The sequence below is a fragment of the Pseudomonas sp. PA27(2017) genome, assembly GCF_001945445.1.
GTDB lineage: Bacteria > Pseudomonadota > Gammaproteobacteria > Pseudomonadales > Pseudomonadaceae > Aquipseudomonas.
On the sequence record NZ_MSXW01000015.1, the window covers coordinates 57,672 to 113,593 of the forward strand.

54 protein-coding genes (2 of these 54 cut by a window edge) are annotated in these 55,922 nt (G+C 64.6%); 27 read left to right on the top strand and 27 right to left on the bottom strand.

Translation table 11 applies throughout. The features are described from left to right. Positions 1–519 carry the 5' portion of a formate/nitrite transporter family protein gene (locus BVH06_RS07610; RefSeq protein WP_075933670.1) on the bottom strand. It extends 378 nt beyond the left edge of the window, so the window shows 519 of its 897 coding nt (coding positions 1–519); its start codon is at positions 517–519; its stop codon lies beyond the left edge, outside the window. Positions 520–918: 399 nt separating this feature from the next. Between BVH06_RS07610 and cysP the strand changes: the two genes are divergently transcribed. The 3 genes from cysP to cysW all read left to right on the top strand — a co-directional run bounded on the left by cysP (position 919) and on the right by cysW (position 3,905). Beyond that, the gene (gene cysP, locus BVH06_RS07615) at positions 919–1,932 is read left to right on the top strand and encodes a thiosulfate ABC transporter substrate-binding protein CysP (protein WP_075933671.1); all 1,014 of its coding nucleotides are present in this window, start codon (positions 919–921) and stop codon (positions 1,930–1,932) included. A gap of 297 nt (positions 1,933–2,229) precedes the next feature. After that, complete coding sequence (gene cysT / locus BVH06_RS07620) at positions 2,230–3,078, top strand: sulfate ABC transporter permease subunit CysT (RefSeq protein ID WP_075933672.1); 849 nt, start codon at positions 2,230–2,232, stop codon at positions 3,076–3,078. Next, positions 3,075–3,905, top strand: coding sequence for a sulfate ABC transporter permease subunit CysW (cysW, locus tag BVH06_RS07625; protein ID WP_075933673.1), 831 nt, complete (start codon positions 3,075–3,077; stop codon positions 3,903–3,905). The genes cysT and cysW overlap by 4 nt, the downstream gene beginning before the upstream one ends. On the opposite strand, the gene ubiM is transcribed toward cysW, so the two are convergent. Next, positions 3,906–5,081, bottom strand: coding sequence for a 5-demethoxyubiquinol-8 5-hydroxylase UbiM (gene ubiM / locus BVH06_RS07630; RefSeq protein ID WP_075933674.1), 1,176 nt, complete (start codon positions 5,079–5,081; stop codon positions 3,906–3,908). A gap of 85 nt (positions 5,082–5,166) precedes the next feature. Next, on the bottom strand, positions 5,167–5,604 hold the full coding sequence (locus BVH06_RS07635; RefSeq protein ID WP_075933675.1) for a hypothetical protein: 438 nt from the start codon (positions 5,602–5,604) through the stop codon (positions 5,167–5,169). A gap of 163 nt (positions 5,605–5,767) precedes the next feature. Here BVH06_RS07635 and BVH06_RS07640 point away from each other — a divergent pair, with 163 nt between their 5' ends. The 3 genes from BVH06_RS07640 (at position 5,768) to BVH06_RS07650 (ending at position 7,939) form a co-directional block, all read left to right on the top strand. Continuing rightward, complete coding sequence (locus tag BVH06_RS07640) at positions 5,768–6,268, top strand: CinA family protein (protein ID WP_075933676.1); 501 nt, start codon at positions 5,768–5,770, stop codon at positions 6,266–6,268. 49 nt (positions 6,269–6,317) lie between these two features. After that, positions 6,318–7,154 (top strand): UTP--glucose-1-phosphate uridylyltransferase GalU, encoded by an 837-nt coding sequence (gene galU / locus BVH06_RS07645; protein ID WP_075933677.1) that lies wholly within the window; start codon positions 6,318–6,320, stop codon positions 7,152–7,154. 248 nt (positions 7,155–7,402) lie between these two features. After that, positions 7,403–7,939, top strand: a complete 537-nt coding sequence (locus BVH06_RS07650; protein WP_075930199.1) for a sterol desaturase family protein — start codon at positions 7,403–7,405, stop codon at positions 7,937–7,939. Here BVH06_RS07650 and crtB read toward each other — a convergent pair. The 5 genes from crtB to fni are packed head-to-tail and all read right to left on the bottom strand — an operon-like array spanning position 7,821 to position 13,789. After that, positions 7,821–8,819, bottom strand: coding sequence for a 15-cis-phytoene synthase CrtB (crtB, locus tag BVH06_RS07655; protein WP_075933678.1), 999 nt, complete (start codon positions 8,817–8,819; stop codon positions 7,821–7,823). The genes BVH06_RS07650 and crtB overlap by 119 nt on opposite strands. After that, positions 8,816–10,306, bottom strand: a complete 1,491-nt coding sequence (locus BVH06_RS07660) for a phytoene desaturase (RefSeq protein WP_075933679.1) — start codon at positions 10,304–10,306, stop codon at positions 8,816–8,818. Before BVH06_RS07660 ends, crtB begins: the two co-directional genes overlap by 4 nt. Continuing rightward, the gene (crtY, locus tag BVH06_RS07665) at positions 10,303–11,469 is read right to left on the bottom strand and encodes a lycopene beta-cyclase CrtY (protein WP_075933680.1); all 1,167 of its coding nucleotides are present in this window, start codon (positions 11,467–11,469) and stop codon (positions 10,303–10,305) included. The genes BVH06_RS07660 and crtY overlap by 4 nt, the downstream gene beginning before the upstream one ends. Further along, positions 11,466–12,737, bottom strand: a complete 1,272-nt coding sequence (locus tag BVH06_RS07670; RefSeq protein ID WP_075933681.1) for a glycosyltransferase — start codon at positions 12,735–12,737, stop codon at positions 11,466–11,468. The genes crtY and BVH06_RS07670 overlap by 4 nt, the downstream gene beginning before the upstream one ends. Then, positions 12,734–13,789 (bottom strand): type 2 isopentenyl-diphosphate Delta-isomerase, encoded by a 1,056-nt coding sequence (gene fni, locus BVH06_RS07675; RefSeq protein WP_075930204.1) that lies wholly within the window; start codon positions 13,787–13,789, stop codon positions 12,734–12,736. Before fni ends, BVH06_RS07670 begins: the two co-directional genes overlap by 4 nt. A 248-nt stretch (positions 13,790–14,037) precedes the next feature. On the opposite strand from fni, the gene BVH06_RS07680 reads away from it, so the two are divergent. Then, on the top strand, positions 14,038–14,925 hold the full coding sequence (locus BVH06_RS07680; RefSeq protein ID WP_075930205.1) for a polyprenyl synthetase family protein: 888 nt from the start codon (positions 14,038–14,040) through the stop codon (positions 14,923–14,925). On the opposite strand, the gene BVH06_RS07685 is transcribed toward BVH06_RS07680, so the two are convergent. Then, positions 14,926–15,387 carry a hypothetical protein gene (locus BVH06_RS07685; protein ID WP_075930206.1) on the bottom strand — a complete coding sequence of 154 codons (462 nt, stop codon included), beginning with the start codon at positions 15,385–15,387 and terminating at the stop codon, positions 14,926–14,928. It lies immediately after the preceding gene. Positions 15,388–15,594: 207 nt separating this feature from the next. Here BVH06_RS07685 and BVH06_RS07690 point away from each other — a divergent pair, with 207 nt between their 5' ends. From BVH06_RS07690 to BVH06_RS07765, 16 genes are all read left to right on the top strand, one after another. After that, on the top strand, positions 15,595–16,107 hold the full coding sequence (locus BVH06_RS07690; protein WP_075930207.1) for a sigma-70 family RNA polymerase sigma factor: 513 nt from the start codon (positions 15,595–15,597) through the stop codon (positions 16,105–16,107). After that, positions 16,101–17,051: a FecR domain-containing protein gene (locus BVH06_RS07695; protein ID WP_083651930.1), complete on the top strand. Its 951-nt coding sequence runs from the start codon at positions 16,101–16,103 to the stop codon at positions 17,049–17,051. The genes BVH06_RS07690 and BVH06_RS07695 overlap by 7 nt, the downstream gene beginning before the upstream one ends. Before the next feature lie 65 nt (positions 17,052–17,116). Next, complete coding sequence (locus BVH06_RS07700) at positions 17,117–19,561, top strand: TonB-dependent receptor (protein WP_075933682.1); 2,445 nt, start codon at positions 17,117–17,119, stop codon at positions 19,559–19,561. Positions 19,562–19,776: 215 nt separating this feature from the next. Then, on the top strand, positions 19,777–21,162 hold the full coding sequence (locus BVH06_RS07705; RefSeq protein ID WP_075933683.1) for a diaminobutyrate--2-oxoglutarate transaminase: 1,386 nt from the start codon (positions 19,777–19,779) through the stop codon (positions 21,160–21,162). Between the two features lie 85 nt (positions 21,163–21,247). Further along, positions 21,248–23,008, top strand: a complete 1,761-nt coding sequence (locus BVH06_RS07710; RefSeq protein WP_075933730.1) for an IucA/IucC family siderophore biosynthesis protein — start codon at positions 21,248–21,250, stop codon at positions 23,006–23,008. After that, entirely contained in the window at positions 23,001–24,200 is a 1,200-nt protein-coding gene (locus tag BVH06_RS07715) for a type III PLP-dependent enzyme (RefSeq protein WP_075933684.1), read from the top strand. Before BVH06_RS07710 ends, BVH06_RS07715 begins: the two co-directional genes overlap by 8 nt. Continuing rightward, the gene (locus tag BVH06_RS07720) at positions 24,200–25,612 is read left to right on the top strand and encodes a DHA2 family efflux MFS transporter permease subunit (RefSeq protein ID WP_075933685.1); all 1,413 of its coding nucleotides are present in this window, start codon (positions 24,200–24,202) and stop codon (positions 25,610–25,612) included. Before BVH06_RS07715 ends, BVH06_RS07720 begins: the two co-directional genes overlap by 1 nt. A gap of 11 nt (positions 25,613–25,623) precedes the next feature. Continuing rightward, the gene (locus tag BVH06_RS07725; protein ID WP_075933686.1) at positions 25,624–27,489 is read left to right on the top strand and encodes an IucA/IucC family siderophore biosynthesis protein; all 1,866 of its coding nucleotides are present in this window, start codon (positions 25,624–25,626) and stop codon (positions 27,487–27,489) included. Further along, entirely contained in the window at positions 27,483–28,256 is a 774-nt protein-coding gene (locus BVH06_RS07730) for an HpcH/HpaI aldolase/citrate lyase family protein (RefSeq protein ID WP_075933687.1), read from the top strand. Before BVH06_RS07725 ends, BVH06_RS07730 begins: the two co-directional genes overlap by 7 nt. Positions 28,257–28,260: 4 nt before the next feature. Continuing rightward, complete coding sequence (locus BVH06_RS07735; RefSeq protein ID WP_075933688.1) at positions 28,261–30,132, top strand: IucA/IucC family siderophore biosynthesis protein; 1,872 nt, start codon at positions 28,261–28,263, stop codon at positions 30,130–30,132. Beyond that, entirely contained in the window at positions 30,122–31,033 is a 912-nt protein-coding gene (locus BVH06_RS07740; RefSeq protein WP_075933689.1) for an ABC transporter substrate-binding protein, read from the top strand. The genes BVH06_RS07735 and BVH06_RS07740 overlap by 11 nt, the downstream gene beginning before the upstream one ends. Then, entirely contained in the window at positions 31,030–32,019 is a 990-nt protein-coding gene (locus BVH06_RS07745) for an iron ABC transporter permease (RefSeq protein WP_075933690.1), read from the top strand. Before BVH06_RS07740 ends, BVH06_RS07745 begins: the two co-directional genes overlap by 4 nt. 61 nt (positions 32,020–32,080) lie before the next feature. Then, complete coding sequence (locus BVH06_RS07750; RefSeq protein ID WP_256575147.1) at positions 32,081–33,202, top strand: iron chelate uptake ABC transporter family permease subunit; 1,122 nt, start codon at positions 32,081–32,083, stop codon at positions 33,200–33,202. A gap of 10 nt (positions 33,203–33,212) precedes the next feature. Continuing rightward, a complete protein-coding gene (locus BVH06_RS07755) occupies positions 33,213–34,004 on the top strand; it encodes an ABC transporter ATP-binding protein (RefSeq protein WP_013791471.1) in 792 nt (263 codons plus the stop codon). After that, a complete protein-coding gene (locus BVH06_RS07760; protein WP_075933691.1) occupies positions 34,001–34,771 on the top strand; it encodes an IucA/IucC family C-terminal-domain containing protein in 771 nt (256 codons plus the stop codon). The genes BVH06_RS07755 and BVH06_RS07760 overlap by 4 nt, the downstream gene beginning before the upstream one ends. Continuing rightward, a complete protein-coding gene (locus BVH06_RS07765; protein ID WP_075933692.1) occupies positions 34,768–35,376 on the top strand; it encodes an RraA family protein in 609 nt (202 codons plus the stop codon). The genes BVH06_RS07760 and BVH06_RS07765 overlap by 4 nt, the downstream gene beginning before the upstream one ends. 137 nt (positions 35,377–35,513) lie before the next feature. On the opposite strand, the gene BVH06_RS07770 is transcribed toward BVH06_RS07765, so the two are convergent. Both BVH06_RS07770 and BVH06_RS07775 read right to left on the bottom strand, forming a co-directional pair. Continuing rightward, positions 35,514–35,825 (bottom strand): hypothetical protein, encoded by a 312-nt coding sequence (locus BVH06_RS07770; protein WP_075930220.1) that lies wholly within the window; start codon positions 35,823–35,825, stop codon positions 35,514–35,516. Then, positions 35,815–36,591, bottom strand: coding sequence for a VacJ family lipoprotein (locus tag BVH06_RS07775; RefSeq protein ID WP_075933693.1), 777 nt, complete (start codon positions 36,589–36,591; stop codon positions 35,815–35,817). The genes BVH06_RS07770 and BVH06_RS07775 overlap by 11 nt, the downstream gene beginning before the upstream one ends. Positions 36,592–36,755: 164 nt before the next feature. On the opposite strand from BVH06_RS07775, the gene BVH06_RS07780 reads away from it, so the two are divergent. Both BVH06_RS07780 and BVH06_RS07785 read left to right on the top strand, forming a co-directional pair. Next, positions 36,756–37,460, top strand: a complete 705-nt coding sequence (locus tag BVH06_RS07780) for a response regulator (protein WP_075930222.1) — start codon at positions 36,756–36,758, stop codon at positions 37,458–37,460. Then, a complete protein-coding gene (locus BVH06_RS07785) occupies positions 37,457–38,803 on the top strand; it encodes an ATP-binding protein (RefSeq protein WP_075933694.1) in 1,347 nt (448 codons plus the stop codon). The genes BVH06_RS07780 and BVH06_RS07785 overlap by 4 nt, the downstream gene beginning before the upstream one ends. 20 nt (positions 38,804–38,823) lie before the next feature. Here BVH06_RS07785 and BVH06_RS07790 read toward each other — a convergent pair whose 3' ends face one another. The 13 genes from BVH06_RS07790 to BVH06_RS07850 form a co-directional block, all read right to left on the bottom strand. Then, a complete protein-coding gene (locus BVH06_RS07790; protein WP_075930224.1) occupies positions 38,824–40,011 on the bottom strand; it encodes an N-acetylmuramoyl-L-alanine amidase in 1,188 nt (395 codons plus the stop codon). 216 nt (positions 40,012–40,227) lie between these two features. Next, a complete protein-coding gene (locus BVH06_RS07795) occupies positions 40,228–41,052 on the bottom strand; it encodes a DUF4198 domain-containing protein (protein ID WP_075930225.1) in 825 nt (274 codons plus the stop codon). Between the two features lie 7 nt (positions 41,053–41,059). After that, a complete protein-coding gene (locus BVH06_RS07800) occupies positions 41,060–41,383 on the bottom strand; it encodes a hypothetical protein (RefSeq protein WP_075930226.1) in 324 nt (107 codons plus the stop codon). 18 nt (positions 41,384–41,401) lie between these two features. Next, a complete protein-coding gene (locus tag BVH06_RS07805; protein ID WP_075933695.1) occupies positions 41,402–42,388 on the bottom strand; it encodes a metal ABC transporter solute-binding protein, Zn/Mn family in 987 nt (328 codons plus the stop codon). Positions 42,389–42,396: 8 nt separating this feature from the next. After that, positions 42,397–43,302, bottom strand: coding sequence for a metal ABC transporter permease (locus tag BVH06_RS07810; protein WP_075933696.1), 906 nt, complete (start codon positions 43,300–43,302; stop codon positions 42,397–42,399). Further along, complete coding sequence (locus BVH06_RS07815; protein ID WP_256562749.1) at positions 43,295–43,978, bottom strand: metal ABC transporter ATP-binding protein; 684 nt, start codon at positions 43,976–43,978, stop codon at positions 43,295–43,297. The genes BVH06_RS07810 and BVH06_RS07815 overlap by 8 nt, the downstream gene beginning before the upstream one ends. Before the next feature lie 14 nt (positions 43,979–43,992). Beyond that, a complete protein-coding gene (locus BVH06_RS07820) occupies positions 43,993–44,925 on the bottom strand; it encodes a metal ABC transporter solute-binding protein, Zn/Mn family (protein WP_075930230.1) in 933 nt (310 codons plus the stop codon). Continuing rightward, positions 44,922–45,659 carry a DUF6162 family protein gene (locus BVH06_RS07825; RefSeq protein ID WP_075933697.1) on the bottom strand — a complete coding sequence of 246 codons (738 nt, stop codon included), beginning with the start codon at positions 45,657–45,659 and terminating at the stop codon, positions 44,922–44,924. The genes BVH06_RS07820 and BVH06_RS07825 overlap by 4 nt, the downstream gene beginning before the upstream one ends. Beyond that, positions 45,659–46,147 carry a DUF6644 family protein gene (locus tag BVH06_RS07830; protein ID WP_075930232.1) on the bottom strand — a complete coding sequence of 163 codons (489 nt, stop codon included), beginning with the start codon at positions 46,145–46,147 and terminating at the stop codon, positions 45,659–45,661. Before BVH06_RS07830 ends, BVH06_RS07825 begins: the two co-directional genes overlap by 1 nt. A 28-nt stretch (positions 46,148–46,175) precedes the next feature. Beyond that, positions 46,176–46,664, bottom strand: a complete 489-nt coding sequence (locus BVH06_RS07835) for a DUF6644 family protein (RefSeq protein WP_075933698.1) — start codon at positions 46,662–46,664, stop codon at positions 46,176–46,178. Between the two features lie 21 nt (positions 46,665–46,685). After that, positions 46,686–48,194 carry an alpha/beta hydrolase domain-containing protein gene (locus BVH06_RS07840; protein ID WP_075933699.1) on the bottom strand — a complete coding sequence of 503 codons (1,509 nt, stop codon included), beginning with the start codon at positions 48,192–48,194 and terminating at the stop codon, positions 46,686–46,688. A gap of 38 nt (positions 48,195–48,232) precedes the next feature. Next, positions 48,233–48,988: a hypothetical protein gene (locus BVH06_RS07845; RefSeq protein WP_075930235.1), complete on the bottom strand. Its 756-nt coding sequence runs from the start codon at positions 48,986–48,988 to the stop codon at positions 48,233–48,235. A 57-nt stretch (positions 48,989–49,045) separates the two neighbouring features. After that, on the bottom strand, positions 49,046–49,438 hold the full coding sequence (locus BVH06_RS07850) for a DUF6152 family protein (RefSeq protein WP_075933700.1): 393 nt from the start codon (positions 49,436–49,438) through the stop codon (positions 49,046–49,048). A gap of 243 nt (positions 49,439–49,681) precedes the next feature. On the opposite strand from BVH06_RS07850, the gene BVH06_RS07855 reads away from it, so the two are divergent. Further along, positions 49,682–51,016 carry a hypothetical protein gene (locus BVH06_RS07855; protein WP_075933701.1) on the top strand — a complete coding sequence of 445 codons (1,335 nt, stop codon included), beginning with the start codon at positions 49,682–49,684 and terminating at the stop codon, positions 51,014–51,016. Positions 51,017–51,318: 302 nt separating this feature from the next. Here BVH06_RS07855 and BVH06_RS07860 read toward each other — a convergent pair whose 3' ends face one another. From BVH06_RS07860 to BVH06_RS07870, 3 genes are all read right to left on the bottom strand, one after another. After that, the gene (locus BVH06_RS07860) at positions 51,319–51,882 is read right to left on the bottom strand and encodes a cytochrome b (RefSeq protein WP_075930238.1); all 564 of its coding nucleotides are present in this window, start codon (positions 51,880–51,882) and stop codon (positions 51,319–51,321) included. An 87-nt stretch (positions 51,883–51,969) separates the two neighbouring features. Beyond that, positions 51,970–53,424 carry an aldehyde dehydrogenase family protein gene (locus tag BVH06_RS07865; RefSeq protein ID WP_075933702.1) on the bottom strand — a complete coding sequence of 485 codons (1,455 nt, stop codon included), beginning with the start codon at positions 53,422–53,424 and terminating at the stop codon, positions 51,970–51,972. Positions 53,425–53,452: 28 nt separating this feature from the next. Then, the gene (locus BVH06_RS07870) at positions 53,453–54,829 is read right to left on the bottom strand and encodes an aspartate aminotransferase family protein (RefSeq protein WP_075930240.1); all 1,377 of its coding nucleotides are present in this window, start codon (positions 54,827–54,829) and stop codon (positions 53,453–53,455) included. Positions 54,830–55,019: 190 nt separating this feature from the next. Here BVH06_RS07870 and BVH06_RS07875 point away from each other — a divergent pair, with 190 nt between their 5' ends. Next, on the top strand, positions 55,020–55,922 hold the 5' portion of the coding sequence (locus BVH06_RS07875) for a helix-turn-helix domain-containing protein (RefSeq protein ID WP_075933703.1). Its footprint extends 72 nt past the window's final position; 903 of the gene's 975 nt are visible here — the first part of the coding sequence; the start codon lies at positions 55,020–55,022; its stop codon lies off the right edge, out of view.

The following is a 55,922-nucleotide window of genomic DNA, read 5'->3' on the forward strand; positions in this document are numbered from 1 at the left end:
GTTTTCCATCACCTTGCGGCCGATTTCCAGAAACGCCAGGTCGGTTTGGGTATCGAAAATCGGCAGGCGCAGCATCACCCAAGCCACCAGCAGGGTGCCGGCCAGGTTTCCGCATAGCACCACGCCCCAAAGACGCAATAGTCGCCCAACATTGTTCAGCGTCAGCTTGCTCATCACCGGCAGCACGGCGGTCAGGGTGTTTTCCGTAAACAGTTGCTGACGGGCGAGGATCACCGCCAGAAAGCCTGCCGAATAACCGAGACTGGCGATCACATGACTTTCATCGCTGGGGCCCAACCGAGAGCGGAACAAACCCATGGCCATCAGCGACAGGCCCATGGTCAGCCCGGCGGCCAGCGCCGACCACCATAATGCTGCGATGCTGCGTTCCAGCTCATGGTCGCCCTGGATCCTGATGGTCTCATGCAACACCGCCGCCCGCGGCGGCAGCTTCTCATCGATCTCGCGCTCTTCTTCGGCTGACAGGCCGGGTGTCTTGCCGTCTGCTTGTTCTTGCATACCGGTTACCTTCATGGGTGAAACGACGGAGGCCCGTCTGTCTAAGAACCTGTTCAAAGTCTGCTGTGCGTCGGCACTGCGGCGTTAAAAACAGGCTCGGACTGCTCATTTACAGCTCGTAAACTCCGCGTCCTCGCCTGTTTTCGCCTTGCATTGCTCTAGCTCGCTAGACTTTGAACAGGCTCTGAGGATTCAGACCTGCGGCGCCCGGCGTCGTTCTGCCGTCATGAAGGCGTCCTTGCCTCGCGGCAGGATGGGCTACGGCGCAGCCGTGCGTGAAACGTCAACAGACCTCAGTGCGTAGTGGAATATGATTATGATAAAAGGGTTCTTTTAAGGCATAAGGCCATCAGGCAGACTGCCGCCCTTATCTGCCCCCTCGTAAGGAAACCCTGGATCATGCTGAAGAAAATCCTGCTGGCGACTGCCGTCACCACGTCGCTGCTTGGCAGCGCTGTCGCATCGGCGGCGGACAAGCCGATTCTGAACGCCTCCTACGATGTCGCCCGTGAGCTGTTCGCCGAGATTAATCCCAAGTTTCAGGCTCACTGGAAGGCCGAGACCGGCAAGGATCTGAAGATCGACCAGTCGTTCGCCGGCACGTCGCGCCAGGCTCAGGACATCATCCAGGGCAAGAAGGTCGACACCGTGACCTTCAACCAGGTCACCGACGTGGACATCCTCGCCAAACGCGGCCTGGTGCGTAAGGACTGGGCCGAGCAGTTCCCCAACCACAGCTCGCCGTACTACAGCACCACCGCATTCCTGGTGCGTAAGGGCAACCCCAAGGGCATCAAGAACTGGGACGACCTGGCTCGGTCCGACGTGAAGCTGGTGTTCCCCAACCCGAAAACCTCCGGCAACGCCCGCTACAGCTACCTGGGCGCGTGGCTGTACGCCAACGAAGCGTTCAAGGGTGATGAAGCGAAGATCAAGGAGTTCGTCGGCAAGGTGCTGCGCAATGTCGAGAACTTCCCCACCGGCGGCCGTGGCGCCACCGTGGCCTTCGCCCAGAACGGGCAGGGCGACGTGCTGCTGAGCTTCGAATCGGAAGTGGTGAACATCGCCAAGGGCGAGGAATTCAAGTCCGGCGAGTTCGAGGTGATCGTGCCGCCGGTGAGCGTGCTGGCCGAATTCCCGGTCGCCGTCGTCGACAAGGTGGTGGACGAGAAGGGCACCCGCGACGTGGCCAAGGCATACCTGGACTTCCAGTACAGCAAAGACATCCAGAAGCTGCTGACCACCTACCATTATCGCGTGCAGGACAAGGAAGTGGCCGCCGAGACCGCCGGCCAGTTCCAGGATCTTCGTCTGATCAACCCGACCGACGTGCTGGGCACCTGGGACGAGATCACTGCCAAGCATTTCGATGGCAATGGTATTCTTGACCAGCTTCTGGCCGAAGGCCGCTAATCGGCTTGCAGTCGACCGACGGCGATAAGGCAAAAGCGGTCGCTACGTAGGGTGGATGACGCTCTTTTCATCCACCGTTGCGATCGCGGAGTGGTGGACGGATGAAGCGTCGTCCACCCTACAGGTGTCCGCTCTCGCAACGCCGCCTTGCAGTCAATGCCGAGGGCGTTACCGCGACAGAAGAAGTAGGGGCCTACTGCGGGCCGTGAGCGGCGAACCACCCTGATTATTGAGCCGCATCAGCCGTATTCCACAAACCGCCGACTTCCGGCGGTTTGTGCATTCAAGGATTTCCGAGTGAGCAAGACCCCCGTTTTCTTTCTGCAGAATCCGCTGCTGCCGGGCTTTGGCCTGAGCTTCGGTTTCAGCGTCTTCTACCTGTCGCTGGTCATTCTGTTTCCGCTGTCCGCCCTGTTGCTGTACGTCAGCGACATGAGCTGGGCGCAGTACTGGCAGGCGATCAGCGATCCGCGTGTGGTGCAGAGTTACAAGGTGACCATCAGCGGCGCCTTCTACTCGACCGTGATCGTGCTGCTGATCGGTTTGCTGATCGCCTGGATCATCACCCGTTACGACTTTCCGGGCCGCCGTCTGGTCGATGCCCTGGTGGACCTGCCGTTCGCGCTACCGACCTCGGTGGCCGGTTTGACCCTGGCGACCTTGCTGGTACCCGGCGGTTGGCTCGGCCAGTACTTCGAGGCTGCGGGCGTCAAGATCGCCTATGCCTACCCGGGCCTGCTGATCGCCATGGTGTTCACCAGCCTGCCATTCGTGGTGCGCACCGTGCAGCCGGTGCTGCAGAGCCTGGGCAGCGAGTACGAGGAAGCCGCGCGCACCCTGGGCGCCAAGAAATGGCAGAGCTTCGCCTACGTGGTGCTGCCGAGCTTGCTGCCTGCGCTGATCACCGGTGCGTCGCAAGCCTTCGTGCGCAGCCTGGGTGAGTTCGGCGCGGTGATCATGATCGCCGGCAACATTCCCTATAAGACCGAAGTGTCGTCGCTGATGATTTTCGTGCGCCTGCAGGAATTCAACTACCCGGCAGCGGCGGCGATCGCCTCGGTGATTCTGTTGGCGTCGCTGTTCCTGCTGTTCAGCCTGCAGGTGGTGCAGGGCCGACTGTTCAAATGGCAGAGGCAAGGCCGATGAAGAAGCCCCAATACTGGCACCAATGGTTGCTCATCGGTCTGGGCCTCGGCGCGGTCGCGCTGATGCTGCTGGTGCCCCTGGCGCTGATTTTCACCCGGGCGCTCAGCGGTGGCTGGGCGATGCTGGTCGACAACCTGTCCCAGGATTACATGCAGCACGCCATCGGCCTGACTCTGCTGGTCGCCGCGCTCACCGTGCCGCTGAACCTGTGCTTCGGCATTCTGCTGGCCTGGTGCGTGACCCACTACGATTTCCGCGGCCGCAAGCTGCTCACCACCCTGGTGGACATTCCCTATGCGGTGTCGCCGGTAGTCGCCGGCCTCTGCTATCTGGTCGTATACGGGCTGGAAAGCGCCCTGGGCCAGTGGTTCTACGATAACGACATGCAACTGATGTTTGCCTGGCCGGGGATCGTCATGGTCACGGTGTTCGTCACCGCTCCGTACGTGGCGCGCATCCTGATTCCGGTGATGCAGTCCCAGGGCAATGACGAGGAAACCTCGGCGCTGTGTCTGGGCGCCAATGGCTGGCAGATCTTCCGCCACATCACGCTGCCGAACATCAAGTGGGCGCTGCTGTATGGCGTGGTGGTCACCAATGCGCGGGCCGTTGGCGAGTTCGGTGCGGTGTCGGTGGTCTCCGGCACCATTCTCAACCAGACCCTGACGCTGCCGTTGCTGGTCGACCAGCTCAACAACGACTACAAGCCGGTCGCCGCCTTCACCGCGGCAGCGCTGCTGGCCTGCATGGCGCTGCTTACCCTGTTGCTGAAGACCTACATGGAGTGGCGGCAGAGGGTGAATATGCAGCGCGCCGCCGACAGCTAACTAGCGCGCAAGCTGGGTCAGGTGCCGGGCCAGTGCGGCCTTGAACGGCGGCAGATTCTGCGCCAGGCGCAGGCCTGCATTGCGCAGCAGGCGGGTAGGGGCGCGATCATCGGTGTACAGCCGCACCAGCAGGCTGGTGGCCTGGTAGAGCGGCCAGCTGGCTCGCTGCTGGGCACCGGCGTAGCGCTGCAGGACGCCTGGCTCACCGATGTCCCGGCCCTGGCGCAATGCGCCGAGCAGAGTATCGGCCAGGCGCTTCTGGCTTTGCAGGCCGAAGTTGAAACCATGGGCCGTGACCGGGTGCATGCCCACTGCGGCGTCGCCCAGCAAGGCACTGCGCAACCCGGCGAAGCGCTCGGCATACACGCCCACCAGCGGGTAGGTGATGCGCTCGCCAATCAGCTCCATGCGCCCCAGGCGGCGGTCGAAGCGCCGCTCCATCTCGCGGGCGAAGGCCTCATCGTCGAGGCCCATCACCCGATTCATTTCGGTGGGCTCGAGGGTCAGTACCGCCGAGGCGCAGTTGCCATTCAACGGTAGCAGGGCAAGGGTCTGCCCGTAGCCGAACCACTCCCAGGCCACTTGCTCATGGCTGCGCTCGTGGGCCATGCGGCATACCAGCATGGTCTTGCCGAAGTCCTCCATGCGCGCGCCGATACCGAGGCGCCTGCGGGTTTCGGAAAAGCGGCTGTCGGCCGCGACGATCAGGCGTGCGTCAAGAACGGTGCCGTCGCTCAAGCGCAAGGCGACACTTTCAGCCGAGCAGCTCAGCTCGCTAATCGTACGCTCGCAGAACAGTTCGACGTCTGGGCATTCGCTCACCGCACCATAGGCGGCCCGGCGAATCGCCTGGTTGGGCACCAGGCAGCCAAGGCGCTCCTTGCCGACCGCCGCAGCGGCAATGCGCAAGGCATAGAGCGAAGGGCCGTTGAGCACCTGGGCGTCGCGCAACGGAGCGATCTCTTTGGCGCAGAATCGCTGCCACAGGCCCAGGTCTTCGAGGATTCGTTGCGAGGCGTGCGTCAGCGCGATCTCACGGCCGTCGAACGGCGGGGCAGTCAGTTCCGCTTCGGGCTGACGCTCGATGATGCGGATCGACAGGCCATGGCCCGATAACGAACGCGCCAGACACAACCCCGCAGGCCCGGCGCCCACGATGACGACATCGGCTTTCATGGCCGTTTCTCCTGTCAAAGACCAGACCGGAGCCTAGGTCAGCACGTACCGGCAAGCCTTGCTCAGGATCAGTCAATCCAGCGGTTTACCAAAAACCGATGGGGTGCCGCTCGTTGATGTAGTCCAGCGGCAGCGCAAAGCCCTTGCGAAAGAAATTGGCCAGGCGGGTATCGATGACCTTTTCGTTGATCGAGGCGAGCAGCGACTCCTGGCGATGGATGTCGCCGCTGTCGGCGTAGAACTCCTCGTGAAGCATGCGTTGCGCGGCCAGGTTGGCTACCAGGCTGTAGCTGCTCACGGTGTCCTCGCCGGGGCGGCTGACCGCCAGGATCAGGCGCGGCTTGTCATGCTCCAGCACCAGATCGACCACCACGTCGAGATCATGATTACGTGCGTAGCTGGCTGCCTCCTCGAACAGTGGGCGCGCCTTCTCGCTCAGCGCCTGGATGAATGCCTGGCGCAGCGAGTCGTCGCTGACATCCTGCAGCCCGTGGGTTTGTTGTGGTTTGCGCAGCGTATTCACCTGTCGTCCCCTCTGTTCTTCGGTTCTCCAGGCTGGGAAAACCAGCCTGCCTGGGGAGTTCAGCCGGCACGATCAGCGGTCGCTGGCAAATGCTTCGGAACTTGTAGCCCCCGACCACTGCCATAGACACACGGTAACAATTGGTTAGGAGACATTCGCGGGCATGCAAAACATCGAGCAGGCGGTTCATTTCCTGGAAAAGTACAACCTGGTGCTGAGCACGGCAGAGTCGGCCACGGCCGGTTTGCTGGCCGCCACGGTGGCTGCGGTGCCGGGTTGTGACGGCGTGCTCGAAAGCGGCTTCGTGGTGTATTCCAAACGCGCGATGCAGACTTCCCTGGGTGTCAAGCCGGAGACCATCGAGACCTTCGGCATGAACAGCGAAGAGGTGGCGCGCGAGATGGCCCTGGGCGTGCTGATGACCAGCAGCGCCGACATCATCCTGGCCATCACCGGTGCCCCGACCGCCGACGACAAGCGCGGTCAGCAGGTCTACGACGGCGCCATGTGCTTCGCCTGCGCCACGCGCCTGGCCGAGCACCAGGGGGTGACCAGCGAAACCGTGACCTTTCCCGGAGACAACAACGAACGGCGTGTGGCCGCCGCACGCCATGCCTTGCTGCGACTGCCTTACTACTACGAACGGCTGCGTCAGACCTCCTGACGCCGACGCTTCAGCGACTTGAGCAACATTGACCATTCAAGGAAACCACATGATCAAGAAATGCCTGTTCCCTGCCGCCGGTTACGGTACCCGCTTCCTTCCGGCGACCAAGGCCATGCCCAAGGAAATGCTGCCTGTGGTCAACACGCCGCTGATCCAGTACGGCGTCGAAGAAGCGCTGAATGCCGGCCTGACCGAAATCGCCATGGTCACCGGTCGCGGCAAGCGCTCGCTGGAAGACCATTTCGACATCAGCTACGAGCTCGAGCACCAGATCCGTAACACCGACAAGGAAAAGTACCTGGTCGGCATCCGTCGCCTGATCGACAACTGCACCTTCTCCTACACCCGTCAGGTTGAAATGAAGGGCCTGGGCCATGCCATTCTCAGCGGCCGTCCGCTGATCGGCGACGAGCCGTTCGCCGTGGTACTGGCCGATGACCTGTGCCTGAACGTCGGCGGTGACGGCGTACTGACCCAGATGGTCAAGCTGTACAACCAGTTCCGCTGCTCGATCGTGGCGGTGCAGGAAGTACCGATGGACGAGATCCACAAGTACGGCGTGATCGCCGGCGAAACCATCCGTGACGACATCTTCCGCGTCAGCCACATGGTCGAGAAACCCAAGGCCGAAGACGCGCCGTCGAACCTGGCGATCATCGGTCGCTACATCCTGACCCCGGACATCTTCGACCTGATCAAGGACACCGAGCCAGGTAAAGGTGGTGAGATCCAGATCACCGACGCGCTGATGAAGCAGGCGCAGGACGGTTGTGTGCTGGCGTACAAGTTTAAGGGCCAGCGTTTCGACTGTGGTGGCGCCGAGGGCTACATCGAGGCAACCAACTTCTGCTTCGAGCACCTCTACCGTGAAGGCCGCGGCTGATCCGCGACCCTGATCGAGAAAACCGGGCCAGGCGCCCGGTTTTTTATTGCCTGCACTTTGTTGACCTGGGCCACACGGTGATCACCATCTGCGGATACAATCGCAGACGACTCTGTCGCCCGACGCCTCAAACAGATGGATCGGATGATTGCCCACGGGGTCGATAGCAGTGCCCGCCGTGCAACGATTCGAGCCGCACGGTGGAAAACGGTCCGTTCACCTTTTCAGCTCTCGCGCACCGGTACCCGATGATCATCAATGCACTGGTTTTTCTCGCCACCCTGACCGCTATGGAAGGCGTGGCCTATCTCGCCCACAAGTACGTGATGCACGGTTGGGGCTGGGGCTGGCATCGCTCCCATCACGAACCGCGCGAAGGCTGGTTCGAGAAGAACGACCTGTACGCGGCGGTGTTCGCCGGGTTGGCCATCGTGCTGATTGCCCTGGGCACTCAGGGTTGGCACCCGCTGGAGTGGATCGGCGCGGGCATGACCGCTTACGGTTTTCTGTATTTCGTCGTGCACGACGGCCTGGTGCATCACCGCTGGCCGTTTCGCTTCGTGCCGCGCAGCGGTTATCTCAAGCGCCTTTATCAGGCGCATCTGATGCATCACGCGGTCGAAGGCAAGGAGCGCTGCGTGTCGTTCGGCTTTCTCTACGCGCCGACTACGGCGCGTCTGAAGGCACAGCTGCGGGCGATGCACGATGGCCCGCTGCGCAAGACGGACGGGGACGTTGCCACAGCCCAGCGGAGCGAGCCGGCCAGCGCGCGAAACGGCTCGTAATCGCCTGCCACAGGCCGATCGCCACCGCGCCGATCTTCTCCGCCTTGGAGGTGGAAATACGTTCGTCCCAGGCGTGATCGCCAGCTTCCAGCACCTTCATGCCGATCTGCCGATAAACCACCGCTGCCGTCGCCACCGCCCAGGCCGAGCGCCAGGGCAGGGCGCTCAGGCCTGCCTGAGCGCTGGCATAGTAGGGTTCGGCCAGTTCGACCAGACGCTGGCCGAGCACCGCCACCGCCGGGCGGTGATGAATGTCTGCTACCCGGTCACGGGGCACCTGATATTCCTCCAGCCATTGCTCGGGCAGGTAGCAGCGGCCCACGGCGGCGTCGTCGATGATGTCGCGGGCGATATTGGTCAGCTGGAACGCCAGGCCCAGGTCGCAGGCGCGATCCAGTGTCGCCTCGTCACGCGTGCCCATCACCCGCGCCATCATCAGGCCCACCACGCCCGCGACGTGATAGCAGTACTCGAGGGTGTCATCGATGCTCAGGTAGCGGCGCTCCAGCACATCCATCTCGAAGCCGGCCAGGTGCTCGAGGGCGTGTTGCTGGGGGATGTCGTGGGCCGTCACCACCTGGCGAAAGGCGGCGAATGCCGGGTCGTCCAGCGCGGCGCCGGCATAGACCGCGTGGGTCTGCGCCTTGAGATGCGCCAGGCGTCGCTCGGCCTCTTCACGGCTGATGGAGACGGCATCGTGGCCGGCTTCCTGCCCGTCGATCACGTCGTCGCAATGGCGGCACCAGGCGTAGAGCATCACCGCACCGCGCCGGGTCGGCTCGTCGAACAGTTTGGAGGCAGCGGCGAAACTCTTCGAGCCGACGGCGATGCTCTGGTTGGCATGCTCGATCAGCGCGTCGTCCTGCGGCGTGCCGGTCATGGTTGCAGATCCTCGAGCATCAGGCTGGCGGTGGCCTTGGCCGAACCGATCACGCCGGGTACCCCTGCGCCCGGATGGGTGCCGGCGCCTACCAGATAAACGTTATTCAGCTGGGCATCACGGTTGTGCGGGCGGAACCAGGCGCTCTGCTGCAGCACTGGCTCCAGCGAGAAGGCCGAGCCCTGATAGGCGTGGAGTTCGTCGCGGAAGTCGTCCGGGGTGAAGATCCGGCAGGTCACCAGATCCTCACGCAGCCCCGGCATGTAGTGCTCTTCGAGGTAGGCGAGGATGCGATCCCGGTAGCGCGGGCCTTCCACGCTCCAGTCGATGGGCGCGTTGCCCAGGTGCGGCACCGGCGACAGCACGTAATGGCTGGAGCAGCCCTCGGGCGCCAGGCTCGGGTCGGTCACGCAGGGCGCATGCAGATAGAGCGAGAAATCCTCGGCCAGGGTCTGGCCCTTGAAGATCTCCTCGATCAGCTCGCGATAGCGCGGCCCGAAGCACACCGTGTGGTGTTGCAACTGGGGCTGTGGGCGCTTGAGGCCGAAATGGATCACGAACAGCGAGTTGCTGAAGCGTTTGCCCTTCAGGCGTTTGCCTTCCTGGCGCCCACGCGGGTGGCCGGCCAGCAGCTTGTCGTAGGTGTGCACCACGTCGCCGTTGGACGCCACGCTGTCGGCCTTGAAATGACGCCCGTCCTGCAGGCGCACCCCAGTGGCGCGATTGCCCGTGGTGTCGATGGCCGCCACGTCGGCATTGAGTTCCAGCTGGCCGCCCAGGTCTTCGAACAGCTTGACCATACCCTGCACCAGTGCGCCGGTGCCGCCCTTGGGAAACCACACGCCCCATTCGCGCTCCAGGGCGTGGATCAAGGTGTAGATCGACGAGGTGGCGAACGGGTTGCCGCCCACCAGCAGCGAATGAAAGGAAAACGCCTGGCGCAGTTTGTCGTGCTCGACGAAGCTCGACACCATCGAATAGACGCTGCGCCACGCCTGCAGGCGAGCCAATTGCGGGCCGACCTTGAGCATGTCGCCAACCGACAGGAATGGTACCGCGCCGAGCTTCAGGTAGCCTTCCTTGAACACGGCCTTGGAGTAGGCGAGGAAACGCTGGTAACCGGCCACGTCCGCCGGGTTCAGGGCGGCGATCTGGCGGTCCAGCTCGGCCTGATCGTTGGCATAGTCGAACTGCGTACCGTCTTCCCAGCACAGCCGATAGAACGGGGTGACCGGCAGCATCTCGACGTAATCGGCGAGCTTGCGACCGCTCAGGGCGTACAGCTCCTCGATGGCGCTCGGGTCGGTGATCACCGTTGGGCCGGCATCGAAGGTGAAACCCTGGTCACGATAGACGTAGGCACGGCCGCCGGGCTGGTCACGCTTCTCCAGCAAGGTGGTCTGCACGCCTGCGCTCTGCAGGCGGATGGCCAGGGCCAGCCCACCGAAACCCGCGCCGATGACGATGGCTGTTTTCGCTTGGTTCATGAACGCGTCTCGAAATGCCGGGGCGAGTGGCGCAGGGCTGCCCGCATGGCTTGATCAACGGGGACCGGCGGTTTGCCGATGAGAATTCGTGCACGGTCGTACCAGGGGTTATTGGCGGCGTAGAAACGCTCGATCAACCCGGCTGGCAAGCCGTAGAAACGTTGCATCACCTGCCAGCGATCCTGCGGCCGACCGGCCAGGAACAGCATGCGGTTGAGCAGGCGATAGAAGCCCTGGTTGCGCCATTCGCCACGGGCGTGCTCGCGCAGGTCGCGGGCCAGGGTGGCGGCATCTTGCAATCGATAGTTCACCAGCCACTCGGCCAGGCGCACGGCATGGGGCAGGGAATAGCCGGTGGTGCAGTGGAATAGCCCGGCGCGCAGGCCCGACTGCGGCTGGCCGGCGGCCTCGTCCCAGAAAGCGTCGAAATCGCCGGCCAGGGTGATCGGCAGCACGCCCTGTTCCTCGCGCAGGCACTCTGCCACCTGCCAGCCATGCTGCTGCGCATAGGCCGCGATGTGCTCGCGAAGCTGTTCGGTCGTGGCGCGGTGCTGGTCGACGTAGTGGGTGTCTTCGATCAGCAGCGTGTCGGCGGAAAAAGGCAGCACGTACACGAACCGGTAGCCATCGCCCTGGGGCACTCGGGCGTCCATGATGATCGGCGCGGTCAGGCCGTGGGGCCGCTCCAGGCGCAGCACCTGGCCGACGAACGCCTGCTGGCCGAGTACCAGATTGCTGCTGGGGCGTGCACCGCGCCCGTCGATGACCGCGCGTGCCTCCAGACGCTCGCCGCTTTCCAGGGTGACGTGAGTCGGGCTGATTTCGGTGATGCGGCAGCCGAGCCGCAGCCCGTCGCCCAGCGCCGGGGTCAGCACCTCGGCGAAACGTTCGCCGGTGATGCTCGCATAGCCGCTGTTCAGGGCCCGCGACAGATAGGGGAACTGCACCTGGTAGCTGGGCCAGCGTTTGACCACCAGTGGCTCCAGCCAGCGGTGCTGCATCTCGCTCAGGTCGCCATCATGGAACGACCAAGTGTGGTCGCCGCCCAGGCTATGTCGTTCTTCGATGCACATCACCTTGAGGTCCGTGCGTTGCTGCTGCAGGCGCCAGGCGATCAGACCATTGGCGAGGCCGCCGCCGGCGAGAATCAGGTCATGGCTCATAGGGTGTGCGCCTGTGCGGTGGCATGGCTGACCACGGCAGCTTCGACGATATCGGCGGCCCGGGTTACGCCGCCGGCCCGCTGCAACTCATCGATCAGCGCATCGAAGCCCGGCAGCGGTCGCGCGAGCAGTTCGCGCAACGCCGCTTCGATACGGGCCGCGCTGGCACGTCGGCTCAACTGGGTGCCGACACCACGGTGCGCCACTCGCGCCGCGACGCCCGGCTGGTCGAAGGCGATCGGCATCACCAGCATTGGCGTACGCGCGACGATTGCATCCATCACGGTGTTCAGGCCACCGTGGGTGATCACCGCGTTGGCCCGTTCCAGCGCCCATTGTTGCGGTGCGAAGTCGGTGACCCAGGTGGCGCCGCCGTCTATCAGGCGGCGCTCCTGGGCCGCATCGAGCTTGCCGCAGTGAGCGATCAGCAGTTGAGCGTCGAGGCGCCGACTGGCGTTGGCGATGCGTTCGAACAATTTGAAGCGGTCGCCCTGCAGGGTGCCCAGGCTGGCGAACAAGAACGGACGCGCGTCATCGATGGGCCATTCACCCTGATGGGGTGCGACCGCGCTACGCAGCGGGCCGACCGCATGGAAATGTGCCGGCAACTGGCTGCGCGGGAAATCGAATCCGGCCAGGGTCTGGCTGATCTGCGCCAGGGGCGACAGGCACTCGTGCAAGGCTGTGCGCGGCGCTACGCCAAGGCGCAGCGCCGCCGAATGGATCACCTTGCCCAGTGGCTTCATCAGCCAGTCGTACACCTGGGTGCTGCCGCGGTACATGTGCTGGCTGCGCTCGTCGGTGCCATAGGCGAAGGGCATCACCGGCAGGGGCAGGCCCGGCTCACGGTTGACCGGCAGCGCGCAGGCCACCGATATGAAGGGCAGGCCCAGGCTCTCCGCGACCAGCCCGCCGGCCGGCTCCATCTGGTCACAGAGCAGGGCATCCACAGCGTTGTCGGCCAGGGCCTGGGGCAGCTCATTGCAGAGCATGGCGGTGGTCGCGCCCATCTGCTTGATGATGCGCCGCAGGCCCCAGGGCGTATCGGGATGGGCGGCCTGGTGCAGGGTGCGTTCCAGGCTGCCCGGCGGGTGACTGTTGGCGCCCACCGAGCGAAAGGCCACGCGCGGGTCGCTGAGCCAATGGGCGGCATCGGACTGATGAAAGAAGGTTACCCGGTGGCCGCGCCCGATCAGCTCGACGGCGAGGGCTTGCAGGGCCTGGAAGTGACTGTAGTAAGGCGGTGCGACAACGGCGAAGTGGGTCATGCTTGAGTCGTTCGCAAGGGGCCGTTTGGCAGCAGCGGCGCCTGGCGCAGTGCAGCCAGGTTGGCCGAGCCGGTGCAGAAGCAGGCGGTGCGCAGTTGGCGGATGACGATCTGGAAGTGCTCGATCACCGCCTCGGTCGACAGCGTGGCACCGGGCAGGGCGCCAGCCGCCTGGCCGACGATATCGGCGCCCAGGCGAATGGCCTTGGCGGCATCCACGCCGTCACGCACGCCGCCGGAGGCGATCAGTGCAACATCCGGTAATGCATTGCGTATCGCCTGTACGGCGGAGGCGGTGGGGATGCCCCAGTCGGCGAAAGCCATGGCCACGGCGCGGTCCGCAGCGTTGGCCGCCCGCTCGCCTTCCACTGCCGCCCAACTGGTGCCGCCGGCACCGGCCACGTCGATGACCTGCACGCCGGCCTCGGCCAGCGAGCGCGCCACCGTGGCCGACAGGCCAGCGCCGACTTCCTTGACGATCACCGGCACCTCCAGGCTGTCGACCACCCGGGCGATCTGCGTCAGCACACCGCGCCAGTCACGATCGCCCTCGGCCTGCACCGCTTCCTGCAGGGGATTCAGGTGAATGATCAGGCCATTGGCCTGCAAGGCATCGACCGCGCGGCGCGCCAGGTCGAGGCCGTCGGCCTCCAGCAACTGGGCAGCACCGATATTGGACAGCAGCACGATATCCGGGGCCAGGCGGCGCAGTTCGCGAGTCAGGCCCTGGTCGTTGCCGGTCTGCAGGCTGACGCGCTGAGAGCCGACGCCCATGGCGATGCCCAGTTCCTGGGCCGCTTCGGCGAGATGCCGGTTGATGGCTTCGGAGCGCACCGCGCCGCCGGTCATGGAACTGATCAGCAGCGGCGCCTGCAGCGCGATGCCCAGCAGCGAGGTGCGCAGATCGATGGCCGCGTGATCGAGCTCGGGGAGGGCGCAGTGTTCGAATTGCACCTGCGACCAACCGGCGCTGATATTGGCAGCGGCCTTGTGTCGATCCAAAACGATATCCAGATGATCATCCTTACGCCGACTGAGGTCGCTATTATTCATGCAGGCTCCATTGCGCCGGAATCATTTTGGTGTGCACAGGGTCTTTGCAGAGCGGGATAATCGAATAGCATGTCGATATCATCCGGCCCTGCCGGGCAGATTATCAGGCAACCGCAGGCATTAGACGTTCCAACATTACAAATCGGCTTTGGCTACGATGATTTAGATGTCAGGATCGTACAACGTCGTGACCCTCGGCATGTAATACGTGCTCGCGTACCGAGGCATACAGAAGAAGAGAATGAACGATGACAGCCTATGCGACTGCAACGATCGACAGCGGATTCACCGAACACCTGATGCAGCTGCGCGCGGCCGTCGATGATCGACTCGACGAGTTGCTGCCGCCTGCCAGCAACGAGCGCGACCTGGTCGCGGCGGCGATCCGCGATGGCGCCCTGGCGCCGGGCAAGCGCATGCGCCCGCTGCTGTTGCTGCTCGCAGCCAATGGCCTGGGTGCCAACCAGCGCCAGGCGCTGGATCTGGCCTGCGCCATCGAGATGGTGCATGCCGCCTCGCTGATTCTCGACGACATGCCCTGCATGGATAACGCTCAGCTGCGCCGCGGCCGGCCCACCGTGCACCTGACGTTCGGTGAGGACATCGCCATCCTCGCCGCCGTGGCGCTGCTGTCACGGGCCTTTGGCGTAGTGGCGTCGATCGACGGGCTGCGCCCGCTGGTGCGCACCCAGCTGGTGGAAATCCTCGCCAATACCATCGGCTCCCAAGGGTTGGTGCAGGGGCAGTTGCAGGACCTGCGCGACGGCAAGCACGCGCGCAGCGAAGAGGAAATCGCCGCCACCAACAACCTCAAGACCGGGGTGCTGTTCAGCGCGATCATGGATATGGCGTATCTGATCAGCGAGGCGCCCAAGCCCATGCGGGTAGTGCTGCAGCGCTTCGCCATCGAGTTGGGGCACGCCGTGCAGCTCTACGATGACCTGCAGGACATCAACCCCAACAGCGACAAGGATCAGGGCAAGGACGACGGTAAATCGACGCTCCTGGCCCTGCACGGTGAGCAGAAGGTGCGTGAGCGCCTCGACGGCCACCTGGCGCGGGCGCACATCTGCCTGGATGAAGCCTATCGCGGCGACGTCTACATCGGCCGCTTTCTCGGCATGCTGTTCGGCTGATTACTGGGGCAGCGCCTCGAGTGCTGCCTGCAGGGCCGCGGCATCGCTGAAACGCTGTTCGCGCACCACGGCGCCATCTTCCACTTCCAGCCACTGCACGGTATCGCGATCACCGTCGTAGCGGCTGGCGACCCGGCCGGTCTGGTCGAGCATGATGCGGTACTTGGCCGAACGCATGGCCGGCACCGCGACCATCTTGGCCAGTGACGGCATCTTCTCGATATCGGCCACGTAGACCACGTGGCGAGCGTCCAGAAAACCCTCAGGTTTCTCTTCCAGCGCGCCGTTCACCAGGCGTGCGGTGGACATGCTGCGCGCCACCAGCACCACACGGGCGTTGTCGTCCAGGGTGTAGGCCTTCTCGAATTGATCCAGCAGCGTCCAGCGTGTCGGCGCAGGCGCATCGGTCGCCCAGGTAGAAGAACAGACAACACTGAACAACAGGACGCAAAGTCGTTTCATGGCAAGCCGCTCGGTGAAAAAAGTCGCAGCACAATAGAGCGCTGCAGCCAACCTTGCCAAATATTTTGCGTGCGATTCGGGGGCAGGGCGCTCGTCACGGGCAATCCCTACCGGCAACGCGCAGCAAATCCGCATGCGAGGCTACCTTTCAGGACAATTGTTAATTAGAATCGATCTCGTTATTGATCTTTCGTAACAGGTGTTTGCATGGGTGGTTTGGCTGTATCGAGTGAACGCGCGTTCAACGATCTGTACCGGGAGCATCGCAGCTGGCTGGAGCAGTGGCTCAGCCGGCGCATGGGCAATGGCTGGGACGCCGCCGATCTCAGTCAGGATGCCTTCATGCGCGTGCTGGCCGGCTCCCAGGCGATCAGCGAGCTGCAGGAGCCGCGCGCCTACCTGAAAACCATCGGTAAACGCCTGCTGATCAACCTCTATAAACGGCGCAGCCTGGAACAGGCGTATATCGATGCGCTGGCGCAATTGCCCGAAGCTTGCGCACCGTCGCCGGAAGAGCGCTGGCTGGTGCTGGAGACCTTGCAGGCGCTGGATGAGCTGCTCGATGGCTTGCCCCACGTGGTACGCCGGGCCTTTCTGCTCAGCCAGCTCGAAGGGCTGGGTTATCGGGATATTGCCGAGCGCCTCGACGTTTCCGAGCGCAGCGTCAAGCGCTATATGGTGCAGGCCTACGAGCACTGTCTGCTGGTCGAGCTGTGCTGAAACGGGAGGTCAGTGACGACACCCGCCGCGTCGCCCGCTCGGCGGCGCGCTGGCTGGCGCTGATCGAGTCAGGCGAGGCCAGCGAGCGGGATCATCTGGCGCTGCAACGCTGGCGCGACGTGCACGCCAGTCACGAGCACGCCTGGCAGAAGATCCAGGCCCTGCGCTCGCGTTTCGGCGGGCTGCCGCCCGAGCTGGCGATGGCCAGCCTGGATCGTCCCGACCAGGGCCGGCGGCGCATGCTCAAGGGCATGCTCGGCTTCGCCACCCTGGCGCCCGCCGCCTGGCTGGTCAGCCGTGAACTGCCCATCGACGCCTGGCGCGCCGACCTTGCCACCGGAGTGGGCGAGCAGCGCCGGCTGACCCTGGCCGATGGCAGCGTGCTGGATATCAATACCGATTCTGCGCTGAACCTGGATGCCGGTGGGCGCCGGCTGACCTTGCTGCGTGGCGAGGTATCGCTGCGAGTAGCGGGGAGCGCGCCGTTCATCATCGACACCGCCCAGGGCCGGGCGACGCTCGGCGCTGGCGAGATCTGCGTGCATCAGCACGGCGACGCTTGCCAGTTCTCACTGTTCAGTGGAGCAGGGCAGTTGCAGCCGGATGCCTACGACACCCTGGCACTGCAGGCGGGGCAGCGGCTGACCCTGCGCGGCGGCCGCGTTGCATCCACCCAGGCGTTCGACGTGCGCCAGCTGGGTTGGCGCGACGGCGTGCTGATGGCCAACGATCAACCTTTGGGCGACTTCCTGCGCGAACTCGATCGCTATCGCCCAGGTGTGCTGCGCTGGTCGCCAGCCCTGGAAGGGTTGCGAGTGACCGGCAGTTTCCGCCTTACCGACACCGATCAGATCCTCGATCTGCTGGCCGCCAGCCTGCCGCTGGACGTGCATAAACGCACCCGTTACTGGGTCACTTTGGTGCCGCGCGAAAAAATTGCCTGAAGGCTGTCCCTTTTTTCTCACTCGCCGGTCATGGGAAGTAGTGAATTAAAAAGAGAGCGTCTGCCATGCCATCACTGACACGTCATCGGCCTCGTCTGGTGTCTTCGATTTCCTACTCCACCGTGTGCCTGAGCCTGATGCTCGGGCTGGGCAGCATCGCGCCACTGGCCGCCCAGGCTCAAACTGCCGAGCGCACCTACAGCGTACCGAGCAGCACTTTGGGTGAAGCGCTGAGTCGATTCGCCAGCCAGGCAGGGGTGAGCCTGTCGGTAGATCCGGCGCTGGTCAGCGGCCGCAGCAGCCCGGGGCTTTCCGGTACCTACAGCGTCGATGAAGGCTTCGCGCGCCTGCTGCAGGGCAGCGGCCTGCGTCTGCAGCCGGTCAGCGACTCGGCCTATACCATCGCCCCGGCAGCCGACAGTGCCGACACCATGGAAATCGCTCCCACCGCCATCACCGGTGTGACCATTCCCTCGGAAAGCCTGGAAGGCGAGCGCTACGCCGGCGGCCAGGTCGCCCGTCGCAGCTCCCAGGGGCTGCTGGGCTCGCGGGATTTCATGGAATCGCCGCTGAGCATGACCACCTACACCAGCGAGGCGGTGAAGAACACTCAGTCGCGCACCCTGGCCGACCTGACTGCCAGCGACCCGGCGGTGCGCTCCACCAACCCGGCGGGCGGTCGCTTCGAGCAGTTCACCATCCGCGGCTTCAGCCTGTTCAACAGCGACGTATCCTACGGCGGGCTGTACGGCATCATGCCGACGTACTCCATCGACATGGAAATGGCCGACCGCGTCGACATCCTCCGCGGCCCGACCCAGTTGGTCAACGGCATTTCCCCGCGCGGTAGCGTCGGCGGCGGCATCAACGTGGTGCCCAAGCGCGCCACCGACAAACCGATCACCGAGTTCACCGGCACCTACGCCTCGGACAGCCAGGTGGGTGGTGCCGTCGACGTAGGTCGTCGCTTCGGGGAGGACAACCGCTTCGGCATCCGCTTCAACGGCGTCAAGCAGTCCGGCGATACCGAGTGGGATCACCAGAAGGTCAACCGCGAGATGGCCGTGGTCGGCCTCGACTTCCGCGACGAGCGTCTGCGCCTGTCGATGGATGTGGGGCATACCGAGCGCGATACCGATGCGCCGCAGGAGCGGGTGCTGGTCAATGCCGCTGCACCAGTGCCAAAAGCCAGTGATGTGCGCCATAACTACGCCCAGGCGTGGAGTAAGGCCGAGACCAGCGATACTTTTGGTGCCCTGCGTGGTGAGTACGATATCGATGACTCGTTGATGGTTTACGGCGCCGTAGGTGCGCGCAAGAGCAATCACGATTTTCTGCGTCACAACGTGTCGATCACCAATGCTGCTGGTGATTTCAGTATCCAGCCCCGTGATTTCACCCGCGATGAAGACGTCCGCACCGTCAACGCTGGTGTGCGCAAGTGGTTCCAGACCGGCCCGGTGAGCCACGAGCTCAACCTGGCTGCCGATTATTTCTCGATGGACTTCGAGAACGGCGGTGGTCGTTACGCCAACCGCCCGGGCAATCTTTACAACCCGGTCACTACGCCAGAGCCGACCGTACGGACCCGGGATGACGCGAAGATCTATACCGAAAACCGCTTCAGCGGCGTCGCCTTGTCCGACACCATGGGCTTTTTCGAAGACCGGATGCTGCTGACCCTCGGTGCGCGCTGGCAGCGAGTGAAGGTCGACGACTGGGAGAACGGCACCAAAGGCGAGACTTCCTATGACGAAGAGAAACTCTCGCCGTCGGTTGGCGTGCTGTTCAAGGCCACCGATCAGCTGTCGCTGTATGCCAACTATATGGAAGGCTTGAGCCAGGGCAAGATCGCGCCGTCGACTTCCATCAACGAAGACGACATATTCCCTCCATTCATCAGTCGCCAGCTTGAGGCCGGTGCCAAATACGACATGGGTAAGTTCGCCATTACCGCTGCCGTATTTCGCATCAAACAGCCTGCCTATGAGACAGGTGATGCGCCCGCTCCAGGTGTCAGGGGTACCTTCGGCCCTAGTGGCAAGCGGGTGAACGACGGTATCGAATTGAACGTGTTCGGCGAGCCTATCGACGGCTTCCGTCTGCTCGGCGGTGTGATGTACATCGATAGCAACCTCGAAGACACCAACAACGGCGGCGCTACAGACGGCAATCGCGCTCCGGCGACGCCCAAGTACAACGCCAACCTCGGCGCCGAATGGGACGTGCCGACGGTCAAGGGGCTGACCCTGACCGCGCGTAGCATGTACAGCAGCTCCCAGTACCTGGATCAGGCCAACACCAAGGAAATCGATTCCTGGACGCGCTATGACCTGGGGGCTCGCTATGCCTTCAAGGTCAACGAGACCGACGTCACCTTGCGCGGCACCGTCGAAAACGTCGCCAACTCCCGGGACTGGATTTCGGCTGGCGCCTCGGATGACAGCGAGCCTGGCCTGACGCTTTCGGCGCCGCGCACCTTCGTACTGTCGGCCACCCTCGGCTTCTGATTTTTCCGTTGCACCTCCACGGCGAACGCCTGTTAACGGGCGTTCGCTGCACACAATAAAACCAACCATTCAGGGATGAAGCGGGAAGCCTCGCAGAAGGCGGCCCCGCATTCGGCGTGACCTGCCGTTACTGATATGCCGTTACTGATGAGTGCAGTGCTGACGACTTTCAACGGCTCCATCCGGAGCCTCGAACAGATAGAGGCGAGCACCATATGTTGAGTGAACGTACCCTGCCGCTGGAGCGACTCGATCGCGAGGCGGTACATAGCAACAACGCGGATTACCTGGAACGCCAGGACCGCTTCGAATCCAATGTGCGCAGCTACCCGCGCAAGCTGCCCCTGGCCATCGCCAAGGCGCAGGGCGTGTGGGTGACCGATGTCGAGGGGCGCCGCTACCTCGATTGCCTGGCCGGGGCCGGAACCCTGGCGCTGGGCCACAACCATCCGGCGATCGTCGACAGTTTGTCGAGCTTCCTGGCCTCCGGGCTGCCGATGCATACCCTGGACCTGACCACGCCATTGAAGGATGCCTTCAGCGAAACCCTGCTGGGCGTGCTGCCGGCCAAAGGCTATTGCCTGCAGTTCTGCGGGCCGTCCGGCGCCGATGCGGTGGAGGCCGCGCTCAAGTTGGCCAAGACGGTGACCCGGCGCAGCAACGTGATCGCCTTTTCCGGCGGCTACCACGGCATGACCCATGGCGCCCTGGCAGTGACCGGTAATACCGGTCCGAAGGATGCCGTGGCCTCGCTGATGCCCGGCGTGCAATTCATGCCGTACCCTCATGAGTACCGTTGCCCGCTGGGCATCGGTGGCGAGGCGGGCGTGCAGGCGCTGGCCCATTACTTCAGCCAGTTCATCGAGGACGTCGAAAGCGGCGTCAGCCTGCCGGCGGCGGTGATCGTCGAGGCAGTGCAGGGCGAGGGCGGTGCCAACCCGGCGCCCGATGCCTGGCTGCGCACCTTGCGCGAGGTGACCCAACGCCACGGCATCCTCTTGATCGTCGATGAAGTGCAGGCCGGTTTCGGCCGCACCGGGCGGATGTTCGCCTTCGAACACGCCGGTATCGAGCCCGACATCATCGTCATGTCCAAGGCGGTCGGTGGTGGCCTGCCACTGGCGGTGCTGGCCATCAAGCGCGAGTTCGACGCCTGGCAGCCAGGCGCGCACACCGGCACCTTCCGCGGCAACCAGATGGCCATGGCCAGTGGCATGACCACCCTGCAGATCATCCAGCGCGACCAATTGGCCGAGCAGGCCCATGTACGCGGTGACTGGTTGAAGGCACGCCTGAACGGTTTGCGCGAGCGTTATCCGGCGATAGGCCAAGTGCGTGGCCGCGGGCTGATGCTGGGCCTGGAAATCGTCGACGAGCGCCAGAACCCTGACGCCCAGGGCGCCCATCCCATGGACGCCGCGCTGTCGGCGGCCATTCAGAGCGAGTGCTTCAAACAGGGCCTGCTGCTCGAGCGCGGCGGGCGACATGGCAGCGTGATTCGCCTGCTGCCGCCGTTGATCATCGACGAGGCGCAGTGCGCCGAGGTGGTTGCTCGTTTCGAGCGCGCCCTGGGTGCAGCCCTGGGAGGTGCCCGTGGCTGAGCAATCTGTACGCGCTACGCGTGCCTACCCGGCCGCCTTCGAGGAACCTGCCAGCGTTACCCGTATCGATTCGGTGCGCGGCAGCATGGCCCGGGTGATCAGTGAAATGGCCGCTACCCATGCCTTGCTCAATTGCCTGATCAAGGAATTCGCGCTGCCGGAAAACCGCGCTCGCTATGCCTGGCCATCCCATGTGCGCGGCATCGCGCCGGCCAACTACCTGCGCGCGATGCAGGGCAAGGGCCTGCCGCTGCTGATCGACCTGCCGGATAACTGCCAGTTTCTGGTGCTGGTGGATCGTCGCGACCCGCTCGGCAGCCAGCGTTACCTCAGCGATCTTTATAAGCGCGAGGGGGATGGCGACTGGCATTGCCCGCCCTTCGCCGAGTTCGCCGCGCACCTGCTCGAGGCCTGCCAGCAACTGACCGGCTCGCGCAATGACGAGTTGCTCGAACAGGTGATGCAGAGCCAGGGCGTAACAGCCGCCATCGTCGATCACGCCCTGCAGAGCGAGGGCAACGACCCGCTGCGTGACTACCTGGCCAGCGAGCAGGGCCTCTGGTTTGGCCACCCCAACCACCCGGCGCCCAAGGCCCGATTGTGGCCCGAGCACCTGGGACAGCAGACCTACGCGCCGGAGTTCGGCGCACGGGTACCGCTGCATGTGCTCGAGGTCCCGCGTGACGGCTTGCAGCTGCACGGCAATGGCCTGAGCGACGGGCAGGTGCTGGCTGGTTTCGCCGACCAGCGCCTGGCCCGCAGCGGGCGTGCGGTGATCGGCTTGCACCCGGTACAGGCCGAGCTGTTCCTGGCCGATCCGCGGGTCAAGGCGCTGGTCGCCAGCGGCGAGATCGTCGACCTCGGCCAGAAAGGCCCGCTAGCCAGCCCGACCGCGTCGATGCGCACCTGGTACGGCGAAGGCCGCGGTTACTTCCTCAAGGGTTCGCTGAATGTGCGCATCACCAATTGCGTGCGCAAGAACGCCTGGTATGAGCTGGACAGCGCGCTGTTCATCGACCGCCTGTTCAGCCGCCTGCAACGTGAGCATCAGGCGACCATCGGTGGCGCCACCCTGGTCAGTGAACCGGGAGCGTTGAGCTGGGCGCCGACAGGCAGCAGCGCCGAGGACGCGCACTGGTTCCGCGAGCAGACCGGTGCGATCCTGCGCGAGAACTTCTGCCGCCACGCCGCGCCGCAATCCTGTCTGATGGCCGGCACGCTGTTCGCCCGCAACCTGCAGCTACGCCCGCTGATCCAGGGCTTTGTGCAACAACCGGGTGCACGCAAACCGAGCGACGACTATCTGTTGGACTGGTTCGAGGCCTACCAGGCGCTGTTACTGCGCCCGGTGCTGGCGCTGTTCTTCAACCACGGCGTGGTGCTCGAGCCGCACCTGCAAAACGCCGTGCTGGTGCACGACAACGGCTGGCCGGCGCAATTGCTGCTGCGCGACTTCGAAGGGGTGAAGCTTACCGACGACCTCGGTGTGAATCACCTGGAAGCAGACATCGCCGAGCGCGTTCGCCAGTCGCTGACCTACACCCGCGAGCAGGGCTGGAAGCGCATCAGCTACTGCCTGTTCGTCAATAACCTGTCCGAGGCCATCCTGGCGCTGAGCTGGGAGCGGCCGCACCTGGCCGTCGCCATGTGGCAGCGGGTCGAACGGCAGTTGCAGGCGCTGCGCAGTGAACTGGTGCGCCCGGCGCCCGAGTTGGATGCCTTGCTGGCCGGCGAGCCGATCGCCTGCAAGACCAATCTCAAGGTACGTCTGTCGGCTCAGGCCGATCGGCACGCCGGTTACGTCAGGTTGGCGTGCCCGTGGGCGGAGGAGGTGAGCCATGGATAAGCTGCCTGCCAGCGTACTGGCTGCCATCGAACAGGCCCGCAGCCGCGCGGCCGATCCCCTGGCGGTGTTCGTCTACGACCTCGACGCCCTGGCGCAGCACGTGCGCGAGGTGATAGCCGCGCTGCCGGCCGGTGTCGAGCTGTTCTACGCGATCAAGGCCAACAGCGAAGCGCCTATCCTGCGCACTTTGGCGCCGTTGGTAGACGGCTTCGAGATTTCCTCCGGTGGCGAGATCGAACGGCTGCAGGCGGCGTGCAGCGACCGGCCCTTCGTGTTTTCCGGGCCGGGCAAGCTGGACTCCGACTTCCGCGCCGCGCTGAGCCAGGGCGTGGCGGCCATTCACGTCGAGAGCCTGGGCGAAATCGAGCGTCTGCAACGCATCGCCGTCGAGCTGGGGCGGGTGCAGGCGGTGTTCATCCGCATCAACCCGGAGTTGCCGGCCACGCTATCCAGCCGCCTGGCCATGGCCGGCACAGCGACGCCGTTCGGTCTGGACGAAGCCGAGGTGCCAGAGGCGGTCAAGCGGGTGGAGGCCAGCAGCCACCTGCGCCTGCAGGGTTTCCATGTACATGCGATGTCCCACCAGCAGCAAGTCGAGCGCCATGAACAGCTGCTCGACCTTTACCTGGAACGCTGGGCGCAGTGGAAGGCCCTGGCCAATCGGCCCGAGACCGTGACCCACTTGAACGTCGGCGGCGGCATTGGCGTCGATTACCTGAGCGGCGAGCGTTTCGACTGGCCACGCCTGTGTCGTCACCTGGAGAACCGGCTCGGGGCGTTGGCGGATGCGCCGGTGGTGCGTTTCGAGCCAGGGCGCTTCATCAGTGCGTACTGCGGCTATTACGCCATCGAGGTGCTGGACAGCAAATCCAGCCACGGCCAGCACTTTCTGGTCTGCCGCGGCGGTACCCACCAGTTCCGCCTGCCGGTCGCCCAGGGCCACGATCACCCGGTGATCCATCTGCCGGCGGCAGGGCGCAAACCGAGCGGCGTGTCGCGGCCCTTCAGTGTGGTCGGCCAGCTGTGCACCCCCAAGGACGTGCTCAGCCGTGGTCGCCAACTGGTCGATCCGGCCGTTGGCGACCTGCTGGTGCTGCCCATGGCCGGCGCTTACGGCTACAACATCTCCCACGCCGACTTCCTCTGTCATCCGCGCCCGGAGCAGGTGTTCCTCGACCGAGGTGATGGCTGATGCTGGCGTCACGTCGCCTGGTGGTCGTGGCGGTGATTCTCGGCACCACCACCGTGAGCCTCAACAACACCTCGTTGAACCCGGCATTGCCGGCCTTCATCGAGGCGTTCGCGCTGGGCCCGGTGATGGCCACGTGGATCGTCGCGGCGTTCATGGTGAGCATGGGCATGACCATGCCGCTGACCAGTTACCTGGCCCAGCGTGCAGGCCGCAAGCCACTGTATCTCGCTGGCCTGGGGCTGTTCATCGGTGGCTCGTTGCTGGGCGCCATGGCCGGCTCCATCGCCTGGGTGATCACTGCCCGGGTGGTGCAGGGCGTCGCCAGCGGGCTGATGATTCCCCTGTCGCTGGCGATCATCTTTTCGGTTTACCCGAAAGGTGAGCGCGGTGCGGTGACCGGCTTGTGGGGCGCTGCCGTGATGCTCGCCCCGGCGGTCGGGCCGTTGTGCGGTAGCCTGGTGCTGCAGTGGTACGACTGGCGCGCGCTGTTCCTGGTCAACGTGCCCATCGGGCTGTTGGCCCTGGGCCTGGGCGTCAACGTGCTGCCGAAAAGCGAGGCGGGCGCCGCCAAGGCATTCGACCTGAGCGGCTACCTGCTGGTCGCGATCGGTATCGGCGTGCTGATGATCACCGTGGGGCGGTTGCACGACCTGCAAGCGCTGCAGGATCCGTTCAACCTGCTCGGCCTGCTGCTGGCTGCGTTCTGCCTGGTGGCGTTCGTGCGGCACCAGTTGCGCCACCCGACGCCCTTGCTGGAGCTGCGCATCTTCGCCTTGAAAGGCTACCGCTCCAGCGTGGTGATCGCCGTGGTGCAGTCCATCGGCATGTTCGAGTGCCTGGTGCTGGTGCCGCTGCTGGTGCAGATGGTGATGGGTCACAGCGCCATCTGGACCGGTATCGCGCTGCTCTGTACCGCCTTGTCGGCCAGCCTGTTCGGCCACTTTGGCGGGCAGTTGCTGGATCGTCACGGGCCGCGCGGCATCGTCTCTACCGGTTTGCTGTTGACCGGCCTGGCGACCTTCGCCCTGGGCACCATCGACCACGATGTCGGCATGCTCGCCATCTGCCTGCTGATGGTGGTGCGCGGCGCCGGCCTGGGGCTGTCCTACATGCCGGTGACCACCGCCGGGCTGGACGTGCTGCCCGAGGCGCTGATCACCCAGGGCGCGGCGATGAACAACATCTCCCGACGCCTGCTGTCGTCCCTGGCCATCGTGCTGGCGTCGCTGTGGCTGCAGGTTCGCCTTGGGAATGACTGGGGCACGGCCCACGCCGGTACTGCAGGTGCCGTCGGCGAAGTGTTTATCGCCACCGCCGTGCTGATTCTCCTCGCCCTGCCGTTCGCCTGGCGTTTTCCCCTTTCCAATGACGGCGCCGAGCCCGGCTCGGCCCTGTCCGAACACCGTTCATGAGGTGTCTATCAATGTCTTCGTTTTCTCCCCTTCGTGCGCCCGAACTGATCGCCCATGCCCATGCGTGGCTGACCCCGGCCAACCCGCAGCGCTACCGCCAGGTGTCACAACGGGTGGTCGGGCAACTGCTGCAAACCCTGCTTTACGAGGATGTGCTGAGCTATCGCCAGGAGCCCCTGGGCGACGGTCGCCAACGCTTTATCGTCGCCGGCACTGACGAGCAGGGCGCAGCGGTCGAGTACCGCTGCGATGGCCTGCTCAGCGACAGCTTCGCCATCATCCGCCTCGACTCGGCCACCCTGCAGCGTATCGACGCCCAGGGCCAGGCCACTCAGCCGGATCTGCACCAGGCCATCGCCGAACTGCTCGGCGAGCTGGCCGATGGCCCGCACATGCCGCGCTTCATCCAGGAACTGGAGCAGACGCTGCTCAAGGACCTGCAGTCGCGCAGCCAGGACTACAGCCCCGCTGCGGCGCCACACACCCTGGATGCCGACAGCCTGGAGCGGCACTTCATGGATGCCCACAGCTACCACCCGTGCTACAAGTCGCGCATCGGCTTTTCCCTGGACGACAACCGTCGTTATGGCCCGGAATTCGGCCAGCCGCTGGCGGTGGTCTGGCTGGGCATCGCCCGCGGGCTGGGCTCGGTGAACCAGTCGCAAGGCATCGACCTGCAGCGCTTTCTCGAAGATGAATTCGGCGCCGGCCGTTGGGCCGAGATCGAGCGGGCACTGGCCGAGCAGGGTCGCACGCTGGCCGACTACTGGCCGATTCCCGTGCACCCCTGGCAGTGGGAGCAGGTCATCGTGCCGAACTTCCAGGCCGAGCTGGCCGGCGGCGAGCTGCTGTACCTGGGCAAGTCCGGCCCGGATTACCGCCCCCAGCAGTCGATCCGTACCCTGGCCAACGTCGAGCAGCCCACAAGGCCCTACGTGAAGCTCGCCCTGAGCATGACCAACACCTCGAGCACGCGCATCCTGGCGCGGCACACGGTGCTCAACGGGCCGATCATCAACGACTGGCTGCAACGGCTGATCGCCAGCGACGCCACCGCTCAGAAGCTCGGTTTCGTGGTTCTCGGTGAAGTCGCCGGGGTCAGCTTCGACTACGCCCAGTTACCCGCCATCCGCCAGAGCCAGACCTACGGCACCCTGGGCGCGATCTGGCGGGAAAACCTCAACCGCTACCTGACGCCGGGCGAGCAGGGCGTGCCATTTAACGGCCTGAGCCATGTCGAGAACCGTTACGCTGACGGCGAACAGCGGCCCTTCATTGACGCCTGGATCGCCCAATACGGCCTGCATGCCTGGGTGCAGCAACTGCTGCGCGTCAGCGTGGCGCCCATCGTGCACATGCTGTATGCCGAGGGCATCGGCATGGAATCCCACGGGCAGAACATCGTGCTGATCCACCGCGACGGCTGGCCCGAGCGTATCGCCCTGAAGGACTTCCACGACGGCGTGCGGTACTCGCCGGCGCACCTGGCTCGCCCGGAATTGGCGCCCGAGTTGGTGCCGCTGCCGGCGAGCCACGCCAAGTTGAACCGCAACTCGTTCATCCTCACCGATGACCTGAACGCGGTGCGCGACTTCTCCTGTGACGCGTTCTTCTTCATCTGCCTGGCCGAGATGGCGATCTTCCTGCGTCAGCACTATGGCCTGGACGAGGGCGAGTTCTGGCACATGACCGCAGACGTGGTGCTCGACTATCAGCGCCAGCACCCGCAGCACGCAGCGCGCTTTGAAGCCTTCGACGTGTTCGCCGCCAAATACGAGGTGGAGGAACTGACCAAGCGCCGGCTGCTGGGTGACGGCGAGCGGCGCTTCAAGCACGTACCCAATCCCATGCACCGCCACGGACCGCGCCCATGCTGAGAACCAACCGACTCAAGCAGCAATTGGCTGCCGGCGAGGCGGTGCGCGGGTTGATCGCCTCGATTCCGTCGGCGGCGTCCATCGAGCTGATTGCCGAAGCCGGCTACGACTTCGTGATCATCGACATGGAGCACGTGCTGATCAACCCGGAAACCGTCGAGCACATGATCCGTACTGCCGAGAGCTATGCGCTGACGCCCCTGGTGCGGGTGCCGGACTTCGCGCCCAAGCGCATGCTGCGCCTGCTCGATGGTGGCGCCCAGGGCATCGTCCTGCCCCAGGTCGAAAGCCCCGAGGAGCTGAGTGCGGCGATCCGCGCTTGCAAGTATCACCCGCTGGGTGAGCGCAGCCTGAATGCCGGTCGCCCCGGCGCCTTCGGCAAGGCCAGCCTGGCCGAGTACGTCACCCAGGCCAACGCGCAGATCATGGTCGTGGCCATGGTCGAAAGCGTCGCGGGCGTGCGCCGCGCCGCGGAGCTGGCCGCCGTGCCGGGGCTGGACATGATCCTCGAAGGCGCTGCCGACCTGTCCCAGTCGTTCGGCACGCCGTGGCGGATCGACCAGCCGACGGTGCAGCAAGCGCTGCTCGACACCTGGCGCGCCGCCCAGGCAGCCGGCATCCCGTACTGCGCCATTCCACGCCAGCCCGACGACCACCTGCGGTGGCTCGAACGCGGCGTCAACACTTTCGTGCTGGGTGACGAACGCGGCATCGCGTTTCGCGCCCTCCAGGCCAAGTTGGCCACCACCTCGACGCGAGGAAGCTGATTCCATGACTCACACCAACCACTCGATTGCCGCTGACCTGGTGATGCAGGACCTGGTCGATTGCCTGCTGGCCGAAGATTTCTTCGGCGCCCTCGACAGCCATTTGGTCGAGCCCGCCACCTGGCGCGGCGCACACCCGGATTCGCCGCTCGCCGATCTGCAGGTGCCGCACAGGATCTGGCACTGGCTCTACGACGCCGCCGAACAGCGCGGCCTGGCGGTCGCCCTGCGCGCCGGCATCACCCAGGCCTGGGAAAAGGTGCCCGGCACGCCGGTGCTGGACGTGCAGGGGCAGAGCACCCGGCCACTCACCCCGGATGCCTTCATGGCCCTGGCCCTGAAAGGCGTGAAAGTCGATGCGGTCGACAACGACAAGGGCATCGAGCTGTTCATGGACGTGCTGCGCACCAGCGTCGGGCAGACCGCGCTGTCCCTCGACCATCAGGTGCCGACCGAAGGCCTGCTGGAAAAGGACGGCGCCGCGTTCTTCCTGGCCATGGAACAGTGGGGCTCGCTGCGCGACCGGCCGTTCCATCCCCTGGCCAAGGCCAAGCAGGGCCTGGATGACGAGCAGTACCGCCAGTACCAGGCCGAGTTCGACCAGCCCCTGGCCCTCAACTGGGTCGCGGTGGCCAAAAGCTGCCTGACCTTCGGTGCCGGTATCGAGGCGCTGGCGCGCTGCCAGCCGGCCCAGTTCATTCTCGAGCCTGAGCAGCACGCGAAGCTCGATGCCGAGATGCGCACCCTGGGCATTGCCGATAGCCACGTCGCCCTGCCTGTGCACCCCTGGCAACTGGAGCAGGTGTTACCTGCGCAGCTCGGTGCGGCTTTCGAGCGTGGTGAGTGCCTGCGCCTGAGCTTCCAGGAAGGCCGCTTCAATCCCACCTCGTCGCTGCGTTCGCTGGCCTGCGCCGCGGCGCCGGCCGATCACATAAAGCTGCCGATGGCGGTGTATTCCCTCGGCGCCTCCCGCTACCTGCCGGCGGTGAAGATGATCAACGGCGGGCTGAGCGAGGCGCTGTTGCGCCAGGGCCGCGAGCGCGACGAGGTGCTGCGCGAGGCGCTGCACATCTGCGACGAGAGCAAATGGTGGGGCTACATGCCCGACGGCGGTACCTTGTTCGACGAAGCGCCGCGCCACCTCTCGGCCATGGTCCGTGGCTACCCGCCAGCGCTGCTCGCAGACCCCGCCAAGCGCCTGCTGCCCATGGCCGCGCTGGGGACGCCATTGCCCGACAGCGATCGGCATTTCTTCGACGACTGCATTCGCCAGCGCGGTCTGCCTGCCGGGCCGGCGTCGGTGCTGCAACTGTTCGGCGAGCTGTGCACCTTGTTCTTCGACGTCAACCTGCGCATGTTCCGCCTCGGCATGCTCGGCGAAGTGCACGGCCAGAACGCCGTGCTGGTGTACGACGCCGGCAAGGTCAGCGGTCTGTTGCTGCGTGATCACGACTCGCTGCGCCTGTACGTGCCCTGGCTGGAGCGCAACGGCATGCTCGACCCGCAGTACCGAATCAAGAAAGGTCATGCCCAGACGCTGTACCATGAGCGCCCCGAAGACTTGCTGTTCTGGCTGCAGACCCTGGGCATCCAGGTGAACCTGCGCGGTATCATCGATACCCTGGAGCGCGTTTACGACGTACCGGCCGTGCAGGCCTGGCGGGTGCTGCGTGATGCCTTGAGCGAGGGGATCGCCGCTGTGCCGTTCGACGACGACGCGCGCGCCGTGCTGCGTGGCCAGTTGTTCGAGTCCGACACCTGGCCGCAGAAACTCCTGCTGCGCCCGATGATCGAACGGGCCGGTGGGCCGGGCAGCATGCCGTTCGGCAAGGGGCTAGTCGTCAATCCATTACAAAGGATCGAGTTTGCAACCTAGTGGATCGTTGTCCAGGCGCACGTTGATGCGCCTTTCCCTGGGCGTCATCGCTGCTGGTGCAATGCCCCTGGCCAAGGCCGGGCCTGCACCGCAGCGCGTCATCACCTTGTTTCAAGGCGCCACCGACACTGCGGTGGCGCTTGGCATTCGGCCGGCCGGCGTGGTCGATTCGTGGAGCGAGAAGCCCATGTATCGCTACCTGCGCCTGGCGCTGACAGGTGTGCCCCATGTCGGCCTGGAAACCCAGCCGAGCCTGGAGGACATCGCCTTGCTCACCCCTGACCTGATCGTCGCCTCGCGCTTTCGCCACGAGCGGATCGAGGGGCTGCTCGAACAGCTGTGCCCGGTGGTGATGCTCGACGAGGTATTCGAATTCCGCCACACCCTGCGCGTGATGGGCGCCGCCACGGCGCGCAACGTCGAAGCGCAGGCTTTGCAGACACGCTGGGATGCACGCATCAGCGCGATGCGCATACGCCTGGCCACCAAGTTCGGCGCGCGCTGGCCGCTCAGCGTATCGGTGCTGGACGTCCGTGAAGACCACGTGCGCAGCTACCTGCCCGACAGCTTCGCCGGCAGCGTGCTGGCCGAACTGGGCTTCGTGTGGAACCGCCAGAGCCGCGATGCCACCGGTGTTTCCATCAAGCTGCGCAGCCGCGAAAGCCTGCCAGTGGCCGACGCCGACGTGTTCTTCGTCTTCGGCCGTGCCGACAGCCCGGCGGTGCAGCGCCATTACCAGGCGATTACCCATCACCCGCTATGGCAGCGCATGAGCGCGCCCAAAGCCGGGCAGGTGTGGTGGGTGGACGGCGTGGCCTGGATATTTTCCGGCGGCATTCTCGGCGCCAATCGCGTTCTCGACGATATCGAACGCACCCTGCTGCAGGACGCTGCGGCATGACGGCGTGGAGCAAACTGATCATCGTTTCGCTCGTGCTGCTGGCTTGCTGCGTGCTGAGCTTGTCCACCGGCCCCAGCTGGATCGCCCCGCACACGGTGTTCAACGCCTTGCTGCATGCCGATCCGCTGAACGTCGATCACCTGTTGGTCAATACCACCCGGCTGTCGCGTACCCTGATGGCAGTGGTGGTCGGCGCCAGCCTGGCGGTGGCCGGGGCGCTGATGCAGGCCATGACCCGCAACCCGCTGGCCTCGCCAGGGTTGTTCGGCATCAATGCCGGGGCGACCTTCGCGCTGATCGTCAGCCTGTCGCTGTTCTCTCTGAATGCGCCTGAGCAATGGCTGTGGAGCGCCTTCTGCGGCGCCGCCGTGGCCGGTGCGCTGGTCTGGACGGTGGGCAACAGCGGGCAGGGCGCGCTCAACCCGTTGCGCATGGTGCTTGCCGGGGCGGCGATCACAGCGCTGTTCACGGCGTTCAGCCAGGCGCTGCTGGTGATCGACCAGCAAGGTCTGGATACCGTACTGTTCTGGCTGGCCGGTTCGCTCAGCGAGCGCAGCCTGGCCACCGCCGTGCCGCTGTTGATCTGCGCGCTGGTGGCGCTGCTGGTGGCCTGCCTGCTCGGCGCCCAGGTCAACGTGCTCAATGCCGGCGTGCAGATCGCCATCGGCCTGGGGCAGCGCACCGGCCTGATCCGCCTGCAACTCGGCGTGCTGGTGGTAATGCTGGCTGGCAGCGCAGTGGCCCTGGCGGGCAGCATCGGTTTCATCGGTCTGATCGTGCCGCACATGGTGCGCCGCCTGGTCGGCATCGACCACCGGGTGATGTTGCCTGGCTGCGCGCTGCTCGGCGCCACGCTGTTGCTGGTCGCCGACATGCTCGCCCGGGTGGTGATCCTGCCTCAGGAAGTGCCGGTCGGGGTGATGACTGCGCTGTTCGGCGCGCCGTTTTTCATTGCGCTGGCACGGCGTGGAGGTCGCAATGCCTAACAGGCCGTCGAAAAACTACCTGCGTTGCCAGCGCGGCGTTAAAAACAGGCTCAAAATGCTCATGTACCGCTTGTACACTCCGCTTTCTCGCCTGTTTTTGCGGGGCCGCCCTCGGTATTGCGCTGGCTGCCTCGCCAACGTTTTCCAACGGCCTGTCAAGCCTCGCATCCTGCGCTGGCACGGTTTCTCTCGGCGTATCGAAGGCACCGGCGCGCTGCGCCTGCTGCTGGCCGTGCTGTTCAGCCTTTTCGTGCTGGTTCTCGGCCTGTGTCTGGGCAAGGTCATGCTCTCGCCGCAGCGAGTCGCTGCCGTGCTGATGGGCGAGGGCGGGGCCGGGCTGAGCTTTATCGTCGAGCAGCTGCGCCTGCCGCGCCTGCTGCTTGGCGCGTTGATCGGTGGCGCCCTGGCAGTTTCCGGGTTGATCCTGCAGGCCATCGTGCGCAATCCCCTGGCCTCACCGGATCTGCTCGGCCTGTCGAGCGGCGCCAGTGCGGCGGCGGTGCTGTACCTGTCGGCCTTCGCGGCGACCTGGGGCATGGGCGGCTTGCCGCTGGCGGCGATGCTCGGTGCCGGCAGTGCCGCGCTGGCGGTCTACGGCCTGGCCTGGAAGCAGGGCACGTCACCGCTGCGGCTGGTGCTGATCGGCGTCGGTGTGTCGGCCATGCTGGCTGCGGCCACCACCTTCATGCTGGTGTTCAGCCCGCTGAGCACCACCTTGTCGGCCTATGTATGGCTGACCGGCAGCGTGTACGGCGCGGGCTGGCGAGAGGTCAAGGCGCTGGCGGGCGTGCTGCTGTGCCTGCTGCCGGTCCTGGCGCTGCTATCGCGCCACGTGGTGGTTCAGCAACTGGACGAGGGCCTGGCCCGCGGCATCGGCGTGCGCGTGCAGTGGCTGCGCGCAGCGCTGCTCGCGGTCAGCGTGGCCCTGGCCGGCTCGGCCATCGCCTGGGGCGGCGCCATGGCCTTCGTCGGCTTGATCGCCCCGCATATCGCTCGCCAGCTGATCCCCAACGGTTTCGCCGCCCAGGCCTGCATGGCAGCGCTGGTCGGTGCCAACCTGGTAATGCTCGCCGACCTCGCCGGGCGCACCCTGTTCCTGCCGCTGGATCTGCCCGCCGGCATCTTCGTCGCCGTGTTCGGCACCCCGTATTTTCTGTACCTACTGATCAAGCAGCGGCAGTGAGGACCCTGACATGACCGCCATCGCCAGCCGTAACCTGACTCTTGCCTACCAGCGCCAGCCGATCATCGACAACCTCGACCTGGCGTTGCCGCGCGGCCAGGTGACGGTGCTGATCGGCAGCAACGGCTGTGGCAAGAGCACGCTGCTGAAATCCTTCGCGCGGTTGCTCAAGCCGCAGGCCGGCACGGTGATCCTCAACGGTGCCGACATCCAGCGCAAACCGACCGCCGCCGTGGCGCGGGAGCTGGCGATCCTGCCGCAGATGCCGGTGGCGCCCGAGGGCATCAGCGTGCGCCAACTGGTCGCCCTGGGGCGCTACCCGTACCAGAGCTGGATGCAGCAGTGGTCGGCCGAGGACGAGGCCGTGGTGGCTCGCGCACTGACCCGTACCGGCCTCGATGAGCTGGCCGAGCGGCCGGTCGATGCGCTGTCCGGCGGTCAGCGGCAGCGCGCCTGGATCGCCATGACCCTGGCCCAGGAAACCGAGTTGGTGCTGCTCGACGAGCCGACCACCTTTCTCGACCTGGCCCACCAGATCGAGGTGCTGGATCTGCTGCGCGAGCTCAATCGCCAGGAGGGCAAGACCATCGTCATGGTGCTGCATGACCTCAACCTGGCCTGTCGCTACGCCGACCACATGGTCGCCGTGCACCAACGCACCGCCTACGCCCAGGGCAAGCCGGCGGACATCCTCAGCGAAGAGCTGGTCAAGACGGTGTTCGACCTGGATTGCCGGATCATCCCCGACCCGTTCTTCCACACGCCGCTGTGCATTCCCTTCGGTCGGGACATTCCACGATGAGCTTCAGCGATGCCCAATGGGCCAGCCTGTGTGGTGCGCTGCGCCTGCGCCGTGAAAGCGAGCGAGACCTTGCGCGCTGCCTGCCGGCCAGGGAGTTGCTGGACGAAGCCACCTGCACGGCGCTGCTGGACAAACTCGGCCCGGTGATTCTCTCGCCGTCGCGGCGCATCACCGCCTCGCTGCTGGGCAAGCGTCAGTCCTTCCTGCTCACTGGCGCCTGCCTGTACGCCATGTCCGCTTACGACAAGGGGCTGGAGTTGTCGCTGGACAACACCTTCATCGAGTACGGCCACGACGATGGCCTGTGGACCTCGTCGCTGCCGCTGCGCAGCCTGGCCGTCTCGCGGCCCGAACCCGGCGCGCGCGAAGCCTGGCGCGAGGCGGTGACCGGCCAGCTGTTCGCCGGCTTGCTGCAGCCGTTGTGGGAGAGCTTCTACCGGTTCACCGGCGTGTCGCGGCGCATCCTCTGGGAGAACACCGCGGTACGCGTCTACTCGCTGTACGAGCGACGCCTGGCCAAGCTCGAATGCGCCGCGACGCGACAGCGCTGCGCCGAAGACTTTCGTTGGCTGACCGAGCAGGCGCCCGGCAGCCTGTTCGGCCTCGACTACAACCCGCTGCAGCATTTCAACCGACCGCTGACCCTGCTCGATGACGGCGCGCGCGCCGTACGGTTCCGCCGCACCTGCTGCTTCTACTACCAGGCCAGCGACCCGGTGGAATATTGCTCCACCTGCCCACTGATCCGACCCAAGGCCCCGCGATGACTACCGAATCCGATCCCGCTGCATTGATCGACGCCTATCGCGGCATCGCCGCGTCGACCATCGGCCATGTGCTGCAGGAAGGACACATCCACGGCTTGCCGCCGTTGGTGGCCGATGTGCACATCGTCGGCCGCGTTACCACTGCGCAGATCCACGCACCGGACGGCGGCGTGCTGCGCGATGCGCTGATCGCCAGCCAACCGGGCGACGTGCTGGTGGTCGCCAACAGCGGCGAGGCGAACTGCGCCTGCTGGGGCGAGTTGCGCACCCTCGCGGCGTGCATCAAGGGCCTGGCGGGGGTGGTGATCGACGGCCCGGTGACCGACGTGCGCGTGCTGCGAACGCTCGGCCTGCCGATCTTCTGCGGCGGTGTCAGCGCCTATACCACGCGCCCGCTTGGCGAGCAGGGCGCGGTGAACGTTCCGGTAACGATACACGGCGTGCGGGTGCAGCCCGGTGATCTGCTGATCGGCGATGACGACGGGATTTACGTGCTGTCGCCTCAGCAGGCCGGCGAGTTGCTGGAGCGCCTGCAGAGCAAAGAGGCCGCCGATGCGGCTCGGCGCGCGGAGTTGCAGGCGCGGTTGGAACAATCGGTGGGCTAGCACGCCCCCGCGGCTCAACACCTGTTGGAGCGGCTTCAGCCGCGAGCTCCTGACGCCCGATAGCCCATCCGCGCGATGTGCCGAAGAATATTTCGCGGCCATGAACTTGGTATCTCCGGCCGCCTTAAACGACTGAATCACTCAACCAAGCGCTTCAGCCTTCCGGCTCGCCAGGACGTAGGACGGACAACGCTCTTTTCGTCTGCAACGGCGATATCGGGTTCGTGCCCCTGGCTGACCATCCAGCGCAGCAGGCTGACCAGCGACACCTTGTGATCACGTCTGGCGCCCCAGATGGACTGGTCTTCGCCATACAGCTCGGTGTAGCGGCTGAGCACCAGGTGGCGGCCATCGGCATCCAGGCGTAACTCGAGCTCGCGGTAATGCAACGTGGCCCTATCCGGTGCCCTGATTCGCCGGTGCAGCACCAGCACGCCTTCAGCGCTCATCGCTCGCTCCGCAGAGATCCGGCTGCTCGCCGAGCTTGCCCTCGGCAACGAAGTGCGCGCGCCGCTCGGCCACGGCGTCGCGCAGGGCCAGGTAGTAATCAGGCTGCGTTCTGAAATCGTCGGTCAGCGGCAATGCCTCGGCGCGGCCATCGACGATGTCGCCGACGGTGTTCACCGTGCTCAGTGTCTTCAGGGCGTCGCTGTTGTTGCCGAACGGCGAGACCGCGAAGCCCAACACCTTGCCGGTGGCGTCACGCAGGTTGCCGGTGCCCAGCAGCGGTAGTTCGACGATCGGGCCGTTGGCGATGTTCCATACACCAAAGGTCTGGCCGAAGTCCGCTTCGTGGCGTTCGATGCCCATGCGCCCAGATACGTCGATCAGGCCGAGGATGCCGACCGTGGTATTGACCGCGAAACGGCCTACCGTGGTGACAGAGCGCGCTCCGTTGCCTTGCAGCAGGTCGTTGATCAATACCTTGGGCTCGCCGAAGTTGGCCACGAAATTGTGTACGCCCCCCTGCACGAACCCGGGCAGGTGCCGATAGCCGCGGGCCACTGGGGCCAGCAGGTAATCGTCGATGCTGCGGTTGAACGCGAAGATGCCGCGGTTGACCGACTCGGCCGGGTCATGGGGGGCGGCCAGCGTGCCCTGGCACAGTTGGGTGGCGGAGGGTACGGGCGAGCTGGCACAGCCTGTGGCCAGGCTCATGGCGGCTGCCAGCGACAGCGTACGGGCGAAGGGACGAGCGAGAGCGTTGGTCGGCATGGGCGATCCTCGATGAAAACTGCGCCGATGCTGCCTGGCAGTTTTTGCCCGAGCGTGTCCGCTATGTTGCGAAAACGCCGCTTTGTTGCCGAACTGAAATATATGACGCGCTCGCGCCAATGGTTTTAGATAGCCGCTCCAGAACTGCCCGCAGCGAGCCCCGCGTGAATCACCTATTGCTGGTGGACGATGACCTCGAAGTCCTCGCCCTCCTGAAGAAATTCCTCGAGCAGCACGGCTATTGCGTCGACGTGGCCAGCGACGGCACGGGCCTCTGGCAGGCAATGGCGCGCCAGCAGCCCGACCTGGTGATCCTCGACGTCATGCTGCCAGGGGAGAGCGGCCTGGTGCTCTGCCAACGTCTGCGCAGCGAACACTCGGTGGCGGTGATCATGCTCACAGCCATGGGTGAACTCAGCGACCGCGTGGTAGGCCTGGAGCTTGGCGCCGACGATTACCTCACCAAGCCTTTCGATGCCCGCGAGCTACTCGCCCGGGTGCGCGCCGTGTTGCGCCGCACCGGTGAAATCAGCCGGGACAAGCCGCGCCCGACCCTGGAGTTCGCCGGCTGGCTGCTGGACGTCACACGCCGTGAACTGCGTTCGCCGGACAAGGTGATGATTCCGCTGTCCGGCGGTGAATTCGACTTGCTGCTGGTGTTCGCCGAGCACCCACGCCGGGTGCTGAGCCGCCAGCAGCTACTGGACATGACCCGCGGCGACGCCTTCGAAGCCTTCGACCGCAGCATCGATGTGCAGGTCAGCCGCTTGCGTCGCAAGCTGGAGGGCGATGTCAGCGGCACGCCGATGATTCGCACGGTACGCAACAGCGGCTACCTGTTCACCCCCAGCGTGCTGGTGAAGCGATGAAATGGCTGCCCAGGGTCAGTCGCTCCAGCGATACGGTGGCGCGGTGGATCGCGCTGACCACGCTGACCGCGATGCTCACGGCTTTGCTGCTGACCTGGGCACTCAGCCAATTGGCCGGCGTGTGGGCGCGCCCGCCGTTGTTACAGACCGGCCTGTTGGAAAGCCTCGCCAGCATCAGCCGCATCATCGATGCGGCACCACCCGAGCAGCGCCCGGCCATCGCCAGGTCCGCCAGTGACGCGCTCTATACCACCACCTGGCTGCGTCGTTTCGAGGAGGCCGGGTTGCCAGAGCCGGATGACGAAGCGGACTTTCGCTCCGGCGAAGACTTTCTGCGTAGCCAGTTGCGCAACCCCAGCGCCAGGATCATCGGCTACGAACCCGCCGACTGGCCAGCCGATGATCCCGGTGCGGAATACGCCTTGGCGGTCGAGCTGCGCGACGGCTCCTGGGTGAAATTCTCTGCATTCACCCGCAGCTGGGGCCTCGATGAGCTGCCACGCAATCTGATCGTCATCGCCCTGGTGCTGCTCTCGACCATCATCGTGGCACTGATCGCCACCCGCCACCTGGCCGCGCCTCTGGAACGCTTCGCCCGCGGTGCCCGGCGTTTCGGCAGTGATTTCCGTGCCCCGCCCATTGCCGTCGAAGGGCCGCGAGAAATCCGCCAGGCCATCGTCGCCTTCAACGCCATGCAGGCCCAGTTGCAGCACTTCATCCATGACCGCACGCAGATGCTGGCGGCAATTTCCCATGACCTGCGCACGCCGCTGACGCGCATGCGCCTGCGCGGTGAATTCATCGACGACCCTGAGCAGCAGGCCAAGCTGTTTCGCGATGTGGACGAGATGCAGGCGATGATCAATAGCGCTCTGGAGTTCTTTCGCGACGACGCCCGCCTGGAGCCAGCGACCGCCTTCGACCTCGCCGGGTTGCTGCACACGTTGGTCGATGACTACCGGGACGTCGGTATCGACGTGCAGCTGCGCGCGCAGGGGCGGGTGGTGTACGTCGGTCGGCCAATCGGCATCAAGCGCATGCTCGGCAACCTGCTCGACAATGCCATCAAGTACGGCCACGAGCCGGCAGTGATGCTCGAGCAAGGCGCCCGCGCTGTACGCATTCGCGTGCTCGATCGCGGGCCGGGTATCGCCCCGGCGTTTCAGGATGAAGTCTTCAAACCGTTCTTCCGCATCGAGGGCTCGCGCAACAAGCACACCGGTGGTGTCGGCTTGGGGCTTTCTGCCGCGCGGGCCATCGTGCTGGAGCACGGCGGCAGTCTGACGCTGCGCAATCGCCCCAGCGGCGGGCTGGAAGTGCGGGTCGAGCTGCCGTTCGCCTGAGCACTGTTACCGGATGCGGGTTAGGTGAGCGATCCGTTCTTCTGGCTCGCCAGGAAGGTGCCGGTCGGTGGGCTGGCTACAAAGTGCTTCTGCAATCCATCGAAAATCGCCTGGGCCACGCGCTTCTGGTGCAGCGGGTCACAGAGTTTGCGGCAGTCGGCCGGGTTGGAAATGAAGCCGGTTTCCACCAGGATGGACGGGATGTCCGGTGATTTGAGCACCGCGAAGCCGGCCTGCTCGACGCGTTTCTGATGCACGCCGGCCACTTTGCCAACATTGTCGAGGACCGTCTTGCCCAACCCCAGGCTGGTGCTGATGGTGGAGTTCAGCGACATGTCCAGCAGCACACCGGCCAGCACCGGATCCTTGTTCTTGAGCGACAGCAGCTCGCGGGCGCCCAGCAGGTCCGCGCTGTTCTCGCGCTCGGCCATCCAGCGCGCGGTGGTCGACGTAGCACCGTTCTCCGAGAGGGCGAACACCGAAGCGCCCGATGCGCTCCTACGCGGCGCGGCGTCGGCATGCACTGAAATGAACAGGTCGGCATTGTGCCGGCGAGCGACCTCCACGCGCTTGCGCAGCGGCACGAAAACGTCCTGGTTGCGCACCAACTGCGCCTTGAAGCCGCGCTGGCGGTTGAGCTTCTGGGCCAGCAGGCGGGCAATGGCCAGGGCCACCACCTTTTCCTGCTCGCCGTTGCCGCCCAGTGCACCGGGGTCCTTGCCGCCATGCCCGGCATCGATCACCACGATCACGTCCCGTTGCCCGGCAGTGTTGGCCGGCTGTGGTTCAGCGATCCGCTGTGGCGCGAGCGCGATGTCGTGAAGATCGACGACCAGACGATGACCCTCGCTACCGGTGGGGCCGAGCAGAAAGCTTTCCACCCTGACCGGCCGCTTGAGGTCGAGCACGACGCGCGTCCCACCGGCCTGAGGGCCGCTGCGAATGGCGCTGAGCATGCGGTTGCCGGCAGATAGTTCGTTCAGGTTGGTGGTCGTACCGGTATTCGCGAGATCGACGACCAGTCGCTCAGGCGCTTTCAGGGAGAAGATCTGGTAGTTCGCCGGGCCGCTCAGGTCGAACACCAGCCTCAGTTTCTCGCCATCGTCCCAGGCGCGCGCGTTGACGAGCTTCTGGGTCGCGGATACGGCCATGGCCCAGGGCAGGGTGATGCCTGCAAGGGCGAAGTGCAGGAGGTGACGTCTATGCATAACCATTCACTTGAAAATGAGCATGATGCAAAACGTTATACTATTGCATTTTCTGAGTGTATGTAAGGCTCCGAACGGCTGTCAGTGACAGTCATGGATTATGGCCATGCCAGACAGTGGGGCGCGCCGTTACGAGGCAGCAATCGAGTTACCGATAAAACGGATAGCCCGCACGTGTCTGCCGGCTATCCATGTTTCCACGCGAGCGAGCCTGGGTCACTTCATGTCGCGGGCCTGCACCCAGAGCACGGCATCCTGCGATAAAGCCTTGCCCTTGTAGGTTTTGGTGCTGCCGATATTGAGCGCGGCGATGCCCCACCAGCCAGCACGGGGCAGGCCGATGGTCACCACACCCTCGGCGTCCGAGTAGGTGCTCACGGTATTGAAGGCGGGCTGGGGCGAGGCGACTTCATTTTTCGGGTCGAAGGCATTCTGGTCGAGCTCGACGCCATGGTTGAGGTACTCGACCTCGATCTGCGCGAACGGCACTGGCTTGCCGTCGGCCAGCACCTGAGCGCGGAACACACCGCCGGTCCAGTTCGCATAGGGCTTGCTGAGCGGTTTGATGTCGACTGGCAAATCCTGGGCGTCCGACCACTGGCCGGGTACGCCACCGACGTTGACGATCAGCTTGGTGAACTGCTGGATGTACAGATCTTCTTCGGCTTCCAGGTAGGGTTCGGGTTCAAGGACGAAAATATGATCGCCCAGAGCGCGCATCATTTCCTTGGGGATAGTGGCGCGATAGGCCTCGGCACGATTTTCACGGCTTTGCCACTGGACCGGACGCAGGTAGCGAAGCAGGTCGGTCTTATCGCCGTTGTGGGAGCTGATATGGCTGAACGACAGCGGCTTGCCCATGGCCATGGTCGGGCCGCCGTCGAATGGGTGGGTGAATACCGCCGCCATCTCCAGCTCCTGGGCCTTCTGCATCGCGCTGTCGTTCACATACAGCAGTTGGAAGTGCGCGTGGGCGAAGCCGGCAGTGCAGCTCAATGCGGCACCAGCTAGCAACTGGAAGAGTTTGCTTGGGTGGGTCATGGCGGTATTACCTCGTGATGTCGGAAGACTGGATCGTTACGGCGTGCCCTTCGCCGCCAAGAAACACCACGGCGTAATCATCGGTCGGCGGCTTGAAGCCGTAGGTGCTGTCTGCGCCGACGCTGCCGTCGAGCAGCACCTTGCCGCTGGCGTCCTGCACGTGGACCTTGCGGCCTGCCGCCGAGCTGCCGTCGGTGAAGCCCGCTTCGCACTTCACCGAGTCGTCCTGCTCGATGTAGCAGTCGAATACCGGGCCATGGGCAAGTGCGGCCTGGCTGAGCACAAGCGTGCCCAGCACCGCGGTTCGAGCAACAGAACAGAAGCGTTTCATGGGTGTGGGTCTCCACGGTCAGGGTTGATGAGCAGCAGGCACGGCCTGGCTCGACGGGGCGAAGCCCGCCAGCAGGGCATCCAGATCGGCGCGCATGAGGTCGTCATAGGGTTTGCCCGGGTCGTCGAGAACGCCCGGATTGCCGGCATCGAGAATCAGCAGGCGCGCGCCGCCTGCTTCGATGGCTTGGGTGATGGCAGCATCGGGCGGCCATTTGTGCACCACCACCTTGATGTCGCGTTCGCGCAGGTAACGGGTCAGGGCCTCACGGTCGGCCTGGCTCCAGTCGATGTCCTGACGCACGAACCAGCCGTCGACGAAGATATCGAACTCGCCGAACAGGTAAATAAACTCGTCCGCCAACGACAGCACCCGCAGATCCGGGATCTGTGCCAGGCGCAGGCCGTAATCGGCTTTCAGCTGGCGTAAGCGGTTTTCCAGCGTACTTAGGTTGCGGGCGATTCGTGGAGCATCCTCGGGGGAAAGGCGCGCCAGATCGGCAGCGATGATCGCCGACATGCGCATGGCGTTGACCGGGCCGAGCCAGGCATGGGGCGACGGCTCGGCGCTGGGCTGGTCGTCAGCGGCGGCCCACGGTACGTCGTTGGCCGGCGCTTGGGTTATGGCAACACCAGGTTTGACCGGGTCCCAGGAGCGCGATGCGTCGATCTCGACGATACGCAGGTTGTGCCGGCGCGCTGCAGCATACAGCGGGTCGGCGCGCCATAGGCTGCTCAGGGTGATTACCGCATCGGCTTGTTGAAACACGCCAGGGTCCAGGCGCGACAAGGCATTGGCCTGGCTTTGCATGGGCACTGCGGCATCCGCCGGAATGCGCACGGCGGTGATGCGGGTGCCCTGGCAAAGGCTTGCGGTCAATGCATGCAATGCCGGCAGGGCAACCAGTACCCGCGGCTGCGTGGTGTCTGCGAGCACGCTTGTTGTAGCGCCCAGCAGCAACGTCAGAAACAACCAACGCAATGCTCGGGATAGACCAGAAAACATGCACGGGTTCATACGCTGGCTCCCCTGAAGCGGGCGCTACTGGCGCGAATGATGGTGGTCAGTGCGAACACCAGGGCGGCGACGATAACGATCGCGCCGCCGGTAGGCACCGGTATGTAGAACTGCATGGGCACCAGGATGCCGACCGCGCAGGAGAAGGTGGCGATCAGTGCGGCGAGGGTTACCAGCACGGGCAACGAGCGGCTGATGTTGCGCGCGGCCGCTGCCGGGATCAGCAGCAACGCCTCGACCAGCACGGCGCCGATGATCTTCAGGCAGGCCACCGTCACCAGGGTCACCAGCACCACGAACAGGTATTCGACAACGCGCACCGGCACGCCCCGCGCGTGGGCCAGGCTGGGATTGAGGCTGGCCAGCAGCATGGCGTTGTACAGCGGCAGGCCGATGAGCGCACAGACGGCAGTGACGGCCAACAGCACGTTCATGTCGGTGTGATCCACCGCCAGGATGGAGCCGAACAGCACGCTCTCCATCACATGGGTGTTGATCTTCGCCGACACGAACAGCAACAGTGAGGCACCGACCGCCAGGGAAATGGACAGAAACACCCCGATCAGGGTGTCGTTGGGCAGCGTGGTGCGGTGCTGGGTGTACTTGAGCGTGAGCGCGAACAGCATGCAGAAACCGAACATAGACAGGTACGGTGAGGTATAGGACTCGCCGACCAGCACGCCGATGGCCACGCCGGTCATCGCGGCATTGCCGACCGACTGGCTGAAGAAGGCCATGCGCTTGATCATCACCATCGAGCCCAGTACGCCGAGCAGTGGCCCGATCAGCAGGGCGCAGAGCAGGGCATTGATGACGAACTCGTATTCGAACGGCTGCGGCAGCACCTGGCTGGCGGCCAGCGCCTGCAGGTGGTCGCGAATCCAGCTGTACAGATCATTCATCGCCCGTGCTCCAGTTAGCTGGCAACTGCTCGCCCGTGCCATGGAACAGCACGCGCTGGTTGAGGACGGTCACCGACTGGGCGATACGCCTGACCTGCTCCAGGTCATGGTTGATCCACACGATGGTGACGCCGTTGCCGTGCAGCTCCTTCACCAGGCTCTCCACCAAGTGCAGCCCCGGCTTGTCGATCCCGGCGGTGGGCTCATCGAGAATCAGCAGGCGCGGCAACGGTGTGATTGCCTGGGCCAGCAGCACGCGCTGGCGTTGACCGCCCGACAAGCTGCCAAACGCCTTGTGGCCCATACCTGCCACGCCGGTGCGTTGCAGCGCTTCGGCATTGGCCGCCCTGGCGGCACGGCTGGAGCCCAGAAAGGCTGGGCGGCGCTGGCCGAGGAGGGCCATCACGTCGTAGACGGTCATCGGTACGTTACGATCGAAATCCGCCAACTGCGGCACGTAGCCCACCGACCGGGCGGGTTCGCCAGCGATACGGATGGCGCCGGTGTGCGGCATCTGCCCCAGCAGCGCACGCACCAGCGAGGTCTTGCCGCCGCCATTGGGCCCCACCAGGCAATGCAGCGCACCGGCCTCGATGTGGAAGCTCACGGCGTCCAGAACCTGGGTACCGCCTAGTTTCAGGGACACGTTATCGAACACCAGGGCGGGGCCGAGCATGCTCATTTCCTTGTTCATTGCTGGGTGTACTCGACGGCTTCGGCCAGGGTTTCGAGGTTCTCGCCCATGGCGATCTCGAACTCATCGGCGCTGTAGGTGCCCCCGGTGATGTGGGACAGGGCGAACACCTTCACGCCGGTGGCGGCCTCGATGGGCTTGGCCAGATCGAGGGAAAAGGTCTTCTCGGCGAACAGCACCCGCACATGGGCCTTCTTGATCGCTTCGATGGTATTGGCCAACTGCCGGGCGGTGGGCGCCACGCCGTGGCGCGGCTCGATCACCGCACTGACGAACAGGCCGAACTCCTGCATCAGGTAGTCGTAACCGGCGTGGGTGGTGGCGCAGCGAAATTTGGACAGGTCCAGTGCGGCGAAGCGGTTCATGAACCGCGCGCGCAGCGCGCGAATGCGCCCCGCGTAGGCCATGGCGTTGCGCCGATAAGTGGCGGCGTTGTCCGGGTCCAGCTCACCAAGGCGGCGGGCGATTTCGAAGACTTGCTGGACCGCCGCGGTGGTGGAGACGAAGGTATGCGGATTGACCACCTTGGCGCCGCCCTGATCACCGCCAATGGGAATCAGCGCGACCGAGGCGTTGGCCTGGATGATCGGCAGGTTGTCGCTGCGCCCGGCTGCCTTGACGATGGCCCCGGCCCACTCGTCATGGCCGATGCCGTTGACCACCAGGGCATCGAGGGTCATCGCGCGGGTGATGTCGGCAGGCTGTGGCTGATAGTTGTGCGGGTTGGCTTCCCCCGGAATCAGTGCCACCACCTCGGCCCGGTCGCCGACGATATTGGCGACGAAGCTGTAGTAGGGGTGCAGCGTCACGCCGATCTTGAGTTTTTTGGCCGCAGCCTGTGCATGGCCGGCCAGGGCGAGTGCAGGTATCAACACCAGCAGGGCGAGGCAGCTGCGCAGCCGTGGCTGAAGTCTTGCTGAAGCAATCATGGCTGGTTTCCTTTCACGCGTTCGATTTCACTGTTGCCGTCGTAGGCGATGACCTGCCTCCAGCCTTTGCTCACCAACGCTTCGGGCTTGACGATGCCGGGGTAGGGTGCATTCGGGTCGCGGTGAACCCAGATGGTCGCCTGGTTGGCCCACATCACCCCGGCGTGGGCATGGCCGATCACCAGCAGGTAGGCGCTCTGGCCCGGCAGCTGGCCGCCCGAGCCGTAGTACACGGCGGCGCCCTGGCCATGGGTGGCCTGGGAGACCTGGCTGGAGCTCTGCGCCGCGCTGGCGGTTTGGCCATCCGGTGTGCTGGCATGGGCCTGGTGGCTGCCGGGGAGGACCAACTGCCAGTGCACCTCACCGTTGCTCTTCCAGAACGCGTCGCGATAGAACGGCGGCAGAACGATCTTCTGGGCGTGTTCCAGGCTGATCCAGCCGCCGGTGTCGTTGTTGTTCCAGATGATTTCTTCACCCGCTGGCAGCAACGCGCTATGAATGGCCTGGTCGACCGCATTCAGTCCGTCGAACGAGCGCACCTGCCAGCTCAAGGCCGCAGGCGGGCCGACCTCACGGGGGCGCAGCAGCAGGTAGCCCGCCAGGCAGGCGATCACACCGAGGGTCAGCAGCACCATGGCCAGCGACTCCCAGCGCCCGGAGGCCGGGCTCACGACCTTGCCGGGTTTGCCAGTGCTCAGGTCGGCATCGAGGTCGTTCAGCGGCAGGCTGGCCATCAGACGAACGCGATCCAGCGGCCGAGAAAGATCACCCCGGTCCACAACGCCAGCGAACCGAGCCCGGCGATTCGCGCCTGGGCTGGCGGCGGCACGCTGCTATCCCATTCATGGATGCGGCGAAAGGCGCCGAGGTGGAAGATCGCCATGTTCAGCCCCGCCAGACCCAGCAGGCCCATCTTGCCCAGGAACATGGGGTTTTCCGCGTAGGTGGTGGCGTTGGCCATGAACATCAGCACGCCGGTCACCACGCACGTCGCGAAGGCCACCCAGGTGAAGGGCAGCAATTCCTTGATCAGCCGCAGCGCGCCTGGGCGGTGAGCGGCTATACCGAGCAGGCGCAGGTCGACCACGGCAATGGTGCCGAGCACCAGGGCGATACCGATGACATGCAGCGATTCCAGCGCCGGAAAGCCCGAGTCGGACTCGCGAATCAGCGTGGCGATGGCGGTGTCCTGCAGAGTTTGCAGCAGTGATTGGATATCCATGACGGCTACCTGAGAGCGTTGGAATGAATTAGATCGAGTAGGCGATCCAGCGGCCGCAGAAGATCACCACGCACCACAGGGCGATCGACAGCCAGGCCAGCACCTTGATGGCTGGGTGAATGGCATCGCTTTGCGACCCGTCGGCAGCAGGCTTGAGCAGCGGCCGGCGGATGCTCCAGGCGAGCGCGAAGGCGCCGATCACCAGGGCCATCTTCAGCCAGAAGGTGGAGTTGACCAGGACCCGGTCCGGCTCGCCGATGATCATGACCAGGCCGGTGACCAGCAGCACCAGCAGCGCGTTGCGCATCCACGGGTAGTAGCGGCCGATCACCTCGCGGGCCGGGCGATCGACGGCCAGCACCCCGGCCAGGCGCAGGTCGGACATCACCGCGGAGCCGAAAATCGCGGCGATGGCGATGATGTGTACGCTCTGCACGGTGGGCACCACCCAGAGCATGTCTCGTATGGTGGTGCTCAGCGTTGACGCGTAGAGCCAGGCAATGAATTCCGCTGACATCGGTTGTCTCCCTGAAGCGGCTTAGAAGTCTTGGGGTTTGGCGATCGGTTGCAGGCCCTTGGCATCCTCGGGCAGCAAATAGCCTTCCTGCACCGAGCGCGCCTTGGCGTCTTCGAAGGCCTTCTGGTATTGCGCGTAGCTGCCGTAGCGTTTGCGCAGCTCGCCGCGCGAATACGCCACTTTGGTGTCGTAGATCAGCCCGCAGGCGGTTTCCTGATCGGTGAGGTAGGTGGCGCTCGGTACCTGGATCCACGGCGGGCGAACGCCGCCCAGAAGGTTGCCGGTAGCGGCGTCGCGCACTGCGGCGTTGCCTTGGCGGGGCACGCGCGGAGCCTTGGGCATGGGCTTGCCGTCACGAACCCAGCGGTCCATGCCATCGAGCAGCGCCGAGACGACCAGCTCCGCCGGCTCGTCGTAGAGCATCTGGCAGCGCGGATCATTGCCCTTGCCAACGTCGGCGGCCAGGCGTTCGGTATGCTGGGTACCGAGGTCGGCCAGGCGCAGGTGCGGGATGCCGGTCACTTCGTAGTAGCGAAGCTTGGGTTCGTCGGTATCGGCGGGCAGGGCAATGCCTTCGAGCACGTCGTGCATCAACTCGGACTGGCTGTAGACGGTCACGAACGGCGCATCGCCTGGCATCCTGCGCGGCACGCGGATGACATCACCGCCCACTTCGCCATAGGCCATGCGGCCGGTCATGTAGGCATCGATCAGCGGTTTACCGTCCGGCATGCGCCACTGCTGGTGGCGACCCTGGTCGAGGTAATCCATCCACACCTGGGCCGTCACCGCCCAGCTGTTGACGTAGACGCGCTTGACGTCCAGCCCGGCCAGCGGGCCTTTTGGCGTGTCGCTCTTGAGCAGCAGCGCCAGTTGCGCGCCGATGCCCTGGGATTGCGGCACGAAGGGATCCGGCGCGTCGCCACGGGTGAAGCGCTTGGCATCGTAGTAGCTGGCGAGCGGCGCGTAGCGGGCATAGTCGAAGCGGCGCATGAAGTCGAAGTTGACGATCTTGCCGTACTGGGCGATGCCATCGGCTTCGACGGCCGGGTCACCGGCGATGAACTTGGGGTCGACCTCTGGCTTGTTGATGTTCAGCGTGTAGCCGACGTAGGCATAGCCATGGCGTAGCAGATAGTCGCGGGTGAGAATCCAGCCCGCAGCGCGTTCGCCGAACCAGCTGAACGGCTCGATGATCACCGTGCCGTTGAAGCGTGCCGGGTCGGCGGGTTTGCGCACCAGTATGCGGGTGGTATAGGGCGCTTCGAGCAGGGTTTGCCCGGCAGCGGTGATCGCTGGCGCAACCCCTTGCAGATAGAACTCCTGCTCGACGTAGCCGCTGCCTTTGAGATCGCTGTACTCGGTGCCCTGGTAGGTGGCCGAGGACAGCGGCGGCTTGCCCGAATCCGGCACCGCCATGGCCGTGGGCAGGCGCGGCACCTCGGCGAATGCTGCCGTGGCCAGGGCTAGCGTCAACAGCACGCCGTGCATGGCAGGTTGCAGGATGCTGATTGTTATTGGTAGTTGCATCCGAATCTCTCCTGATTAGGGGCGACAGTGGGTGTCACTCAGTCCGTTTTGAGGGTGGCTTTGCCTTCGCTGTCGATGACGATCTGGTTGTTCTCGCAGACGTACTCTTCGATGCGGTAGTCCGAGCGTTTGTATTCGAAGGTGAATTCATAAGGCCTGGTGAGCAGCTGCGGATCTTCGATCGTCACGCGGTTCTGCAGGTGGTCGGGCGCCGTCAGGCGGATGCGCTCGGTGACCTTCACGCCCTCGCTGTGGGGCACGTCGTAGAAGGTCACGTCGGTGCGAATGGCGCGGGTTTCCACTATCAGGGTGTCGCCTTGCCAGCGGCCGCGTGAATGCCCCTGATAGACCGGGTCGAGTTCGTCCAAAGGCGGCAGCGGTTCGTTGAGGATGATGCGGCGCACCTGCTGCAGGTACTCACCAAGCACGATCACGTTCTTGTCGTCATAGATGATCTGAATCGGAAACAGCGCCGCCATCAGCGTCGGCATGCCTTCGGGCAGGCACTTGGCACTGGTGGTCGCCAGTGGCGTGCCGGCCTCGTTGGCCTCTGCCTGCTTTTTCTTCAGCTCGGCGTACTGGCTGGCGTACGGCTCCTTGAGTGGCATGGGGCCGCCCGGCAGCACCGGATCGTCCGGGTCTTCGCCGAACCAGTCGTCCGGGGTGCGCTCCCAGGTGCCGCTGATATTCGGCTTGGTCGCGGCGATTTCGGTTGCGCCACTGGTGGCGACCAAGCTCATGCAAAGCGCGCCCAGCAGCAACGCTACCGGTGCCAGGTGTCGTGTCGGTTTCATGCAGGTGTCTCCAGCCGGTGGATTCAGTGCGGTCGTCGTGCAGCGCTACCGCGGTAATCAGCCGCCGCCGGTGAGCACCGTGTCGCCAATCTTGATCTCGACCAGCAAGCCGCCGGGCTCGCCGTTCTTCAGGGGCTTGAAGGTCACCTCAGCCTCATCGCCGGCCTTGATCACATTGGCTTTCCAACCCGTGCGCTTGAGCGCGTTGACGCTGCCGGTCTCGATCTTGAATTGCTGCTCAGGTGGGCCGGGGGCGTCGACGTAGATGGCGACGTGGGGGTTGGTCCAGGCGAAACGCGAAACCACGCCCTTGATGGTCACCGTCTTGGTCTGATCGAAAATGGCGAAGGAATGGTGGGCGCTCACTACGCCGGGGAGGGCACAGGTGACGAGGGCTGCGAGCAGCCAGCGGCGCTGACGCAAAAGCGGGGGAAACGAGACAAGGGTCATGACAGGTACCTCGGTTCTTATTTGTTCTTATGGCGCCGAGCATAGGGCCGGGTACCTGCTGGGCCTTATCCCAAAATGGCAACGAATGACGGTTGGATGCTGTTTTCTGGCGCAGCCAGCCAGCTAATCAACCAATACGTGTGAGTGCAGCATCGTTCGTTGCTGATATGGGATACCGCTGTCGTGGTTACGGGGAAAACACTCGCGGCTCGCCTCATCAATAACAACAACAGGAGAGACGTCATGCGTACCCACAGTTACGCCCCACTAGTGTCATTGCTCGCACTCTGTACGGTCGGCTCACCGGCGCGGGCCTATGAGCTGTACAACGAAAACGGCGGCGCCACCGTGCTCAACGCTGAGATCTGGGCAGGGTTCGGCTGGTACACGGCCAACAAGAACTACCTGGGAGACCCAGAGCGCGAGCCAGGTCGAATGCGCTGGCAGGAAGGCTTCATCAAATACGGGCTGACGGGCGCCACCGATAAAATCGACGCCGGCTCGGTCTACGGCGGCCTCAGCATGATCAGTTCGGGGTCGTTCGGTGATGGCGACCCAGGCGGTCTGACTACCGGCGAGGAACGCAGAACCTCTCTGGAAGATGCTTACCTGGGGTGGAAGTCCGCCGATCTGTTTCCGGCACTGGGCACCGATGGCGTGGACTTTTCCATCGGCCGGCAGATCGTCACGCTGGACGGCTTTCTGATCACCGATGACGGTTTCTCGCCCGGCCGTGCTTTCAACCCCATAGAGGGAGTGTCCGATGGCCGCTTCGATCGCGGCGGTGCCTTCTATCTCGGCCCGCGCCTGGCATTCGACAACTCGGCGGTATTGAAGCTTGGCGGCACCGAAGGCCTGCACGGCAGCATGATGTGGCTGAAGATCGACAGCCCCGGGCAGTCCAAGACCGAGGTCGCTGCGGCAACCGTCGACTACACCACGGCGTTCGGCTCGATCGGTTCGACCTACATCCATGGTCTGCACGTCGATGAGCATTACGCCTTCGGTGATCGTATGGAGCGCGAGGGCATGGATATCTACAGCATCCGTGGCCAGGGCAACGCCGGCATCGAAGATGCCGATTTCGCCTTCGAGGTGGCCCGCCAGGAAAAACGCTCGGGCTCGCAACGGGCGATGTTCTTCGATGCTGGCTACACCTTCAGCGAGGTGCGCTGGAAGCCGGCGGTCAGTTACCGCTTCTCGCGCTATTCGGAAGGCTGGGATTTCCTGTTCCAGGGCGGCTACCGCAAGCGCCTGCAGGGCGAAGTCGGCGTCAACTATGCGGGCTCGGTCACCTCGAACATGCGTATCAACGATGTGCAGTTTTCCGTGCAGCCAACCGACAAGCTGACCCTCAACGCCATGTACTTCAACTTCCACCAGTTGTCGCGGCGTGACGAGCAGGATTACAGCGCCCAGGAGATCGACCTGTTCGTGGACTGGATGGTGACCGACAACATCACCCTGTCGCCCCTGGTGGGTTTCTACAAACCGGACAAGTGGCGTGAGAACGGTGGGTTGCAGAGCGGGCCGGGCACCAACACCTACATGCAGTTCATCGTGTGGATGGAGTTCTGATTCAACGCTATGGGTAAGAACCTGTTCATCATCTTTAAGCCCAGGTTCGTCGACTTTGGCGGCTAAGTGGGGCTGACATCGGCGGGGTATTTGTGGGAGCGGGCGGGGGCGCCTAGTTCATGCCCGCGATTGTTCGCGCGCATGGCGCGCTCCCACTGTGGATCGGCGAACGGCTGCTTCTGCCTTGTAGTTGCCTCTTCATGCGCATACAAGACTTTGAACAGGTTCTAAGGGTTTTCAGCCCACAAAAACAAGCGCCACCCCAAGGGTGGCGCTTGTTTTTTTAGCAGGCTTATCATTGTTTACAGCATGCGCTTGAGTACATCGTTGCGCTTGTCCTTGTCGAAGAAGCGGTGCTTCAGCGAACCGATGACGTGCAGCACGATCAAGGCGAGCAGGGTGTAGGCCAGCGTTTTGTGCAGCCACTGGAAGACCACGAACCAGTCGTCGTTTTTGGCCAGCAACTCCGGCAGGTTGACGCCGAAGAAGTACACGCCGTCGCTCATGGTGTAGGTGCTGGACATCGAGTAACCCATCAGCGGCACCAGCACCAGCAGCACGTACATGGAACGTTGTACCAGTTGCGCGAGAACACGCTCGTGGCCTGCCAGGGTCAGAGGTGGCTTGGGCAGCACGGGCGTTTTCAGGCGAATGACGATCTGGATCACCACCACCAGAAATGCCAGCACGCCGAATGATTTGTGCCAGGGGTAATAGAGCACGAACTTGCTCTCTATATCGTCGCTCATCCCGGTCATATGCCAGCCTGCCCACAACAGGCCGAGGATCAGCACCGCACGTACCCAGTGCAGCACCAGCAGGGATCTTGGATAGCGGTCGACTGGTTCTTTTCTTGTCGTATTCATCGCAGTCTCTTTTTATCGATCATCAGGGCCTTAGGAATCGCAATGGCCTGCAACCACCAGGAGGTGCAGGCCATTGCTGGAACGCACTCAGCTGGGCAGCAGGACGGTGACCACTTTTTCCTCGGTGTAGGCGACCGCGCCGCCAAAGCCACCTTCACGGCCGATACCGCTGGTCTTCACGCCGCCCCAGGGCAGGTTGGCGTCCAGAGGGCTCCAGCAGTTGACGCCCACCGCACCAGTTTTCAGGGCTGCGGCCACGCGATGCGCACGGGCCAGGTTGGTCGTCCATACGGTGGCGGCCAGGCCGTAGCTGGAGTCGTTGGCCAGGGCGATGGCTTCTTCCTCGGTATCGAAGGTGATCACCGTGCCGACCGGGCCGAAGATCTCGTCGCGGGCGATGGCCATGTCATTGCGGGCATTGGCGAAAATGGTAGGGCGCACGAAGAAGCCCTGGTCGGGATTCGACACGCCGCCGGCGAGCAGCGTCGCGCCCTGATCGATACCCAGCTGGATGTAGCGGTTGACGCGGTCGAACTGCGCCTTCTTGGCCACCGGGCCCATTTGGGTGTCGGGCTGGCGCGGGTCGCCAACCTTCACGGAGCTGGCCGCCTGGGCCAATGCCGCAGCGAAACGTTCGGCGACGCCGCGTTGCACCAGAATGCGCGAGCCGGCAGCACAAACCTGGCCCTGGTTGGCGAACAGGCCGAGCGAGCAGCCGAACAGGGCATCCTCGAAGGAGGCATCGTCAAAAACGATCTGCGGGCTCTTGCCGCCGAGCTCCAGGGCCACGCGCTTGAACAGAACGCCGGCGGTGCGCTGAATCTCGCGGCCTGCTTCCGGGCTGCCGGTGAAGCTGATCTTGGCGATGTCCGGGTGCTCGCAGAGGGCGCGGCCCACTTCGGCGCCAAAACCGGTGACGATATTGATCACGCCATCGGGAAAGCCAGCTTCCTTGGCCAATGCGGCCAGGTGCAACGCCGACTGCGGAGTTTCTTCCGACGGTTTGACCACCACGGTGCAGCCAGCGGCCAGCAGGGCGGCGAGCTTCCACACGGTGATCATCAACGGCGAGTTCCACGGCACGATGGCGCCGACCACGCCGATTGGCTCACGCACGGTGTACGAAAGGGTTTTGGTGCCGAAGTAGCCGCCGCTGGGAATGGTGCGGCCTTCGAGCTGGTTGACCCAGCCGGCAGCGGCGCGCAGGTTGGCGATCGCGTTGGGCAGGTCCATGCGCCGCGGCTCCGTCGGCGAGCGGCCGATGGCATTGGCGTCGAAGTCGGCCAGCAATTCGCTGTCGCGCTCCACCAGATCGGCCAATTTGTTGAGCAGGCGGCTGCGCTCGGAGCCGGAGAGTTGGCTCCAGGCGCCACCCTCGAGTTGCTCATGGGCGGCTTTCACGGCGCGGTTGACGTCCTCGACGGTGCCGCGGGCGGAGCTGCCGTAGACCTTCTCGGTCACCGGATCGATGAGGTCGAAACGGCGACCGTCGGATGAGTCCGCGGCAGCGCCGGCGATGAAGTGTTGCAGATGCTGAGTCATGTGCGTATCCACGAAAAATGAGAGTGGGTTAAGCCTTGAGCGACGCCAGGGCGTCGCCAAAGATGTCCAGTGCCTTGAAGAACAGCGCGCGGGAGATGGTCAGCGACGGCATCACGCGCATCACGTTGCTGTAGCGGCCACAGGGGATCATCAGCACGCCGTGGTTGATCAGGTAGCCCATCAGCTGGCCGATCTTGTCGCGCGACAGCGGCTCCTTGGTGACCGGGTCTTCGACCAGCTCGATACCGATCATCAGGCCGCGGCCGCGCACTTCGCCCACGAACGGGCTGTTGAAGCCGCGGATGCGTTCCTGTGCTTCCAGGCCCACGGCATGAGCGCGATTGAGCAGGTCCAGCTCCGGGTCCTGAAGGATGGCGATGTTGGTCAGCGCCACCACCGCGGACAGTGAGTTGGCCGCGAAGGTGTTGGGCATCGAACCGTCGGGAATCTTGGCGGCCAGATCCGAGCGCATGATCAGGCCGGCCATCGGCAGGTCGCTGCCGATGCCCTTGCCAAAGGTCAGCATGTCCGGCTTGACGCCAGAGTGCTCGACGGCCCACATCTTGCCGGTGCGCCCGGCGCCGGCCTGTACCTCATCGACGATCAGGAGTGCGCCGCTGCGGTCGCAGGCCTCTCGCAGCAGTTGCAGGAACTCGGGCGAGGGCGGCACGTAGCCGCCTTCACCTTGCACCGGTTCGACGATCACCGCGGCCACGTCGTCGGCGGCGGTGTAGGGCGTGTTGAGCAGATAGTCCACGTACTCGCCGGCGATCTGCTCGGCGCTTTTGTGGGTGGTGTCGAACGGGAACCGGTAGGCGTACGGGTAGGGCGCGTGAATCACACCGCCCATCTGCGCCCCATAGCCCTTGCGGTAGGCGTTGCCGGTGGTCAGCGCGCCCGAGGCGTTCCATACGCCGTGGTAGCCGCCGTGAAAGGCGATGATCTGGTGGCGGCCGGTGACCCGTTTGGCGAACTTGATCGCGGCTTCCAGCGCATCACTGCCGCTTTGTGTGAAAAAGGTGACGCAGTCGCCACGCAGGCCATCCGGCGCGATCTCCGACAGCTTGGCAGCCAGTTCGGTGCGGCGGGTGCTGTTGATTTCCAGCGCGTGCATCAGCACTTCGGATTGTTCACGGATGGCCTTTACCACCTTGGGGTGGCAGCGGCCGACGCTGCTAACGCCCACGCCGGCGGACAGGTCGATGTAGGTGTTGCCGTCCGGGTCCTTGAAGGTCGCACCAAAGGCGCGATCCATGGCGATCGGCATGCGACCACCGCCGCGCGCCATCGATTCGGTGCGCGCAGACAGAGCCAAGGCCTCGCTGGCTTTCGGGCCGGGCAGGACGCTGGAAATGATTTGCGGGGCATCGGCAAAGTGCAGGGATTCGAGTTTGGCTTCGCTCATGACGGCCTCTACGGGATGTCGGTTCAGGTGAGCCGATCATCTCCGTTGCGCGTACGAAGCCGGTATCCCAAATCGGCACTTGGCGCGTGCACCACAGGTGCACGGGGCGTTCACGAGCGAAGCTCGGTGTGCGACTATCCGCGGTTAGGGCCACCTTAGAACAACACGCGCGGCGAGGGCGCTGCAGGCCATGAACACCCACCACACCAGCCATTTTCGTGACATCCACGTCCATGCCGCCACGGTGCAGCAGTGGAGCCAGGACTACAGCCAGCTGAGCGCTGGAGCCTCGGAAAGCTCGCTCACCCAACTGACCACCGAGCGTTGCCACCTGTTTCTGGAACAGATCAATCAGCGTGTGGTGCAGAACGGCGTGGCGCCGCGAGGTCGCATGTGTTTCGCGTTGCCGATCAATGTGCCCGGATCGGTGCGCATGCAGGGCCGCGATGTGGACGACAGCAGTCTGTTCTTTCTCAACGGTGGGGAGGAATTCATGTTCCACATGCCAACCGGCATGCAATTGCTGTCCGTCACCTTCGAACGCGAAATGTTCGAGCAGGCCCTGGCGCAGACGGCCGCGGAGAAGGAAATCGCTGAGCTGCTGCGCCAACCGGTGATCCGGTTGCCTCACAGGCGCTTCGCCGATGCGCGCCGCCGCCTGCTGGCGATGTTCGCTCAGGCGCTGAGCCGCGCGGCGCCCGTCGGCGTATGCGACCAGCCCGGCGAATTGGCCCTGGAGCAGGCCATGCTCGACGAACTGCTGCAACTGATGATTGACCCGGCCTGCGACAAGCAACAACGCTCGCCAAGTTCGACACGCAGCTTCATCGTCGAGAAATGCCATCGGCTGGTCGCGGCGCAAATGACCTGCGCGCCGAGCGTGACCGATCTGTGCGAGCGCCTTCAAGTCAGCCGGCGCACCTTGCAGAACAGCTTCCACGCGGTCGCCGAGACCACGCCGCTTAATTATCTGCGCTCGGTACGCCTCAACGGTGTGCGGCGAACCCTGATGGCCACCCCGGCGGCGCGCCTGTCGATTGGCGACGCGGCGGCGCAATGGGGGTTCTATCACCTCAGCCATTTCGCTGCCGAG

Excerpts from the sequence above, each read along its gene's own strand:
- cysP (WP_075933671.1), top strand. The coding sequence starts at position 919 with ATGCTGAAGAAAATCCTGCTGGCGACTGCCGTCACCACGTCGCTGCTT.
- cysW (WP_075933673.1), top strand. The coding sequence starts at position 3,075 with ATGAAGAAGCCCCAATACTGGCACCAATGGTTGCTCATCGGTCTGGGC.
- ubiM (WP_075933674.1), bottom strand. The coding sequence starts at position 5,081 with ATGAAAGCCGATGTCGTCATCGTGGGCGCCGGGCCTGCGGGGTTGTGT.
- BVH06_RS07640 (WP_075933676.1), top strand. The coding sequence starts at position 5,768 with ATGCAAAACATCGAGCAGGCGGTTCATTTCCTGGAAAAGTACAACCTG.
- galU (WP_075933677.1), top strand. The coding sequence starts at position 6,318 with ATGATCAAGAAATGCCTGTTCCCTGCCGCCGGTTACGGTACCCGCTTC.
- BVH06_RS07650 (WP_075930199.1), top strand. The coding sequence starts at position 7,403 with ATGATCATCAATGCACTGGTTTTTCTCGCCACCCTGACCGCTATGGAA.
- crtB (WP_075933678.1), bottom strand. The coding sequence starts at position 8,819 with ATGACCGGCACGCCGCAGGACGACGCGCTGATCGAGCATGCCAACCAG.
- BVH06_RS07660 (WP_075933679.1), bottom strand. The coding sequence starts at position 10,306 with ATGAACCAAGCGAAAACAGCCATCGTCATCGGCGCGGGTTTCGGTGGG.
- crtY (WP_075933680.1), bottom strand. The coding sequence starts at position 11,469 with ATGAGCCATGACCTGATTCTCGCCGGCGGCGGCCTCGCCAATGGTCTG.
- BVH06_RS07670 (WP_075933681.1), bottom strand. The coding sequence starts at position 12,737 with ATGACCCACTTCGCCGTTGTCGCACCGCCTTACTACAGTCACTTCCAG.
- fni (WP_075930204.1), bottom strand. The coding sequence starts at position 13,789 with ATGAATAATAGCGACCTCAGTCGGCGTAAGGATGATCATCTGGATATC.
- BVH06_RS07680 (WP_075930205.1), top strand. The coding sequence starts at position 14,038 with ATGACAGCCTATGCGACTGCAACGATCGACAGCGGATTCACCGAACAC.
- BVH06_RS07685 (WP_075930206.1), bottom strand. The coding sequence starts at position 15,387 with ATGAAACGACTTTGCGTCCTGTTGTTCAGTGTTGTCTGTTCTTCTACC.
- BVH06_RS07690 (WP_075930207.1), top strand. The coding sequence starts at position 15,595 with ATGGGTGGTTTGGCTGTATCGAGTGAACGCGCGTTCAACGATCTGTAC.
- BVH06_RS07700 (WP_075933682.1), top strand. The coding sequence starts at position 17,117 with ATGCCATCACTGACACGTCATCGGCCTCGTCTGGTGTCTTCGATTTCC.
- BVH06_RS07705 (WP_075933683.1), top strand. The coding sequence starts at position 19,777 with ATGTTGAGTGAACGTACCCTGCCGCTGGAGCGACTCGATCGCGAGGCG.
- BVH06_RS07710 (WP_075933730.1), top strand. The coding sequence starts at position 21,248 with ATGGCCCGGGTGATCAGTGAAATGGCCGCTACCCATGCCTTGCTCAAT.
- BVH06_RS07715 (WP_075933684.1), top strand. The coding sequence starts at position 23,001 with ATGGATAAGCTGCCTGCCAGCGTACTGGCTGCCATCGAACAGGCCCGC.
- BVH06_RS07720 (WP_075933685.1), top strand. The coding sequence starts at position 24,200 with ATGCTGGCGTCACGTCGCCTGGTGGTCGTGGCGGTGATTCTCGGCACC.
- BVH06_RS07725 (WP_075933686.1), top strand. The coding sequence starts at position 25,624 with ATGTCTTCGTTTTCTCCCCTTCGTGCGCCCGAACTGATCGCCCATGCC.
- BVH06_RS07730 (WP_075933687.1), top strand. The coding sequence starts at position 27,483 with ATGCTGAGAACCAACCGACTCAAGCAGCAATTGGCTGCCGGCGAGGCG.
- BVH06_RS07735 (WP_075933688.1), top strand. The coding sequence starts at position 28,261 with ATGACTCACACCAACCACTCGATTGCCGCTGACCTGGTGATGCAGGAC.
- BVH06_RS07745 (WP_075933690.1), top strand. The coding sequence starts at position 31,030 with ATGACGGCGTGGAGCAAACTGATCATCGTTTCGCTCGTGCTGCTGGCT.
- BVH06_RS07750 (WP_256575147.1), top strand. The coding sequence starts at position 32,081 with ATGTACCGCTTGTACACTCCGCTTTCTCGCCTGTTTTTGCGGGGCCGC.
- BVH06_RS07755 (WP_013791471.1), top strand. The coding sequence starts at position 33,213 with ATGACCGCCATCGCCAGCCGTAACCTGACTCTTGCCTACCAGCGCCAG.
- BVH06_RS07760 (WP_075933691.1), top strand. The coding sequence starts at position 34,001 with ATGAGCTTCAGCGATGCCCAATGGGCCAGCCTGTGTGGTGCGCTGCGC.
- BVH06_RS07765 (WP_075933692.1), top strand. The coding sequence starts at position 34,768 with ATGACTACCGAATCCGATCCCGCTGCATTGATCGACGCCTATCGCGGC.
- BVH06_RS07770 (WP_075930220.1), bottom strand. The coding sequence starts at position 35,825 with ATGAGCGCTGAAGGCGTGCTGGTGCTGCACCGGCGAATCAGGGCACCG.
- BVH06_RS07775 (WP_075933693.1), bottom strand. The coding sequence starts at position 36,591 with ATGCCGACCAACGCTCTCGCTCGTCCCTTCGCCCGTACGCTGTCGCTG.
- BVH06_RS07785 (WP_075933694.1), top strand. The coding sequence starts at position 37,457 with ATGAAATGGCTGCCCAGGGTCAGTCGCTCCAGCGATACGGTGGCGCGG.
- BVH06_RS07790 (WP_075930224.1), bottom strand. The coding sequence starts at position 40,011 with ATGCATAGACGTCACCTCCTGCACTTCGCCCTTGCAGGCATCACCCTG.
- BVH06_RS07795 (WP_075930225.1), bottom strand. The coding sequence starts at position 41,052 with ATGACCCACCCAAGCAAACTCTTCCAGTTGCTAGCTGGTGCCGCATTG.
- BVH06_RS07800 (WP_075930226.1), bottom strand. The coding sequence starts at position 41,383 with ATGAAACGCTTCTGTTCTGTTGCTCGAACCGCGGTGCTGGGCACGCTT.
- BVH06_RS07805 (WP_075933695.1), bottom strand. The coding sequence starts at position 42,388 with ATGTTTTCTGGTCTATCCCGAGCATTGCGTTGGTTGTTTCTGACGTTG.
- BVH06_RS07810 (WP_075933696.1), bottom strand. The coding sequence starts at position 43,302 with ATGAATGATCTGTACAGCTGGATTCGCGACCACCTGCAGGCGCTGGCC.
- BVH06_RS07815 (WP_256562749.1), bottom strand. The coding sequence starts at position 43,978 with ATGCTCGGCCCCGCCCTGGTGTTCGATAACGTGTCCCTGAAACTAGGC.
- BVH06_RS07820 (WP_075930230.1), bottom strand. The coding sequence starts at position 44,925 with ATGATTGCTTCAGCAAGACTTCAGCCACGGCTGCGCAGCTGCCTCGCC.
- BVH06_RS07825 (WP_075933697.1), bottom strand. The coding sequence starts at position 45,659 with ATGGCCAGCCTGCCGCTGAACGACCTCGATGCCGACCTGAGCACTGGC.
- BVH06_RS07830 (WP_075930232.1), bottom strand. The coding sequence starts at position 46,147 with ATGGATATCCAATCACTGCTGCAAACTCTGCAGGACACCGCCATCGCC.
- BVH06_RS07835 (WP_075933698.1), bottom strand. The coding sequence starts at position 46,664 with ATGTCAGCGGAATTCATTGCCTGGCTCTACGCGTCAACGCTGAGCACC.
- BVH06_RS07840 (WP_075933699.1), bottom strand. The coding sequence starts at position 48,194 with ATGCAACTACCAATAACAATCAGCATCCTGCAACCTGCCATGCACGGC.
- BVH06_RS07845 (WP_075930235.1), bottom strand. The coding sequence starts at position 48,988 with ATGAAACCGACACGACACCTGGCACCGGTAGCGTTGCTGCTGGGCGCG.
- BVH06_RS07850 (WP_075933700.1), bottom strand. The coding sequence starts at position 49,438 with ATGACCCTTGTCTCGTTTCCCCCGCTTTTGCGTCAGCGCCGCTGGCTG.
- BVH06_RS07855 (WP_075933701.1), top strand. The coding sequence starts at position 49,682 with ATGCGTACCCACAGTTACGCCCCACTAGTGTCATTGCTCGCACTCTGT.
- BVH06_RS07860 (WP_075930238.1), bottom strand. The coding sequence starts at position 51,882 with ATGAATACGACAAGAAAAGAACCAGTCGACCGCTATCCAAGATCCCTG.
- BVH06_RS07865 (WP_075933702.1), bottom strand. The coding sequence starts at position 53,424 with ATGACTCAGCATCTGCAACACTTCATCGCCGGCGCTGCCGCGGACTCA.
- BVH06_RS07870 (WP_075930240.1), bottom strand. The coding sequence starts at position 54,829 with ATGAGCGAAGCCAAACTCGAATCCCTGCACTTTGCCGATGCCCCGCAA.